Consider the following 57671-nt stretch of genomic DNA (forward strand, 5'->3'; position numbering starts at 1 on the left):
AGGTGTGATGGGGAAGAATGCAACTTTCTCGGGATTAGCTTTGGCTCCGATGTCTATCGGTTGGATGTTGGGATCTGTAGCAGGAGCTAAACTATTACTCTCAGCAGGTTCTCGCAAAACGACAATGATCGGTATTGGATGTATTGTGCTTGGAGCGCTAGGGCTTGCCATGATGACGGGAAATACGCCCAGCTACATGTTACTTATTTTCACATTTATATATGGTATAGGATTTGGATATTCTTCAACGGTGTTTACGATTATTGCGCAGTCTTCTGTGGGGTATAATCTTCGAGGATCTTCGACCGCACTCAACACGTTTGTTCGCTCGCTTGGTCAGACGATTGGGGTGGCGGTATTCGGTTCTTGGATTAATTTGAAGATTGTAGCACTCCTAAAAGACAATCCAGAGACGACAGGCAGTGTAACGCAGGACGATATTAATAAACTGCTTTCTCCTGAAGGTAGTGAACAGGTCCCTGCATCGTTATGGAGTGCCATGCGTCATGTGATGGAAGGCAGTCTACATTCTCTCTTTATCGTAATGGCAGTCATTGCAGTGATTAGCTTCTTTATTGTGATGGGACTTCGTAATGCTCCGCCTTCTCCAGAGAAAGAGGAGCAGCAGGTTAGAGTGTAAACTTCATAAAGGTTTCATGAATACGACAAGAATAAAGGGTACCCTTCCGAAGAAGGGTACCCTTTATTCTTGTGAAAATATAAGAAAGGTTAAGTTTTCACTATACGTTGCTTATATTTCTACGAGAAACGGTTATCGTCCCTTTAAGGACGGCGAAGTCGTTTCTTCTTGGTATGTGGATGATTATGTGTGTAAGTAATCGTTATCATAAATCGTAATGAAAAATTACTTTCGCATGGAGGGAGATAAGCGTTCTGCTTGAAGTCCCATTTTTTTCAGAAGTGAAATCATCTGATCTTTCTCTTCAGTATTTAGCCCACTCAACGCTCGGTGGATTCTTTCGGCAAATTTAGGATACAACTCATTCATAAGTTGTTCACCTTCATGCGTAAGTTCTGCGAATATAACGCGGCGATCGGTAGGGCAAGGCTTGCGAAATAGGAAACCACGTTCTTCTAGCTTATCGATAACGTACGTGACATTTCCGCTTTGTAGCAATAGTTTGGCACCGATCTGTTGAATCGGTTGTGGTCCTTTATAATAAAGAACCTCCATCACGGCAAAGGCGGTGGGGTTAAAGCCTTCAATTTTACTACCTGTTACGGTGTGTTCGTTTACACTCTTGAATGACTTAGCAAATACACGGTACAAATGCAGCGACAATTGGGTATCCATTTCTTGGATCTGAATCATACTTCTCACCGCCTTTATTTTCATAAACTGGATTGGGATTTTGTGTTTGTTCTTTAATATTAAGTGAATACTTTCGAACTGAACATGTGATTTATCACAATCATACCGTTTTTTAATATTTAAAAAGTAAAGTTTTAAGTTATAGGTAGGAAAACCTTTGGATGATCCATTATTTACTGGAGGGGTTACTGCGTAGAAATCTCATTCTGCAGGGCAATGTCTTTATCCGCCTTGGGACTGATGATGAAGAGGGATACCTCAGTTACTATTATGATATCGTTAAACATTAGATTATGAGGAGTAGATGTTATGGATCATTCTAGTATGAGTGTAAGCCTAGAACCAGGCCCAAGCCCAAGTATTCCGCTTTCTCGCAACCGTCCCTATGTATTATTGATGGCAGCGCAGCTCGTTTCTAATTTAGGAGACTGGCTACATATTCTTGCATTACTGACTCTGGTAGGGTTCAAATGGAATGCTACACCGTGGCAAATTACGGCAGTCTCCCTATGTATGGCATTGCCAATGCTGCTTGGAGGACCTATTGCAGGTTACATAAGTGACAAATTTAATCGTAAACACTTGATGATCAGCTCAGATATAGTTCGGGCTGTCGTTGTCACTGGATTGATCTTTGTTGAATCGTTATGGCAGGTGTATGTGATATTGATCTTTAAGGGACTGATGGATGTTTTGTTCTCTCCAGCAAAAAATGGTAAAATCAAAGAAATTATTGCAACCGAGGATATGGGAAGAGCCGTCGCTTTCAGTTCGAGTATAGAACAGATTACGAAAATTGTAGGGCCTGCACTCGGAGGGTTATTAGTCGCTTTAGTAGGTCTGAAATATTGTTTCTTAATTGATGCTGGCTCCTTCTTGTTATCTGCTGTGATCTTGCTCGGTGTTCCGGGACATCGTATGGTGTCTGATGAACAATTTGAGGGCCAAGGATCAGATTCAGGACAAAAAAAACCTTCATTTTGGCAAGAATTAAGTGCTGGTGTTACCCATATTGTAGGAATGCCACTGCTGCTTTGTGGGCTCGTTGTGCTGATGGCAGTGTTGCTTGTGCTTCAGATTGCAGATTCACAGACCGTAACCTTGTTTAGAAATATTCCCGGTGTTTCAGAGAATCTTCTGGGGTGGTGTATAGGGGCAAGTGGACTAGGTACCTTGCTGGCAGCGTTGCTCGTGGGCCGGGTGAAATGGCAGCCACTGGTCAAGATGGGTGTAGGAGCTGCGTTGATGGGATTCGTGTTTGCTGTTGCGGCTATCGTAACGTTGTGGAGTGAAGCAGGAGAGGTCTTTATATTTACGACACTATTCACTTCATTCTTCCTTGCGGGATTCGGGGTCGGATTTGCGTTCATTCCTTTTCAGACACTACTACAGCTACGGACACCATCCACATTGACGGGTAGAGTGTTCGGAACGGTTAACAGTTTGACGAGCGTTGCTGTCATTATGGGACCTGTGTTCGGAGGAGCGTTAGTGACAGCCTATGGACCTGTTCCAGCGTTTATTGTATCGGGTTCACTGATGGTGACGATGGGCTTAATCGTTCTTTTATTAAGGAAATGGATTCAGAGGCAGGATCAACAAGTTATGCCTGCTATGGATGTGGCTAAATACGTAACCTGATGTGTTGGTGTTACCGTAGGGAAAGGTGCAGGTGTACAAGATATGAATCTACTCATAAATGATCTGGAACAAGAGAACGTACTGGATGTGTGTATAGAACATGCGGGTTATGAACAAGGGACACCCTCTATATCGAATATTTCTTTTCGGGTGAAAAGAGGGGAGCTTCTTGGTATTATTGGGCCTAACGGTGCGGGGAAGAGTACCACCATTAAGGCAGTCATGGGACTTCTTAAGCATGCCAAGACTTCTGTAAGTATCGCAGGAGATTCAGGGAAGTATGCTTACGTACCGGAGCAGCCTGTATTTTATGAAGATCTAACGTTGTGGGAGCATTTGGATCTCGCAGCAGCTGCGTATGGTTTAGAGTATGACTCTTTTACTAGATATGCTGATGAGCTACTTACACGTTTTGGAATGAGTGCAGTACGTGATCTTCTGCCAGGCGGATTCTCCAAAGGTATGAAGCAAAAAATGATGTTAATGATCGGTTTCCTAGGGCACCCAGATGTATATATTGTCGATGAGCCTTTTATTGGTCTTGATCCTCGTGCAACGAAAGATTTCCTTAGCTTGCTAGAAGAGGAAAGAAAGCGTGGGGCGGGTGTTCTAATGTCAACTCATGTACTAGATACTGCTGAGAAGATATGTGATACCTTCATTATGATTTCTGGTGGTGAAATGGTAGCTCAAGGCACATTAGAAGATATTCGTCTGGCTGCAGAGCAGCCAGGAGCATCCTTGTTTGACTGTTTTGATGTTATGACTAGCTGAAAGGGGTTCTTCATGACAGATTCAAGGACATCTTATCAAATTAAAACACCGGACAATCTCTTTTGGCGGCGATTGAAGGAATATATGAAGGAACAAGTCACGATATTACGTTTTGTTGCTGACTGGACTGTGATGCTATATATATTGATCCCAGGAATTCTTCTTGGAGCTAGATTATACTATGGATTATGGGTGGAGGATCTTCCGCAGTGGAGTCTTCAGGTCCCCAGCATACTATTCTCATCATTTATGTTATTAGGGATATATAGTGGAGGTATTCTACTTTTGGTACAGGAAGGGGATGCCTTATTTATACGAATGCACCACCGCTGGATGTCAGGTATAATTCTTAGAGGATCTTTATATAGTATGGCTGTTATATTAATGAAGGTTGTCATCCTATTTGCAATCGTGTCTCCATTTCTAGTGCGGATTCTGGGTATGAATACATTTGAATTGACAAGTTTTCTGATATTATCTATGGCTACTAGCTGGATCGTATCTTGGATTCGTCATTTTGTGACTATTACATTCAGTGGATGGCGTAAACGGCTGCTATTGATTTGTGGAATAGGGATTCCTTGTGCGCTCTATGCTAGAGTAACCATCTTGTGGATACATCAACCCTTCTTCATGATCAGCACTGCTGTATTGTTAATTGTAGCCACTCTATTGTTTATGAAGAAGAGGGTGCATCTTCAGGGGACATTCATGAATGATGTGCAAGAAGATAGTAAACAACGGATGAAGTTAACGGGGTTTTTGCTTAAGCAAGTTGTAGACAAGCCCATGCCAACACGAACTAAACCATGGATTTTTCGGCGTTCCCCTTACCTCTATCGCTCACGTTCAGCAGAACATAGGTTAGCGGCGGCTGCGGTTAAGGCATGGTTTCGTAATCCGAAGCATGTATTACTTTATTTACAATTTACGGGTGTGAGTTTACTAGCGATCATTGTACCGCCCGGAATGATTAAATGGTTCGTACTCCTGGCGGTTTCAATGATGCTCGTTTATTGGCTTTTTCGTTATTGGATTCATTTTCTTTACGATGAGTGGGTGTCGTTATTACCATGGTCACCTGAAGTTGCCTTGAAGGCTGGAATGCTCGCGGTTCGCACCATGCATCTTCCATACATCCTTGTGATCTCAACAGCATTTTCCTTAACCTTACTGGGTATAGGGTGGGGCTGGATGCTCATACTTCCATTGACGTTAGTCATGAATCGACTCTCCGTCTATTTATTTAGTTTCATGAATTATTCAAAAGGCTAGTAGGATGTCTCGGATACCGTTGAGGCATTCTTACCTGCGGTATATCCAGTCGTGAAGGCAGCGGTAATATTGTACCCTCCTGTGTAGCCATGAATATCCATCACCTCGCCGCAAAAAAATAGTCCTGGCATAAGCTTAGATTCCATCGTTTTGGGGTTAATCTCCTTCAAGTTGACCCCACCACCAGTGACGAATGCTTCTTTGATGGAGAGGGTCCCATCTATTGAAATAGGAAAAGATTTGATCAACTTGGTGAGTTCCGTTAGTTGCAGTTTAGGGATATGGTCAAAGGTCAAATCTTCCTCGATTCCAGCTTTAAGTAGGAACCGTGGGATAAGGCGATCAGGAATATAACCCTTCAACGCATTCTTAACTGCTTTTTTAGCTTCATCTTTAAGAAGGATCAATGTTTCTTGAGACACTTGGTCTGCTGTTTTATCTGGAAAAAGATCCAGAGTAAGGGCTACGGTTTTGGTTTTATATTGTTTGATAGACTTTACAACAAATTGGCTGCATCTTAGCGCCGTAGGTCCAGATATGCCAAAATGGGTGAAAATCATATCTCCTTGATGTTCGATTACTTTTTTATTCTTAGGATTCCAGACCGAAAGACTGATATTTCTAAGGGATAATCCTTGCAATTCTTTATTCTGAATGAAGGGCTCGTTCGAAGTTAGAGCTACTTCAGTAGGGTATAGATCCGTAATGGTATGCCCAGCTTGTTCAGCCCATACATATCCATCCCCTTCTGATCCTGTTTGTGGAACAGATTTACCACCTACAGCGATAATGACGTTATGACTTTTGATGACTTCCCCAGAACGTAATTTAATACCTTGTACAAGACCATCTTTATATAGTACTTTATCCACAGGACATTGAAGTCGTATCTCAACTCCTTGTGAGCGAACTTTGGTAATGAGAGCATCGACAACGGTCTTAGCCTTATCTGTGATAGGAAACATTCTCCCGTTATCTTCTTCCTTTAGTCTAATCCCCAAGTCCTCAAAAAAAGCCATAATATCTCGGTTGCTAAAAGTAGCTAATGCACTGTGCAGAAAGCGACCATTGCCCGGTATATGTTTTATTAATTCATCGAGTTCCTTTGCGTTGGTAACGTTGCAACGACCGCCGCCAGAAATCCCCAATTTACGCCCCAGCTTATTTCCCTTTTCCACTAGAAGTACTTTAGCTCCGTGTTGACTTGCTGATACTGCTGCCATGAGACCAGCAGAACCACCGCCAATAATGATTACGTTATATGTCAATGATGATCTTCCTTTTCTATTAACTTAATTACATAATGTTATTATATGCAAACATATGAGAAAACAACAGCGGACGCAGATAATAGAAGACATTGTAATATTTTGTAACATATGATTTAATCAGAATTAACTTGGTTAAATAAGGAAGTTGTGTGAAGGAGGGATTTTATATTTATTATGAATATAAGAACATCTTGTTGCAGGTGTTAATTTCTATCTCATTTGCGCTTCTATTCCCACTCGTGTATCGATTTCTTAGATCTCGACTGAATCAGCAGCGATTGAACTCTAAAGGGTTTATTCTGATTATTGTGTGGTGCGGCGCAATCTCTTTAGTTGTTTGTTCCATATTTGCATCGAGATTATTTGATCTTGTCCCACTGAATCTTGGTCTTATCCCGCTCTTCATTGCTATTCTTTATGGAGGTTACAAGTGGGGGATTTTTTTAGTGTCCCTCAATATGGTTTGTTATTTTGTATTTGATGATCATATTACGAGTATCAATTTTTTGCTTCATACAGGAATCTTAGTATATCCCTTTCTTTTTCACCTTTCTCCTTATTTTTTGAAAGACCCTCTTTTAGGTAAAACCAAAAAACTAGGAGTAAGCTTACTCATAGCGATGACGCTCATTATATTATCCCCTTTAGTCGATGGATATGATATTAGTATGCTTGAGATAGAACAATTTGCAATTGGTTTATCTTATGTTGTTATTGCCACTTTATGTGGCATTATGGTGCTACATGTTATTGAGTTTACGTTTGAAAAGTGGCTTCTTAGGGAGCAGCTTGATGGGATATCGGAGAAATATATACTTGGAGAAGAAAAGCTTCAACAAGTTATGGATATTTCTCCGATATGCATGGTTTCTGTGGATCGTGATGGACTTGTCACGAGTATCAACGATCGGATGATGACATTATATCAGGTGCGGAATCCGGAGCTTAAGAAATCAGATGTGCTTGGACATCCTATTCGTTTATTTATAGATCCACTAGAAGAGGAGCATGTTAGTTATCGGATTTCACAAGCTCTGCAAGGGGTAAAGGTAGATCAAGAACTTGTTAAAAGTGATTCTCGTATTAGCTATATGAGCACATCGCCACTGACGAACTCCTATACAAAGGAAATATTAGGGGCAGTTATGATTACTCAGGATATTACAGAGCTAGAAAGATTGCGTAGTGAGCTTGGAAATGTAGAAAGACTAAGTCTAGTAGGACAAATGGCTGCGAGCATTACCCACGAAATTCGTAATCCAATGTCTGTTGTACGTGGCTTCCTACAATTGATGAAAGAGAAGAGTCCTAGCTCACTAGATCATTATTACCGTATTGTTATGGAAGAACTCGATAGGGCTAATAGTATTATTGACGATTTCTTATCGCTCGCACAGAATAGGGTGTCTGAGAAAGAAGAATGCCATATCGACAGGATCATTAATGATCTGAGTCCTTTATTATGGGCAGATGCTAATTTACGAGGTCAGACGATTGAGCTCAGGCTCGATGATACAGCGCCAAAGCTTATGTTGAATGCGAAGGAAATTAAGCAATTAATTCTTAACTTAGCGCGTAATGGCATGGAAGCCATGGGGGAGAAGGGACAACTTATGTTACGGACCAAGGCAACAGCAACAGGTGTGGAATTGATTGTACAAGATAATGGTTCTGGAATTCCTAAAAGTAAGCAGGATAAATTATTCACCCCTTTCTTCTCAACCAAAGAGAAGGGCACAGGACTCGGATTATCTCTATGCCTTACAATCGTGGAACGTCATAAAGGGAAAATCATTTTGGATTCGGAGGAAGGAATTGGAACCACAATCATTGTTAATTTTCCTGCTTCCTATTTACCTAAAGAAAATGAACATGTGATTTAAGGTCAATTAAGATGCTTACATAGATGAGTTTAATGATTACCTGGATAGATTGAACTAAAGTTTACTTTCCCCAAACTCTTTAGATTAAGAATATGAGGGTCCTCTTTTAGTTCATTCTATATAGCAGTCTTAAGTTGCTTGCTTTCAAACTGTAGGAAGGTATAATATGAATTATTAGCATCGTTATTATAACGGTTATTATAAAGGAGTGATAGATCATGTCTATGTCTTTTGATCGATATATGAAAGATATGGTTCAACCGATGCGGGATGAACTGACAAGTTTAGGAATTCAAGAGTTGACAACAGCGGAAGAGGTAGAGAATAACTTACCAAATTCCAAAGGTACAGCGTTGGTTGTTATCAACTCCGTATGCGGTTGTGCTGCGGGCCAGTGTCGTCCTGGAGTCGCTATGTCGCTTGATAATGCGGTAGTCCCTGATCATTTGTACACTGTATTTGCTGGACAGGACAAAGAAGCGACTGCTAAAGCACGTGAGTATTTCGCGCCGTATCCTCCATCTTCACCTTCCATTGCTTTGATGAAAGATGGACAGCTTGTCCACTTCATCGAACGCCATCAGGTAGAGGATCGTTCGGCACAAGATATTGCCGATGAACTCTCGGAGGCATTTAATCGTTTGTGTCAGTAATCTAGTCCACTGCACAAAAGCTCTGAGGTTGCGGCATGCCGTCAACTCTGGGGCTTTTGTTCTTTTATATTATTTCAAAGAAAAGGGGTTCCTAAGGAAATGAGTTTACAAGAAGAAATTATTGCAGATTTAGGTGTTAAACCGTCTATTCATGTGGAATCTGAAGTAAACAACAGAGTGGCCTTTCTGAAGGAATATGTAAAAAATGCGGGTGCAACGGGTCTACTAATAGCGATTAGTGGGGGCATTGACAGTGCCGTTGTAGCTGGATTATGTAAGCGGGCAACAGATGAATTGTCACAAGAAACAGGCAAGGACTATATGACACTAGGTGTATTCCAACCTTATGGATCACAATCGGATATTGAGCATAGTTATGCTGTCGCCAAAGCCTTTGAGCTTAAGCATGTGGTGGAGACCAATATTGAAGATGCTGTGAATGAAGTGGCATTGGAGGTTGAGCAGGGCTTCAAAGTTCTAGGTATACACCGCCATATGAGCCATAAGGGCAAAGGGAATGTGATGGCAAGAACACGGATGGTTATGCAGTATGCGCTATCCTTTGAATTGAATCTGATTGTAGTGGGTACGGATCATGCTTCTGAAGCCATTACAGGCTTCTATACCAAATGGGGCGACGGAGCAGTAGATGTGACGCCTATGAGCTCTTTGAACAAAAGACAAGTGCGTCAGATCGCTGCTTACATAGGCGTACCGCAGTCTATTCTAGATAAGGCACCTTCCGCAGGTCTTTGGGAAGGTCAGACAGATGAAGCTGAGTTAGGGATTACTTACGATGAGAATAGTGATTACCTTGAAGGTAAAGAGGTCGCTCCAGCAACGAAAGAGCGTCTTGAGAGCTACTATGCCAAAACCGCTCATAAGCGTAATGCGATTCCTGGAATTTAAAAGGTTACACGAATGAATTAGTTTCTTAATCTGCCCAAAAGAACCTCCAAGCCCATAAAGAGTAGGGCTGGAGGTTTTTTTGAAAATATTAGAAGTGTAACAAGCTCTAATTCATAATTAATGCTTACAGAAAAAACAAATCTATGATGGTGGTAGCTTCGATACTGGAATTGTCGTGGAGAAGCGAAGCGTTCGCCTACAAGTTTTCCGTAGGAAAGCTACTTCGAAAGCATACGCTTTGCCCATGAATTTTTACCGCAAAGAGCGATAGATTCAAAAAAAATTTGGGGGCAATAGCGATCGGAAGGACAATCCATCCGCGTAGCGGTCATCTATCAACTCGATACATTGGTCAAGCACTGATTTTGGTGTTGAGCCTATAAACATTCTAATATTTCATCAGTAAAGTAATACCGTTCTTTTGGGACGATAAAACTGATACAATAAAGGGATGGATGCCAACAACGGAAGGCGTGAGAAAGAATGATTTACGGAATTGGACATGACATTCTGGAGATCAAGAGAGTGGAACGATTGCTGAGTGGCAAATTGTCCGAAGCTTTTATGATAAAAGTACTAACGACTAAAGAATGTGAGCTAGCCAGAAATAGAGGCGCGAATAAGGCTGAATTTGTTGCCGGACGATTTGCTGCTAAGGAAGCGATCACCAAAGCCTTTGGTTGTGGCATAGGTGCAATTATAGGATTTCATGATATCGAAATATTACCAGATGCCTGGGGGAAACCTTGGGTGCAATTAAGTGAAGAGGCTTGGGAAAGGCTAGATCTATCAGGTCAAATTGTTGATTATGCTATTCATCTGAGTATTTCCCATCAGCGGGAGATGGCGTCTACATATGCCATCGTAGAGCAACTAACGTAAGAGAAGGAGAAGTAATATGTCGAATGAGCAACAACGTTATTTCAGTGAACATTTGCTGGAATGGTATTTTAAGAATCAACGGGACTTGCCTTGGAGACGCCATCGTAATCCTTATTATATTTGGGTATCAGAGATTATGTTGCAACAGACACGTGTGGATACGGTCATTCCGTACTTTAATCGATTTATAGAGAAATTTCCGACGATTGAAGATTTAGCGGATGCTCCTGAGCAAGATGTACTAAAGAGTTGGGAGGGACTAGGCTACTACTCTCGTGCCCGTAATTTGCAGTATGCTGCTAAGCAAGTGAAGGATTTACATGGTGGACAAGTACCTGATGACAAGGAAGCCGTGTTTGCGCTTAAAGGTGTGGGACCCTACACGGCAGGAGCGATTCTTAGCATCGCTTTTAACAGGCCTGAGCCAGCCGTAGACGGGAATGTAATGAGAGTTCTCTCTAGGTACTTCCTAATCGAAGAAGACATCATGAAGAGCAGTACGCGTGTCGCTATGGAGAAGCTAGTCGTGGAATTGATTCCTGAGGGACAAGCTACCTACTTCAACCAGGCACTCATGGAACTTGGGGCTTTGGTCTGTACGCCTAAGTCTCCCCACTGCTTAACATGTCCTGTCATGGTGCACTGCGAGGGACGAATAGAGGGCAAAGAGGCAGAGCTTCCTATTAAGACGAAGAGTAAGCCACCGCGTCCTGAACAAAGAATTGTTGGACTCATTGAAGGCGAAGGTATTCATGCAGGCAGAATACTCATTCGTCAGCGGGCAGACAGTGGACTGCTTGCTAAGATGTGGGAACTTCCACACTTCTTGTCGCCTGTGACTCGAGGCGGAAGGATGCTAGACGATACTGCCCAAGATTTATTGAAGGGAACTTTGAAGGATGAAGGAATATCTGCAAAGCCTGTACAGCATTTCATGGATGCAGAACATATTTTTAGCCACATCCGTTGGAGTCTTCAGGTATACCGTTGTCTAGAAGATGATGTGTCATATGTGGCAGAACAAGCTGTGAGTTATGGGGATGAAGAAGAGAGTAAAGAAGAGGTCTACGCAGAATATAGATGGATTAGCGAACAGGATATGGAACTGTATGCATTTCCAAATGTATTTCTAAAAATTATTCATGCATATTATGAAGAACAACGTAATCGTGTCGTGTAAGCTGAAATAGGGATGAAAGTGCATACTCTCTAATATTTCGCCAAAAAACCGCATTTCAAGTGGAATCACTCCCACTATGAAATGCGGTTTTTGACTAGCTAAGATATGACTTAGGATGCTGTCTTACTTAGCAGCGCTATAACGTTTAGCAACTTCATCCCAGTTAACTACGTTCCAGAAAGAGGAAATATAATCAGGGCGTTTGTTTTGATATTTCAAGTAGTAAGCATGCTCCCATACATCAAGACCTAGGATCGGAGTCAAACCTTCACTTAGTGGGTTATCTTGGTTCGGTGTGCTTGTTACAGCGAGTTTGCCGTCTTTGCCGACAACAAGCCATGCCCAGCCGCTTCCGAAGCGAGTAGTAGCAGCTTTAGCGAATTCTTCTTTGAATTTATCAAGACCACCAAGCTCACTATCAATAGCTTGTGACAGCTCACCCGTTGGGTTACCGCCGCCATTAGGTCCAATAATTTCCCAGAACAAGCTGTGGTTAGCGTGACCGCCACCATTATTACGAACGGCAGTACGAATTTCTTCAGGTACACTTCCTAGACCTGTTAGAAGTTCTTCGATGCTTTTGTTTTGTAGCTCAGGGGCTTTTTCCAGAGCCGCATTCAGGTTTGTTACATACGTATTGTGGTGACGATCGTGGTGAATTTCCATCGTTTGTGCATCGATGTGTGGTTCAAGAGCGTCGTTTGAATAAGGTAGTGATGGTAGTTGGAATGCCATGGTAAATTACCTCCTGCAAATTGGTTTTGGTTATTTTGAAATATGTAGAAAAGTGACTACTTCTATTATTAAACCGTATTTAACCGATTAAATCAACATTTATGTTTGTAAAGTCGGTTTGTTATCGGATTGTTGTCGATTCTTTGTTTAATCCGGAATGATGTTTACCCTTAGCAAACAATAATATACCCAATAAGTTTACAATAAAAAGCCCAATAATTTAATAAAAAATGAAAATATATCAAGTTATAAAATGTAAACGGTTGATATAAAGCGCTTACAGTAGAAAACAAGTGTTTTTTGATGTAATATGTGGTTTAATGGACTAGCAAGCACGAATTTCACGTTTTTTTGTCTTTATTTTTGTCTTTATTATTATGTTCGGGTTTATATAAAAAGTGTTTCTTTTTTGTGTAAAAACCGGATAAAGCTAAACGAAAAGGGAGATTTAATACATGCATGTTCGTTCCTTTCAGTTAAGTGATTGTAATCTAGTGACAGAACTTCTTCAGGTTGCGTTATCTGAAGATTGCTTCGAGAATACGATACAACCATTCTCAAGGCAGCTCTCGTGGGATTCCGATCTAATTATGGTAGCAGAAGAAGATGGTGAAATCGTAGGGGCTCTAATTGGTACAATTGAGAATAACCGTGCCTATTACTTCCGTATCGCTATTCATCCAGATTATCGACGCCAGGGTATTGGGAAAACTCTCGTATCCGCTATGGAGCAACGTTTCCAACAGCGTAAGGTAAGTCATATTATGATTGCTGGTGATGAGCAGAATCAGGCTGTAATGCCTTTTTTTGAAGCTATGGGATACGGAGCTAACAAAATAATGGAAGCCTTCCAGAAGCTTAGTATTATTGCACAGCGTTAGAGCGATGGAAGGATACTTATAGAGATTAGGATTAATTTACTACTATTATGAAGCATATCTGTCAACCGTTGCAAAAACGGAGCAGATATGCTTTTCTATTTATAGAGGGTGTTTCAAAAAGTCATCTATTGCACACGTAATAGTAGATTGAACTAAATGGGGAAATTCGTGTAAAAGAGGTGTGTTATGAATGTAGATCGTGTAAAGCCTAGTTGGAAAGCTGAACTTTGGGATTGGATTAAGACCATGGTGATCGTCTTTGTCATTATGATGCTTCTAAATGTATTTGTCTTTAATCTGTCTATGGTTAAGGGACAATCTATGCAGCCTACGCTAGTCGAGAATGAACGATTGTTTGTCAATAAGATCGTATTTGATTTTACAACGCCAAAACATGGTGATGTTATTGTGTTACGTGATCCTAGTGAAGGTGAGGGTAAGAAGGAATTCCTCGTGAAACGAATTATTGGCGTTCCGGGAGATAAAATTGAAGTGAAAGACCACAAGCTATATGTTAACAGTCAATTACAGCAGGAAAATTATACGGATATCGAAATTCAAGATGTCGATTTTGATACAATAGAACTTGATGAAGGTCATTATTTTGTCATGGGTGATAATAGACATTTAGGTGCAAGTAAAGATAGCCGAGCATTCGGTACAGTCAAGGAAAGTGGTATTGTAGGCAGAGTTGAATTTATTTTATGGCCACTGAATAAGATCAGAGGGCTTTAAAGTTAATGATCGTTGATTGGGGATGACTACGACTACAAAGGAGGCAGAAGGGATGACTACAGAACAGACACAGCCACTATATTCCCCTTCGCCGTCCGTGTGGGAGCAATTGAAACGGGACATCCAATTGGCAGCACCTAGTTTTGGAATCGATGATATCGGTTTTGCGACCGCAGATCCCTTTGTATCATTGAAATCAATTCTAGAGGAGCATCGTGCGAAAGGATATGAATCAGGATTCGAAGAACCGGATCTGGCTAAAAGGGTAACCCCTGCACTCCCTTCATCTAAGCCAGCGTCACTTATTGCCATTGCGGTAGCTTACCCATCTAAGCTAGTTAACCCTCCTAAATCGGAACCGGGAGCCAATCGTGGAATTCTAGCCCGTTCTGCATGGGGACGAGACTATCACTATGTGCTACGTGAAGCGATGGCGAAGTTAGAAGCTTTCATTCGGGAAAGAGTGCCGGAGGCTGTCCTAGACAGCATGGTGGACACCGGCGCATTGGTCGATAGGGCTGTAGCAGAACGAGCAGGCATTGGTTTCAGTGCGAAGAATTGTATGATCATTTCGCCGAAGTGGGGTTCATGGATATATCTCGGGGATATGGTGACGAATATTCCCTTTCCACCAGATACGCCTGTTACAGAAGATTGTGGAGAATGTACGAAATGTATTGATGCTTGCCCCACAGGAGCATTAGTTGGACCAGGGCAACTAAATGCTCAGCGCTGTGTATCATTCCTTACACAAACGAAAGGTCTCCTCGAAGACGAGGCGATGGTTAAGATCGGGAATAGGTTATATGGCTGTGATACATGCCAGATTGTCTGCCCTAAGAATAGAGGAAAGAATTGGGACCATCACACGGTACTGGCTCCTGATCCCGAGCTTGCAAAACCTCTTCTTTTACCGATACTTGATCTTACCAATAGAGAATTCAGGGAGAAGTTCGGTCAGACTGCAGCTGCTTGGAGAGGTAAGAAGCCGATGCAGCGTAATGCAATCATTGCGCTTGGTAATTTCAAAGACAAAACAGCCGTACCTAGGCTGGGAGAGATATTGTTACAAGACCCTCGGCCTGAGATGCGGGGAACTGCAGCTTGGGCTCTGGGACGTATAGGAGGCGAAGAAGCATTGAACATCTTAGATAAAAGCATAGCCACCGAACAGGACAACCAAGTACAAGAGAAACTGTTGCAAGCTACAGAGAAGCTGCAACCACAAGTGATAGAGGAATCGACTATCTCGGAGACGATTTATTATGATGAGGTATCGACCCCGATAGGTACATTGACAGTATGTATGTCAGAGAAAGGGTTATGTCTCATTGAATTTGGAGCTTATAGTGTGAAAGAGGCTGTTATACAACAATGGTCTCGTAACTGGGCAGATGGCATTCCGTTTGTACACAACGAAGAGAAGTTAGCACTTGCGAAAGAACAGTTGAAACAGTACTTTGCTGGGGAACGCAACACATTTACTTTACCCTTAGATATGAGAGGAACCTCTTTTCAACTACAAGTATGGGGCTCACTTGCCGATATTCCTTATGGGGAGACTCTATCCTACAAGCAATTGGCGATATTGATTGAACGTCCGAAGGCGATAAAAGCTGTCGGAGGAGCAAATAACAAGAATCCACTACCGATTGTAGTACCTTGCCACCGCGTTAATGGGGAAAATGGTTCACTCGTCGGATACGGTGGAGGCTTAGAAATTAAGCGCCAATTATTGTCATTGGAAGGCTCATTGCCTGAGAGATCTGCTAGAGATGGAGTATGAAGTAGGCTGAGGGGGACCATTCATTGAAGTATGTAAACATTGAGAATGTTGAGGCAGGGCAATTTCTAGGTAAGTCCGTGTATTCAGGGAATGGCACCGTATTGTTGTCAGCGGGGGTTCAACTAACGGTATATATGGTCAATACGCTTAATCGAATTGGTGTAACGATGATATATATTCAGGACCCGCTATTTGATGATATAGAGACGGATGATCTACTAGATGATGCAACAAAACAAAGCTTAATTCATGGGATTAGTGATACATTCGATGCTGTCCGGTCAGGCAAAGAATGGAATACACATCTGATCGGAACAAGTATAGACAAGCTCATGAATGATGTTACCAGTAATAGAGAATTACTCGTGCAATTAACAGATATCCGTACCAGTGATAATGAAAAATATTTACACGCTATGAATGTCTGTCTACTGTCTACAGTGATGGGCATTAATTTAGGCCTCAACTATATTCAGGCGAAGGAACTCGCCGTGGGCGCACTTCTGCATGATATAGGTAAAAGTGGAATTCGTGAAGGGGATGAAATGGCTTCAGGCGTCAAAGTACACCATACATGGCTCGGATATGAGAAACTCAAGAATAAGCGAGAATTCAATCTACGTATCGCACATATCGCATTGCAGCATCATGAAAGAGCTGATGGAACAGGGATTCCTCGTGGCCTTGTGGGAGAGGAAATCCATTTATACGCACGTATTGTGGCTGTAGCTAACATGTATGATCATTTGATCAGCCAACTAGAAGGAGAACCGAAGCTTCTTCCACACGATGCTTGTGAGAAAATGATGGCTATGTCTGAATTACAACTTGACCGAGATGTCCTTATTCAGTTTAATAGAATGGTGTCTATTTATCCTAATGGAATAGCTGTACGTTTATCGACGAAAGAGACGGGTGTTGTTGTACGTCAACACAGAGGTTTACCTGGTCGTCCAGTAGTGCGTATTGTTCGGGGTAGTGGTGATGATCTTAACGTTAAGGAATTGGACTTAGCACAAGAAACGACCGTATTTATTGAGTCTGTGTTAGCTTAGTTTTTGATTTGCTAGCCGCTTATGGAAATGCTATGATATGTTCGTATAACTATTGTGAATGTTGAGGTGGGGGAAATATGCAAGTTATAATTCCGATTATTACGCTAATTGTTGGACTGGTTGGGGGATTTTTTATAGGGGTATTTTATTTGCGTAAGCAAATGGAGAAGATGCAAAATGATCCTCAAATGCTTCAAAAGATGGCTAAACAGATGGGCTATAATTTAAACGGTAAACAAATGCAGCGCGCGCAACAAATGATGAAGAATCAGCCGCCTGTTCCTAATAAAGGCCATAATCGCAAAGGTAAATAAACATTAATCTTTGGGGTAATGTTCTGTGAAAGGAGGATGCAATGTGGCTGGAGTTAAAGATTATGTGAATACTAAGGTTAGTAATAACCGTGACGCCATTGAATATCATATTCAGCAAATCTTGAATTTAATCGGTGAGGATACGGAGCGTGAGGGTCTACTAGAGACACCAGCGCGTGTCACACGCATGTATGAGGAGATTTTTGCGGGATATGAAGTGGATCCTCGTGAAGTGCTTGGCGTAACATTTGATGAGAACCATGAGGAATTAGTCATTGTGAAGGACATTGTCTACTATAGCCAATGCGAACATCATATGGCTCCTTTCTTCGGTAAGGTTCATATTGGATATATCCCTAGTGGTAAAATAGCTGGACTAAGCAAGTTTGCGCGTTTAGTTGATGCTATTACGCGTCGTCTACAGGTTCAGGAACGCATCACCTCACAGATTGCAGATATCATGGTTGAGGTATTACAACCTCATGGTGTGATGGTTGTTGTTGAAGGGGAGCACTTATGTATGTGTTCTCGTGGTGTGAAGAAGTCTGGAAGTATGACGGTGACTTCGGCCGTAAGAGGTCTATTTCGTGAAGATCCTGCATCTAGAGCAGAATTTCTATCTCTCATTAGAGCTTAATTTAAAGAGAGTCTACCAATCATTTGGTAGACTCTCTTTTTGTGAAATACAAGAAAGTATAAATTTTCACTATACATTAGAAGACTAAATTTATGAATCTCAATGTCACTATAGTACTCAAAAAGGCTTCCAGCGAAGCTGCCGAGCGTGTAAATAACGATTATCTACAGCAGGCCAGTAGACGACGTTCCACCAATCCTCTATATATTTGTTACGCTGATTCTGATGCTTGAGATAGTAGGCATGTTCCCATACATCGAGAGCTAGCAAAGGGATGGCATCCCACTGTGTTAAATTCTGATGTTTCTCTGCTTGTAGAATTTCTAAACGCTGGCTGCGAGGATTCCAGACGAGAATACTCCAACCTCCACCTTCCACTTTATCAGCAGCTTCGGAGAATTGCTTCTTGAATTTATCGAAGCTTCCGAAGTCCTTTTTGATTTGTTCTGCCAACTCTCCTTGTGGGAACCCACCGCCTTTAGGATTCATAATCTCCCAGAAGAGGGTATGAAGTGCATGCCCTGCGCCATTGAAGGCTAGCTCTCGTTCCCAATGTTTTACAAGTTCGAAATTTCCTGTCTTCCGAGATTCTGCCAACTTGTTCTCGGCCTTATTCAACCCATCTACATAAGCTTGATGGTGCTTGTCATGGTGGATTTTCATTGTAGCCTCATCAATATAGGGTTCAAGTGCATTATAAGCATAGGGAAGAGGAGGAAGGGTATGACCCCCTATAGGAACAGGTTGGTATTTCACAGTAGGCAACGTCGTCTCTGGTGCTGCATGGATATGAGCTAGTTTCTTTTCTTCTGGAATAATAAGAGCTGCTGTAGGGGGAGGATCTACTAGCCTTTCTGGTGATTGCATATGCTTATGAAGTGCTCCAGGGTGACACAGTGTCTCCAGGACGGCTAAGAAATACTCTGACTCCCGTATAATATGGAGTAGGACGGTCTTAGCGAGTGCATTTTGGCGTACTGCCTGACTCTGTTCCATCATCATGTATAGTTGCCTGATAAATTCTCGTGATTGATGTGCGGAGGTGAGTAGTAGCTGTTGAGTATCTGCTATAACTTGCTGAGCTGAGGAACTACTAGGATCAAGAGCTTGATCAAGTAGCTTCTGTGCTTCTAGTTCTGTTTGTCGAAATACAACAGCCCATTCATTCAATAAGGTCACATATTGCTTCTCTAAATCGGGTACAATGGCTTGGATCACTTCGGTGTGTTCCATCTCTTGTTGTTTCCAAAAACGAATTTCTTCCAGAATACGAATAGGTAGCATGGAACCATACACGTAAAGCATAAAAGGCGACCTCCTGTGAAATGTCATTAAGACACTTTATTCAGGAGAAGGTTGGACTATGTGGAAATATCAAGAATCAACAATAAGCCTGAAGCTTTAATAGCTTCAGGCTTATGAGGGATGAGTTCGTATTAATTTTGTTGCTCATGTTGTCCAGCAAGACTTGTCTTGACGTTAGCAAGAAAGGAAGAGACACGCCGTAAGTATTCACGTGAATGCTCTCGAAATATCAGCTCATGATGGCTGTCCTTCACAATCCATACATCTGATAATGGATTCGTCTGGTTTGAGGCGAGTTTTTCTGCAATGGGATAGGGCGCTTTCTCATCTTCTGTACCATGGATGAAGAAGATGGGGAATGGATAATCTTCACTTTTTACTTCTCTGTATGGGATCTGACTAAGACCCGTACCATTGAGTGCAGGGAACAAAAGCTCTAATATTTCTAAAGAAGGATGACGCGGCAGATCAATTTGGTTCTTAATGTTGTGGTATAGCGTATCTGGCTCAAGTAGGAATGTGCTATCAAGAATCATAGCATCGACATCTTGAGTTTGTAGTCCCGCCTGTAAGGCAGTACCCGCTCCCATAGAAAATCCCCATACGATAATGGACTCCGCACCCTTATCCTTGGCTAATTTGATGGCCCCGAGTAACTGCTGCGATTCAATCTTACCGCCGGTAGCAACATCTTTGTTGTACTCTGCTGCGAATCCATAGTCAAACATGATGACATTGTAATTCAATCGGTGTGCGTAATGAGCTAAATCATACATAGGAACCCAAGTTTCCTCACGATTTGCACCATAACCATGACTGAACACAATCGTTTTTGTGGAACCATTGGCAGGGATATACCATCCGTGCATCATACGGCTCTCGTCAAGAGCTGGGAACGTGATATTCTCATAGGCCATAGATTTGGCTATCTGAGGATTAGAATAAATAGGTGCAACCGTAGGATTGGATAACACCCAAGCAATATAGGCATGTAGAGCAATGAAACAAAATAACAGAAAAAATATGATAGATAGGAATAGTGCAATCAAAACATGTTTCAAACGGATAAACCGTGATGATACAGGTGTATGGATGGTGGGAGCAGATGTAGCATTATTTTGGATTGAAATATTCATAGGCCTTTAGCCCCCCCCCTTAAATCATATTATTTATGGTATCCTTCGGTTCTATTAAAGTCAATGTAATGTGGACATTTGTAAGCTAATTGTAATATGTAGACTTTATCTATTATATTTCATATAATTTATGTAACCACGTTTCACTTGGTGAAACGAATAGAGGGGCGATTCCAATTGGAAGAGGGTAAATTGACGGTACGTTCGGTAGAACGTGCATTAGATATATTGTTGTGTTTTACAAAGAATGTTGATTTAGGATTAACAGAAATAGCAGGACAGATTGGTCTTCATAAAAGTACGGTTCATCGTTTACTAGCGACACTTGAGGAGAAGGGATTTGTTACTCGTGATGTAGCAACAGAAAAGTACCGACTAGGTATGAGAGTATGGGAGCTTTCTGTACATATGTCGCGTAGTGATGATCCTGCGATCCTGCTTCTACCTGCGATGGAACGGTTGCGTGACCGTCTGGGTGAGACCGTGAGTCTGTATTTGCTAGAAGGTAAGGAACGACTAAGGATTCAAGCTGTACAGAGTAATCAAGCCATTAGAAGAGTAGCACAAGTGGGAGCAAGACTTCCGTTGTTTGTAGGTGCTTCTAGTAAGGTGTTGGTCGCCTTCGCATCATTGGCACAACAGGAGGAGATCCTTAATGATCCCGAATGGTCAGCAATTTACGATGGTGATGAATACATGGAAATGTTAAGGAAGATACAGGAGAAGGGATATGCGACAAGCTTTGAGGAGAGAGAACCGGGTGCAGCTGCTATTGCAGTACCTATTGTTAACAGTCAAGGTGTAATGACCGCTGCGTTGTCATTATCAGGACCTGTAAGTAGACTCTCGAGCGAAACGTTAGAGCAATATGCGCCTGTATTAATAGAGACTGCACGCGAGATGGGCCTTATGATTCCATAAATCATTTTTTATTTATTTGTTATTGAGAATAATTATCATAACTGGGTTATGTGTAACGAATTGGAATGTCTCTGGACTCATTTATATGAAAAAGCCGTATTCCCCAATTTGTTAGGGAACACGGCTTTTTGAGTGGTTAACGTGAGGCGGGCAATTATCATTCAGAGCATATTCACTTATTGAATATTAGCTGACTAAGAGAGCAGTACCTATAACGATAGCTAGAATACCCAGCAATAAAAACCAACTCATCGGTCTGGCAAAATTGATAGTCCAACCTATACCCATACGTTTCTCTATAAATAGCGAAGGGTCATGGGGGTTGAAATAGATCCCCCAAAACTTCCAATAGGCATCATTATTAGTAGGCTCCACATTAGAGGGGGTAATTCTTCCACCAACACGACTGCCACCTTGCCCAGTAGTAAATGAGAGAAGTAAAGATCCTATTAGAATCATAGATACAATTGAGATACTTACGATGAATAGAATCTCTATATTAAGCAGAAACATCATATTGAGCTGGATGAAAGAGAACAATAGCACGATAAGTAATCCAGTTAAAATAATGAAAAGGGACCATCTACGACGAAAAGTAGTATTTTGATGAATCGATTTTTGCGGATCATTAGCATTGATTTGCTGTTTGCTTTTTAGAATCGACCAGTTAATGAACATGAACAACAGTGTCATTACGATTTGCATACAATTTAGACCTAAAAGCGTTCTATAGGATTTATAGACACTCCTAGTCACCTGTCCGTTGAAGTCAAATTTCATAGGAAGTATTTCTGGGAATCGGTTGTAGTTAAGCAGGACGAGTGCGATGTTAGCTATAATAATAGCAAAATGAATTAGGAACCATTTGTTGGAGAAAATTAGCTTGTGACGTCGGAACGCTGTGTCTATCGCGAGAATTGTTTTTTGTAACGGCACGGATGGGAAAGCGGATTTATATTTCTTCATTTTGAGATGAAATATAACATTGATGATAGTAGAACAGGTAACTAGACATACGACATAAACAATGATTAACGTACCTTGCTGACCGGCATTCGTTATCAAAGAAATGCTGACGAGACAGAAGAGAAGCAAAATAGAATACACGATACTACTGATCCATACATATTTCTTTCGCATGGTGCTTAATTCATCACTGTAGTACATATCCTGACTAATGGAGACGCCGAAGCTATCCCTTTCGCTTGTAAGGTAAGGCATACTGATGAGTACTACGGAGGTGGAAATAAACATTAGAAACAGCATAAGCATAGAGAGCCAATACATTTATACATTCTCCTTTCCTGAGTGGGTAATTTCGGTGTGGATTTGGTTCACGATATCCGTTAATTGTTCTTGGGTCATGCCTCGGCAAAGGGCTTCTGCGATAATGGGTCTTAGTTGTGAGTGTTGTTTTAGTTCATATTCTGGTGTGACTCCAGGCATTCCCTCTGGCTGAATGACAACGCCCTTTTGCCGATGGATTTGGATGAACCCATCTTGTTTGAGTAGGGTATAGGCTTTATTGACGGTGTGCAAGTTAACGCCAATGTCAGACGCTAGACTTCGTACTGAGGGGAGAGGCTCTCCCGGCTGTAAAGCCCCGCTGGCTATGCCTTCGATGATTTGATTCATTAACTGCGAATAGATTGGGATATCAGACTGCATATCAAGTTGAATAACCAAGGCTGAACCTCCATACAATTAGATAACTGTTATACTACGAATATAACAGATGCAACATACGTAGTAAAGGGCATATTAGTCTATAATTAATTAGAACAAGAAACAAGAGTGACATTGAAACTGTAGGACACAATAAAAAATGCCCACAGCTGATCTTAGCTGTGGGCATTTTTTCCTAATACTTTAATGATAAGTAGTAACGTAGAGTAGGATCTTCTACTGGTTCTTAATCATTTCTCTGAGTACCGTTTGCAGAATACCACCGTTGTGATAATAATCCACATCAACCATGCTATCTAGGCGAGCGGTTACTGTGAACTCGAATGTTGAACCATCTTCACGAGTAGCAGTTACCGTTAATTCTTGACCTGGTTTAATGTCGTTGCTGATTCCAACAATATCGAAGGTTTCACGACCGTTAATTCCAAGACTCTCCCAACCATGGCCATCTTGGAATTGGAGGGGAAGGACACCCATGCCGACAAGGTTACTGCGGTGAATCCGTTCATAGCTCTCTGCAATAACGGCTTTAACTCCCAGCAAGAAGGTACCTTTAGCTGCCCAGTCACGGGAACTGCCCGTTCCATACTCTTTACCTGCAATAACGATTAGATTCTGACCTTGTTCTTGATAATCCATAGAAGCATCGTAGATGGACATGACTTCATCATTCAATAGATTCGTTGTTACGCCACCTTCGGTGCCTGGAGCGACCTGATTCCGAATACGAATATTCGCGAACGTTCCGCGCATCATGACCTCATGGTTACCACGGCGAGAACCATAGGAGTTAAAGTCTTCACGTCGCACGTTATGCTCTTTCAAATACAGACCGGCAGGGCTAGATGGAGATATATTACCCGCTGGTGAAATATGGTCTGTTGTTACAGAGTCACTTAGTAGAGCTAACACACGTGCAGATCGGATATCTTGAATATCTGTAAGATCAGTCGATAGATTCTCAAAGAATGGTGGATTCTGAATATAGGTTGATTTGTCATCCCATTCATACAGTTCACCTTCTGGAACTGGAATAGCATTCCAACGCTCGTTAGCCGTAAATACATTCTCGTATTTCTGGCGGAACATCTCTGGAGTCAGAGACAGCGCGATCGCTTCTTTGATCTCAGCTGAAGTAGGCCAAATGTCTTTCAGATAGACGGGTTGGTTGTTTGGATCGTAGCCGATCGGATCATTCTGTAAGTCGATATTCACTGTACCTGCCAATGCATAAGCGACAACTAGTGGTGGAGAAGCAAGGTAGTTGGCTTTAACCTGGGCATGGACGCGACCTTCAAAGTTACGGTTACCAGACAATACCGCAGCGACGGTTAGGTCATTATCAGCAATAGCTTGACTCACTTCATCAGGAAGTGGCCCTGAGTTACCAATACAAGTGGCACAGCCGTAACCAGCAAGATAGAAACCAAGAGCTTCTAATGGCTCAAGTAGGCCAGCCTTCTTCAAGTACTCTGTTACAACGAGTGATCCTGGAGTTAAACTACTTTTCACATAACCAGGCTTCGTAAGTCCACGTTCTACTGCTTTTTTCGCTAGTAATCCAGCACCTAACATCACGCTTGGGTTGGAGGTATTCGTACAGCTTGTTATGGCTGCAATAACAACGGCGCCAGTTCCGAGTTTACTGATTGAACCGTCCTGGTGCTGAATGTTCACCGTTTCTGCTATTTTGCTATCTGTAAGTCCGTAGCCGCCTTTATCTACTGGGGTACGAATAATATCGTTAAAGGAATCCTTCATTTGAGTTAGCTCAATACGATCTTGTGGACGTTTAGGTCCTGCTAGACTCGGTACAACACAAGCTAGATCCAATTCGATAACGTCTGTGAACTCAGGGTCAACGGTATCCGGCGTACGGAACATGTTCTGAGCTTTATAGTAAGCTTCTACTAGATTGACCTGTTCTTCCGAACGGCCTGTATTACGTAGGTAAGAAAGAGTCTCGGCATCTACTGGGAAGTAACCGATAGTAGCACCATATTCTGGAGCCATGTTAGCAACCGTTGCACGGTCCGCCAGACTAATATTGAGCAATCCAGGGCCGTAGAATTCTACAAATTTACCTACAACACCCTTTTTGCGTAGAATTTGAGTCACTGTAAGCGCAAGGTCTGTTGCTGTAGCGCCTTCGTTCAGACTTCCTGTTAATTTAAAGCCTACAACTTCCGGCATTACGAAATAAAGAGGCTGTCCTAACATACCCGCTTCTGCCTCAATACCGCCAACACCCCAGCCTACAACTCCAAGTCCGTTAATCATGGTCGTATGTGAGTCAGTTCCTACAAGTGAATCAGGATAAACAACCGTTTCACCATCAATAGTCTTTGTTGCTGCTACAGAAGCTAGATACTCTAGGTTAACTTGGTGAACGATTCCTGTTGCAGGAGGAACAGCACGGAAATTATTAAAGGCTGTTTGTGCCCAGCGAAGGAAGCGATAGCGCTCTTCATTACGCTCAAATTCAACATTCATATTGTAATCTAGTGCGTCTGCTGTACCGAATGCATCAACCATGACAGAGTGGTCGATAACAAGGTCAACCGGAACAAGAGGATTAATTTGCTTAGGGTCTCCCCCAGCCTTTTTCACAGTATCGCGCATGGCTGCAAGATCGACTACGACAGGTACACCCGTGAAGTCTTGTAGAACAATACGAGCTGGAATAAAAGGAATTTCTTTGTTCGAGTCACTGCCTGCATTCCAATCTGCCAGTTGACGAACATGCTCTTCTGTAATAGCCCGTCCATCGAATTGGCGAACAGCGGCCTCAAGAAGTACTTTAATGGAGAAGGGGAGAGTAGAGATGCTACCTACTCCTTGTTTCTCTAGAGCTTGTAGACTGTAATAACGATATTTTTTGCCTTCAACCTCTAGGTTTTGAGCGGTAGAGAAATGATCCTTTCCTGACATACGTGTTCCTCCTTAGTAGATGTGGTTTTTAACCCTCTTAAGTTTTTCGTTTGTTGTTTCATTAGGTGAAACTTAATTTCATAATTTGTTGTTTGATTTAAGTATACCGTTTACATAGAAGGGAGTAAAGAAGTTTTTGCCTCTAACTTCGTCCAATTATTAAGAAGAATCATGGATAGTGTAGGGTTTACTTTCATATATTGGTGTAGATATGGGTGAAGTAGAAATGAAGATGAGGGGAGTCAAGAAATCATGGAAAAGGAATGGAAACAAACCCTTTATACTTATGTGAATCAGCATAATCAATGTCATATCGATTACCGCTCAGAGTTGGTAGAGCAGATCGTAACGGATATGAACTACTTAATGGATAGATCGAAAATGTTGAAAAGGATTGACCAAGGATATGAAAAGCGCGGAGTTAAGCCGTTACGAAGTGAGACACGCGCCAAAATATTGCGTATGATTCTGGATTCAGAGCAAGAGGTGGTAGCCGATGTTCAGTTACATGGGCAGCTGCTGTATGTTAAGGGTGGCGCTACTCATCGAGAGGATTCTATTCAACATCAGCGTTTAACAATGATCCGTGATGGAGATGCTTGGGCCGTTGTGAGTATAGAACAACTAACAACAGAAAGACATTCCGTCTTGCCTAAGATAACTCATAAAGAAAGAGAAGTGTACTCAGGTGAACCGGAACCCTACTTAAATTCTTATGTATTAGGGGGTGGCGCTGGTCGCCGTCCTACGAAGTATCATCGTGAAGAAGCGGTAGCTTACGCGGATCGCTGGTGGGATTCTGATAATCCAGAATTCACCTCATTTGCAGTGAATTGCACTAATTATATCTCGCAATGCCTCTTTGCAGGGGGGGCTCCAATCCACTATACTGGTAAAAGAGCTTCAGGTTGGTGGTACAAAGGGTATGTTAACGAAAAAGAGTGGTGGAGTTATAGCTGGGCTGTATCAAACAGCTTGGAACGTCTGTTAACCTCCAGTACTTGGGGACTGAGAGCAGATGTTGTAGAGCGTCCGGAGCAACTAAGTCTGGGTGATGTCATTATTTATGATTGGGATGGAGACGGCTCCTACCAGCATAGTACGATTGTAACGGCTTTCGATGCAGGTGGCATGCCACTTGTCAATGCCAATACCGTCAGCAGTAAGCATCGTTATTGGGATTATAAAGATTCCTATGCGTGGAATGAGAACACGAGATACCAGCTTTTGCATATTCCAGACGTATTTTAATAGTAGAACAATTCAAACGGATAATAACCGAGTATGGCAACAGATTGTGGAATGAGCAGGGTGAACCTGTAATTATGGAAAGAGGTTAAGTAATGACTAAATTGACGGTAGGTCTTGTTTATGGCGGTAAATCAGGAGAACATGAGGTCTCACTTCAGACAGCTTTTGCAGTGATGAGTGCCTTTGATTTCAATAAATATGAAATTGTTCCCTTCTATATAACGAAACAAGGGGAATGGAACAAAGGTGACAAAATAGGTGCTCCATTTGAGCGAATTGAAGAACTGAAGCTTACAAGCCATTCTACGGGAACACAGGAAGCATTGAATTCGTTGTTTAGTCGCTTATATCGCAGTGAAGCTTCTGTAAAAGTGGATATTATGTTCCCGCTGTTACATGGTACCTTCGGTGAAGATGGAACGATTCAAGGATTGTTCGAGATGGCCAATATGCCGTATGTAGGCGCTGGAGTGTTACCATCTGCTGCAGGTATGGATAAGGTGACGATGAAGAAACTTTTTGCAGAGGCTGGAATACCTCAGGTTGGTTTCCGATATTTTACGCGAACTCAGTGGGTGAAAGATAATCACGATCTTATTAATAATGTTGAGGATAGTTTAGGGTATCCATGTTTTGTGAAACCAGCTAATCTAGGTTCAAGTGTTGGGGTATCCAAAGCGAAAGACCGTGAGGAGCTAGTACGTGCTGTTGAATATGCTTTCCGTTATGACATTAAGGTTATAATTGAACAATTTGTCGATGCTAGAGAAGTAGAAGTCAGCGTTTTGGGTAATGATGAACCTATGGCATCTGTTCCTGGTGAGATTGTATCTTCAAGTGATTATTATGACTATGCAGCTAAATATACGGATGGGCAATCACAAATGTTGATTCCGGCTCCGCTGGATCCTGAATTGGCTGATCGAATTCGTGAAGCTGCCATCGTTGCATTTCAGGCAATTGAAGGTAACGGAATTAGTCGGATTGATTTCTTTATTCGTAGATCAGACCTTGCGATTCTCATTAATGAAGTTAATACGATGCCAGGATTTACTCCTTTCAGTATGTATCCTCTACTGTGGCGGGAAACTGGACTTAGTTATGCTGCACTTCTAGATCGTATGATCGAGTTAGGGCAGGAACGATATGCAAGCAAACAAGCATTGAACTATAGTAATGATCTGTAAGAGGTTGTTCAAAAATTCATCTTTTGATCACGTAGTGTAAGTAATACAACCTATTCTGAATAGAAAAGAGGCGTCTGGTATGGGATTTCAAACGGAATTCAACTCTGTATGCAAGTTCAAGAATGACCAGGAATTATACGAACTATTCGAATACGGCCGTGGCAAAATGGTTAAGGAAGGATTTCGGGTATTTCCTACTGGACAAAAGGTCATTGCATACACACCTGATAATGTGGCGGTTGCGATCGTTCGAATTGTAGGATGTATTGCTGAGATTAACTTTCAGGGTGAGGAAGTAACGGAAGTTGAGATGGAGTTTATTCGTAAGCTGAATGAAGAAGAATCACGGATTCAAACTAAGCTTGCTTTTGAAATGTTTTTTGGTGAGCAAAAGGTATGATTGTCCGGTTTGGATATGTAGCGATGTCCATGGTGGTAATGAATGCATCTCCTTCTCGTACGATGACTATGGCCAGCTTCAATAAATTAGGTGACCGTGAAGCTGCTATTCGGAAGCTCGAACGTATTGCGCAAGAGAATTTGCACAATACGCTCAGGCTTCTTAGGCATAATCTAGCACATGATATTCAAGTCTATCGCTTCTCATCGAAGCTGATTCCACTGGCAACTCATGGAGATCTTGTAGACTGGGACCCATTTCCTGCGTTGCAGGAGCCATTCGCTGAAGTAGGTGAATATGTGAGAAATCATGGCGTCCGTGTATCTTTTCATCCTGATCATTTCACTGTCCTAAGTACACCACGACCGGAGGTACTTGTTAATTCTATTCGTGATCTTGAGCATCATGTTAAAATGCTTAAAGCGATGGGACTAAATGCTACCGCGAAGAACAATATTCATATTGGTGGCGCTTATGGGGACAAGCCCTCCGCAGCTGCTCGGTTCGAAGAAAGTTTCTCGGGACTAAGTCCTGATATACAGAAACGGTTGACATTAGAGAATGATGATAAGACATTTAATGCATTCGAGACGCTCGAGGTCGCGCGTAAGGTTGGGTTGCCGATGGTCATGGATATTCATCATCAGTGGGTGAACAATGAAGGGGAGAAACCTTGGGAAATCTGGCCTGATATTGTTAAGACTTGGGACGGTGAGTTAGCCCAAGCGGATACGGAGTTGGATAAGCCTCTTGTACCTAAGCTTCATGTATCTAGTCCAAGAAGCGCAACGGATCTACGAAGTCATGCGGAGAATGTGGAGATTGGACCTTTGCTGGATTTCTTGAGAAGAATTGCTAGTTACACACCCGCGTTGGATGTTATGATTGAAGCTAAGGGAAAAGACTCTGCGCTATTCGAACTCATGAAGGATATGGGACAATATGCTGCCGAAGGGGTTCGTATTCTGGATGGGGCAAGTGTCGCTATTTCTCCTTAACTCAGGTAAACTTAAGGTTAGAATATATTCAAATATACAGAACATGATTATAAAGTCCGTTCTTGATCCAAGCCGAGGCAAAGGCGCGGCTTTTGGACGGGCTTTTTATAAATATAAGAAAGTATAAGTTTCCACTGTACTTTGCTTATATTTCAACAAGAAGAAACGGTTACCGTCCCTTTAAGGACGGCAAAGGCGTTTCTTCTTGTTGAAATTAGCTTTACCCAGAACAAACAAATGGACAGCGATAGTAGTAATTCGGGCGAAACTTTAACATCGAAGTGGCGTATACTTGTTAACATAAGATTTACTAGATTTTTAAATAGAAAGTAGAGTGAATACTTTGGATCAAAAGAATAAAGTTCCTTATGTCGTGTCGAGCAAGAGCCATACGGCGGTAGCCATTAATGCAGCATCGAAAGCCGGAGAATGGATCAAAAGTAAATTGGGTACGGTAAAAGAACTGAACACTAAATATTCTGCTCAAGACTTGGTGACGGAAGTTGATAAAGGTGCGGAGCAGATGATTCGCAAGCTTATTCTGACTCATTTTCCGGACCACTTTATTCTTGGCGAAGAAAGTGTACAGCCTGGACCAGAGGCGTCTGCACAAGCCTTACAAGAAACTTTAAACGAAGAATATGTATGGATTGTGGATCCTGTAGATGGAACGACGAATTATGTTCATGGTTTCCCATTCTACTCTATCTCTATTGCTCTTGCTTACAAAGGAGAGATTATCGTAGGTGTCATCTATGATCCGTCTAGAGACGAAATGTTCGTAGCTGAGAAGGGTAAAGGGGCTTATGTTCATGGTAAGCCAACCTCTGTATCTGGTGAAATTACGCTTGAAACAAGTCTGCTTGCTACTGGATTTCCTACCGATCAGAAATTTGCATTCCCCATCAATATGGCTGGATTACAACATCTTGCACCTCAAGTACGCAACATCCGTTCAGGGGGATCGGCAGCATTGCATATGGCATATGTAGCTGCTGGAAGATTGACTGGCTTCTGGGAGATTGGACTGAATGCTTGGGATTTAGCTGCGGGAGTACTGCTTGTAACGGAATCTGGGGGTACGGTTAGTGATACAACAGGAAGACCATACGAGCTGAGCGTTCGCCATGTAGTTGCTACTAACGGTGCTATTCATACACAACTGGTGGATGCATTGCAGACAGCCAATGCGACAGGTTATGAAGTACAGTAAATATTACTCACACGTCGACGAAGGAGTGTTATTTGTCCATGAAGGATCATGATGAATTGGAGAGAGTCATTAGTGAATTGCTAACCGAAGGTGAAGTTCAGGAGCAGTTCAAGCGTGAGGAGCAGCAGCGTAAGCTGAACTCACCTAAATACGAAGTCCGTATTCAGACGACAATGGACCCGATCGTGGAAGAGACTCTTAAATATCGTAGCATAGCACGTGAATTAGATGATCGATATAATGGTTATATGGAGAGGGCAGAGCAGGGCGCGACTCCTCCGAAGGAGAAGTGAATGGTAAGTGAATATAGAGATGACTTCTGAATTTTAGGTGTCATCTTTTTTTGTCCAATTTCGTGAGGAGACAGGCTAAGCTTTAGAAAAATGATTCCATGTGTGATATTTGATGCTAAACTAAAGGAAGGGTATTAGCAGATATACACTTTGCTGCTAACCTATGAAGAAGGAGTGGTGGAATGCTACATTATTGGAAAAAATGTTTCACAGGAGTTACGGCAGTCGTACTCATGTCAAGCATGTTATGGGTACCCCAAAGTTCTGCTGAAACAGGCTCGGTTGTTGATAATCAACCTACACCTTATCGTATTGTTGCTTTAGGTGATTCTCTAACTGTTGGGTTCGAACCAGGCTTGGAAGATATGAAGAAAGCTCCTTATGGTTTCGTAGATCGGCTTCAGGAGCAAGGATTGTACCATAGTCGAACAATTACGAAGAACTATGGTATTGCTGGATTGAAAGGTACAGGCTTAGAACATTTTGTGAAGGCGACTAAATCGGGTCAATCCATTACAGCAGAAGCTATTCAACCGGCTCTTCCAGATCCAAGAGCTGAACAAATTGCAGCATCTTCCGGGGAACTCAAGAAGGATCTGGAGTCAGCAGATCTGATCACAATTACTATTGGCGGCAATGATATGTCGGAAATTTTGAAGAGCGCGGGTACACTGAGTAATATAGAGCTTACTTCAAGCATAGATAAATTGTTTAAAGCGTATACCTCGAACATGACAGCAGTCTTGGACGATCTTCATGTATTGAATCCAGATGCACTTATTGTTGTCGCAGATCAGTATCAACCTGTACCGGAAATTGCAGATGCCGTGGTATATCCTAGATTAATAGAAGCTTCTACAGCATTCTCAGGCGTAGTGGATCAACTCGCTGCTACATACCAAGAAAAAGGAACAAAGATTAAGGTAGCACATGTGGCAAAGGAATTTGTGGGTGGGGAAAGTACGATGACTCATATTCTTGTAAAAAGAGATATTCATCCCAATCAATTAGGATACAGTTCTATGGCTGAAGTATTTGCCAAAACAATCTGGGGTGAATATTTGAAACCGTCGTCTATTCATAGTGATTTACCTATGACGATTGTAGTGAAGGGCAAGGAATTAAACACACCCTATCATCCTGTCCTACGAAACAATCAGAATTACGTAGCCATTAAGGATATTGTGGATGCCATTGGAGCAACCTCTACATGGGATAATGTAACTTCAAGTGCAACTATTACTTACGGTGATCGAATCGTTGTGATTAAGATCGGATCATCCACTATTGAGGTTAATGGACAGTCGCTCTCTGTGGACACACCAGCATTCTTAAATAAGGTAGGTAAAGAGAGTAAAACTTACGTACCATTAGCAGCGCTAGCCACAGGCTTAGGGTGTGATGTACAGTATAGCTCACAATTAAGGACAGCTTTTATTAATCCTTAGTGTATTCTAGTACAGAAGATTGAGAATATTACCGTGGTTGTACGAGTTAGCACTAATGAGTATTATGCTCATCCATGAAATGAATAGTTAAAAGAACTCCAAGATTATCATCTTGGAGTTCTTTTTTTTGCACATAAGCTGATTATTCCTACACGTTATATCAATTCATATCTAATTTTTTTGGGGGACGGCTACAGCTTTAATCTTCTGTTTAGTAGCATCCAAAGAGTCACGCTTATGCCCCAAGAAGTTGGTGCCGAGCACACCCACAATAATCATCATGGCACCAATGATATGATAGTATCGCAATTGTTCGCTTAGGAACATGGCACCAGCAAACATAGAGACGAGTGTGGAGAAATTACTGAACACACTCATTTTGGAAGCTTCCATCCGTGAGAGCGCGAAGCTTGAGAGTAATGTTGTAACCATGGTAGAGAGAACACCGAGATATAACAATGCCCCAATATAGCTGATGTCTGCCAGTGGCAGCATAAATTCATTTAATGTTCCAGCAGCACTATGTCTTCCTACAGCCATAATATTAAATAAAATGAATCCGACTCCAAGCGTGACGTATGTTAATTCCATCGGTTTAAAAGAACGAGTTAAAGGTCGTGCAAGCACGCTATATCCAGCGAATGAAAGGGCAGATAGGAGTAGTAATAATACGCCTTGGAAGTTACCGGAGGTCGACCCAGAACCGCCCTTCATCACGAAGATGAAGATGACACCTGCTACAGAGACTAGTAAAGAAATTTTCTGTAGACCACTGCTTCGTTCCTTAAGAAAGTAAGAGGCAAGTAATAAGGTGAAAATGGGGACGGATGCCTGAATAATTCCCGCCTCTGATGAGGAGGCATTCATAAGTCCAAAAGCTTGGAGTGCAAAGAATAAGATTGGAGACAACAAAGCAAGGGGTAAGATGGCACCTAGGTCCTTCAGTTTAATGCGGATAGGTATCCAGCCGAAAATCACGGGAATACTGGCAGCCAAGAAGGATACTGTAAATCGATGTGCTAGAACATCTAAAGGATGTGCTGCAGAGATCGTCATTTTAACAAATATAAAGGAGAATCCAATAATGATGGCATATAAAAATGCAGCTAAATAAGCTGGACCATTCTGACGTGTAGTATTCATTCGTATCCCTCCAGTGTGTATGAGTGGTGGTTAGGGTGTAACCAGCTTATTCAATATACAAGAACTCAGGAATGAGATACAATAGCAATTAAACATAAGTGTACCGGTACAGAATGGGGTGGGGGTAACAATGAACAAATACTCACAATTGATTCTAGCGCTTGAAGAACAGATTCAAGAGGGCGAATTCTCTCAAGGAAACAAACTGCCTTCGATCAGAAGTATGGCAGAGAGATATGGCTGTAACAAAAGCACCGTTATTCGTGCTTATGAGGAGATGGAGAAGCGTCATCTCATATATTCTATCCCCAAGAGTGGATACTATGTAGTACAGAAGCAGAGTGCGTACAAAGATAGCTCAGTTGAAGATAGTCAAAAAATGATATTGGATTTTGGATCATCAGCACCAGATCAGCTTGTATTCCCTTATGTTGATTTTCAGCATTGTATTAATAAAGCTATCGATTCTTATAAGGATGATTTATTTACCTATGGAACACGAAGGGGTCTCTCTTCTCTGATCCTAGTTCTACAGAAACACTTAGCCGGATATCAGGTGTTTACGAATAAGGAGCAAATTGTGGTGACATCGGGTGTTCAGCAAGCGCTAGCAATTCTTGCCTCTATGCCTTTTCCGAGTAGCCGGGACACGATTGTTATTGAGCAACCGGGGTACTTTTTATTCATTGAGATGCTGAATATAATGAATATTCCGGTTATAGGGATACCTAGAAATGAAGAGGGGCTAGATCTGGAGAAGTTGGAGGAAATATTCGCTACAGGTACGATAAAATTTTTCTACACGATGCCTCGTTTTCATAACCCGTTAGGAACATCCTTGACGATGAAGCAGAAGCAGGAAATCGCACGACTGGCACATAAATATGATGTATACATAGTTGAGGATGATTATCTAGCAGATCTAGAGAATGACTCCAAGGCAGATCCTATTTATGCTTACGCTTCTTCACCTCATGTGATTTATCTCAAAAGCTACTCCAAAATTCTCTTCCCAGGCCTACGAGTAGGTGTTGCTGTTATACCCCCGTTGTTGATCGATATGTTCAGCCGATTCAAAGTCATATTTGACGTGGATACTTCTATGCTATCTCAGGCGGCACTCGAAATATATATGAAAAGTGGAATGTTCGATAGGCATCGTGAACGGATCAAGTCTTCATACTATAGAAAAATGAAGCTGTTAAATGAAGCCTTAGTACGGAATTCTGATCATGAGTCATTCGCTGCTGCTCCGCGTAATCGGGGCGTGCATACCATTGTGCCCATGCCTAATAAGCTCTCATTTGAAACACTGAGGATTGCACTAAAGAAGCGTAACATCATTGTAGATAGTACCGAGTCTTATTATCTACCTGGAGGATATACTGAGACAACGCTGCGATTGAACGTATCTAATGTTCCAGATACCAGTATAGCTACAGGAATTGAAATCATCCGTAAGGAAATAGATCGATTGAATATTTCACGCTGATCATCGGGTATTGAATCCCATATATACAAAATGGCAGGTCAAGGATAAACACCTTGGCCTGCCATTTTGGTAACTCAGTCTTTTGATAAAAGAGAGCCTCTTTTCAATAAAAATGATACTAGAGAGTCATTTCTCGAAGCGCCTCATCGGCAGCTTCAAGTGTACGTTCGATATCTTCATCCGTATGAGCTATTGTAAGGAACCAAGCTTCATATTTGGATGGAGCAAGATTAATGCCACGTTTGAGCATATTACGGAAGAATGCGGCAAAGACTTCTCCATCTGTATCCTGAGCCTCTTCGTAATTCGTAACAGGGTGATTACAGAAATGGGTAGAGAACGAACCACGAATTCGGTTAATCGTTAGGGGAATCCCATGACGATCTGCAGACGTTTGAAGCCCATCAGTAAGTTTCACGGCAAGACGGTTCATCTCTTCATAGACACCCTCGCCCTGTAATACTTCCAAGCAAGCAATACCTGACAGAATAGAAGCAGGGTTACCTGCCATCGTTCCGGCTTGGTATGCAGGTCCAAGTGGAGCAACTTGTTCCATAACATGCTTTCTACCTCCATAGGCACCAATTGGTAATCCTCCACCAATGATTTTACCTAGAGCTGTAAGGTCAGGTACGATAGCATCATGATTCTGTAAACCAGCAAACGTTTGAGCTGATCCATAATGGAAACGGAAAGCCGTGATCACTTCGTCATAGATAACGAGAGAGCCATTATCATGTGTCATCTTGCATAGACCCTCTAGAAATCCATCTTCGGGCATAACCATTCCAAAGTTACCAACGATAGGTTCGACCATTACTGCTGCAACATCATCGCCCCAGCGCTCTAGTGCTACTTTAAGTCCATCCAAATCGTTAAAGGGTACTGTAATGACTTCTTGAGCAATGCTTGCTGGAACTCCTGCACTATCGGGAATGCCTAGTGTTGAAGGGCCTGATCCGGCAGCTACAAGAACTAGATCGGAATGGCCGTGGTAACAACCAGCAAATTTAATAATTTTGTTGCGTTTCGTGTATGCTCGAGCGACTCGAATCGTTGTCATGACGGCTTCTGTGCCAGAATTGACGAATCGAACTTTATCCATAGAAGGAATAGCCTCTTTCAACATGATCGCTAGTTTAATTTCCCACTCCGTAGGAGCCCCGTAAAGGGTACCATTCTCAGCCGCTTTGGTTATAGCTGCTGTGATATGAGGATGGGCATGCCCTGCGATAATGGGACCATATGCCGCAAGATAATCAATATATTGATTATCATCGGCATCCCAGAAATGAGCGCCTTTGGCCCGCTTCATAAAGACGGGTGCACCGCCGCCTACCGCTTTGAATGAGCGCGAAGGGCTGTTGACGCCACCGACAATATGCTGCAATGCTTCCTGATAGAGATGTTCCGATTGAGTACGTTTTATCATGGGGTTATAACTTCCTTTCATCGTTTCGCGAGAGAGTGGAAGCAAGCCCATGAAGGCCGCTTCCACTCTCTGAGGCGAGGTAATAACATTCACCAGATTTTATTTTGTTGTTTCTACTTCTGCACCATCTACAGATGGCTCTACTTCAGTATTTTCTAACACCTTTTGAACATAGCTTCTTAGATCGTCCATATTTCTAACTGTGATCACAGATGCACCACCAACGTGTTCTTCTGCGAGGAGATTCATCGGAGGAATCTGCTCACTACCTTCGATGGAGCTTTGATATCCAATATTAGCAAGTTTCCACATATCATTGGTTGATAGATTGGTATCCACGAATGGACTAACCTCTTCCAGAATGGATGGAAGCTTCATGATCGAAGTGGTAGACTGCATCTTGCTAGCTACGGTTTTTAAGAATTCTCTTTGCCTCTCCGTACGCGTATAGTCAGATAAAGCATCGTGTCGGAACCTTACATATTGCAGTGCCTTATCTCCATCTAAATGCTGCATGCCTTTTTTGAGATCAATATCATATTCGTGCTTATCCGCTTTGCTTCCGTATTTCATATCCTTTTCCACAAAAAAATCAACGCCACCTACGGAATCGACTAATTTAATGAATCCTTGAAAGTCTGTGTACACATAATATTGAACGGGAATACCAAGAAGATCACCAATGGCTTTCATAGCTGTATTGGGGCCGTGAGTAATGGCAGTATTGATACGATCTTTGCGGAATTCAGGAATATCAATATAAGTATCTCTTAGAATAGAAAAAAGATGGATTTTCTTCTTCACAGGGTCAAGAGTAACGACCATCATACTGTCTGATCTAGGAATTTCGCCTTTACTAAGCCCACGTCCATCTACACCCATGATTAGAAGGCTAACGAGTTCAGTTCCTTCCCATTTGGGAGGTTCTGTTGCCGCTGCTTCGACCTGTGGTAAATGACTAAATGGAGATTCTTTACCTTCTTTATGCAATCCTTCTAGACCATTATAAATGGATGTGAAATAATATACTAAATAACCAATCACTGCAACTATGAGTACAGCAAGAACCCACCAAATGGTTCTTTTCGTCTTTCTTGTCATTCAAGCTTCTTCCTTTCACAACTCTCGGAAATAGGTGCGGTTATTCGACATCGATGGATTAGGATTCATTACATTATAATTTTTTTTGCAGATACAATCAATTTATTAAGTAGAATAATGACATACGAAGGAGATTGAAATCGTGGAAACATTACAAATAGGGCATAACGCTCCAGAATTTACACTTATGGCTTCGAATGGTGAAAAGGTGTCCTTAAGTCATTATCGTGGTCGTAAAGTTGTACTTTATTTCTATCCAAAGAATATGACCCCGGGCTGTACACAGGAGGCATGTAGTTTCCGTGACGCTAATTCAGATATCGAAGAGCTAGGTGCTGTTATTCTTGGAATTAGTCCAGATGAGTTGAAATCACATCATAAATTTATCGAGCGAAATCATCTTCCATTCCTTCTATTATCGGATACCGATCACTCCGTAAGTGAAATGTATGGCGTCTGGCAACTTAAAAAAATGTACGGAAGAGAATATCTAGGTATTGTGAGATCAACATTCCTTATGAATGAAGAGGGAGTAATTGTAAAGGAATGGCGTAAAGTTAAAGTAGCTGGCCACACGGAAGAAGTATTGAAGACACTTCAATCGTTAGGACAATAACAAATATAAATATATGACAGCAAATCGACTGGGATGCCTGCACGGGACAGCTGATTTGCTGTTTTGTGCTAGCTATTTATGAAAACGCTTTGAAATTTTATATGTAACTTTTATCTTATGTTCATATTGACATGGGTATTTGTTAGGATTACAATAATTCGTATGCGAAATAATTTGGGTGGGAATAATACGAAGCAAAATGTAGAAAATAAAGACAGTGATTCTAAGCAGATTCGGGAAGTATTAAGCTCATTTAACCAAGTGAAGCACTCGCTTTTTTATTTGTTACGGAAAAATGCGGATGCCATGGGGACCACATTTATGCAGTTTCATGTACTCCAAACACTTCGTGCTCATCCCGATATTGGGTTAGCTGAGCTATCTGAGCTAATTCTTGTTGGGAATAGTACAACAAGTGGGTTAGTAGATCGATTGGTGAAGTCTGGATTAGTTAGTCGTGAGCGGCTTGAGAGTGATCGCAGATCGGTCACACTCCGAATAACAGATAAAGGAGATGAATTACAAGATCGAATGGAACGTGCATATATGCAGTCATTGTCTCCTCTGAATCAGTTGTCTGTGAATGATAGGCAAGATTTACTGCGGATTCATCAGCAGATGAATGAGATATTACAACAACAAGGGAGAGATAATATAAATTATGAATAATAGTAATACCTCAGTTCTAGATAATATAAAAAGAGGTCCAATTATAGCTGCACTCATGATTGGGGCATTTGTAGCGTTTCTAAATCAAACGTTATTGAATGTTGCCTTACCTAGCATTATGGGTGATCTAAAGATTGAAGCAGCTACAGGACAATGGTTAACTACAGGATATATGTTGGTCAATGGTGTTCTCATTCCTGTCACAGCATTTCTGATTTCTCGTTTTACAACGAGGCAGTTATTTATTTCGGCAATGGGATTATTTACGATAGGAACATTGATTTGTGGATTATCACCAAATTTCGGAATATTAATGGTAGGTAGAGTCGTTCAAGCAGCTGGTGCAGGTATTATCATGCCTTTAATGACCGTTGTATTTTTGAATATCTTCCCGATTGAGAAGCGGGGATCTGCTATGGGTTTAATGGGGCTCGCTATGATTCTGGCTCCAGCTATTGGACCGACGCTTTCGGGTTGGATTGTAGAGAATTATGATTGGCGTGTTCTTTTCTATATTATTTTACCGTTTTCGGCGATCGCTACATTAATTGGCATATTATTTTTGAAAAATGTGACAAAAGTAACGAAACCTTCATTTGATATGTTATCAGTTGTGTTATCAACAATTGGATTTGGTGGACTTCTTTACGGATTTAGTGATGCAGGTACAGACGGTTGGGGAAGTACAACGGTTCTTTCTTGTCTCGTGATAGGAACCGTGTCTGTCATCCTATTCGTATGGCGCCAAATTTCTTCGACAAGTCCTATGCTTGAATTTAGAATCTTTAAATATAATATGTTCACATTGACGACCATTATTAATGTGCTGATCACAATTTCTATGTATGCAGGAATGATTTTACTTCCGATCTTCCTACAGAATATCAGACAGTTTACACCGATGGAGTCAGGATTGATGATGCTTCCAGGTGCGATCTTGATGGGGATTATGTCTCCCATTACTGGAGCTATATTCGATAAGGTTGGAGCGAGATGGTTATCTGTGATTGGTCTGCTGATTACCGTTATTACTACTTATGAATTCACCCAATTAACGGGTGCAACCACATATACCCATATGATTCTTATTTATTCGATACGTATGTTTGGTATGTCATTGATGATGATGCCTATACAGACAGCGGGTCTCAATCAGTTGCCTCAAAGCATGAATGCTCATGGTACAGCGATGTCGAACACCCTTCGGACCATTGCAGGATCGATTGGAACGGCCGTTCTTGTTACCGTGATGACGACACAGACAAAGAGTCATGCTACAGAGCTAGCGATAGCAGGCGGTGTCTCTCCAACAGATAAGCTAGCGATGGCTCATATCGCTGCAGAGTCAACGATCTATGGTATTAATCAAGCATTTGTGATTGCCACTTGGTTAGCAGCCGGTGCTTTGGTGTTAGCTTTCTTTATCAAAAAAACGAAGCCTGCACCAGAAGTTTCTCGATCTGATGTGAAACACATGACAGGTGAGGTTAAGCAATCTCATTGATTGTTGATAGTGAATAGTGAAGCTGAAATTAGATGAATGAACAATAACCCGAAGGGTTTGCACTTTGAATAAATAAGTGCAAACCCTTCATTTTTTTATGGAAAGAGCCAACATCTTAGGAATGTAAGATGTTGGCTTTTTTGTTCGGCTAAGTTATAAGGGTGAACACACTACTTCATCGACAATCCCATAGGATTTGGCTTCTTCAGCAGATAAGAAATAGTCTCTTTCCATATCCATTCTTACCTTTTCTATGGATTGACCCGTTTTTTCAGCGAATAAAGAATTCAGTTGATCCTTTATTTTTAGAATACGTCGTGCGGATATTTCAATGTCTGTGGCTTGCCCTTGTGCTCCGCCCAAAGGTTGGTGAATCATAATTTCACTGTGCTGTAGTGCAAGCCGTTTTCCTTTATGACCCGCTAACAGCAGTAATGATGCGGCGGAAGCAGCAAGCCCTGTGCATATGGTTCTGACCTCGGGTTTAATAAATTGCATCGTGTCATAGACTGCAAAGGCGGCTGTAACGGAACCTCCAGGACTATTAATGTACAAAGAAATATCTTTGTCCGGATCATCTGCTGCTAGAAAAAGTAGTTGTGCAACAATGTTGTTGGCCGTTGAATCGTTAATCTCCGATCCTAGAAATACAATGCGATCCTTCAACAGACGGGAATAGATATCATAAGACCTCTCTCCATTAGAGGTCTGCTCAACAACATAAGGTATAATACTCATTTAATATCCTCCTCAAAGTTTTGCGAAGCAAAACTGGCATCGAAAGCATGAACTTAAGTTTTGCGAAGCAAAACTGGCATCGAAAGCACGGCTCAAAGTTTGGCGAAGTATAACCTCATGCCGCCATTTGGTTTCGTGATAATGGTTGAAACATCATCTTGACCGATGAACGGGATTCTCTGTGAACTTGATTTTGTATGGTGATTTCACTAATGGCAATAATAAGCTCTTCTAGAACGGTGGAGTTCTCATATTTAACCGCTTGAATGAGCCGGCTCTTAAACCAATCCTGACGAATGTTGTACCAGTGGTGGCTAAAGTCTCCGTCATGGTCTTGGGTCTTCTGGCGAGCCCGATACAGGAGTGCTTTAACCGCTGTCTCCTTGATCTGCAGCCTATCAGCTATCTCAGACAATGAATACAGGAAGCCTTCTTTCATGACGAACGCTAACAGCTGCTTGGGCGTTAATCTCTCCATTAGCTGTTCCAACCCTTCTTGAAGATCTTCTGAGCTCTGATCTTCATAACCACATTCATCTATCGAACCAAGTTGTAACTTAGACTTTTTACGTAATTCGTCAATCCAGGAATTACGCGCAATGGTACGCAGTAAGGGTATGGTGATATTAGGTTCGCGTTTAGAGGCATAGAAGGATAAGGTCTTGGCGAAGGCTTCCTGTGTCAAATCGTCGGCGTCCCAACGATTATTGGTAATAGAAAGACAGTGTTTTTGCAATGTTGAATATAGCTCTGCACATTGTTCCTTCAGTTCAATTTGTGTTTCTTTGTGGATTAACATGTTAATCACTCCTTTAAGGCCTATATTTATATAACGTATGAGAAGGGTGGAAAGATACGCCCTCCATTTTTTATTGAAGAATAGCTTGTATTTAAAAAGGAACCTTACGAAATTCTTGTAAGGTTCCTTTTGCGTGTTCCGAAGGTCATGAGGGTCGTTTAACTCTTTTCTTATCCGGTTTAGTAAACATAGCAGCACTCATCTTTTTACGGAAACGATAGAAGATGACGGTGAGAGCAATAATAGCTATCCCACCAACGATCCATAGAGAGTATACTTCCGCTAAATGAAATGCCACTTGCCATTGTGGCCCGAATATCTTACCAAGACCAAGAAAGAGAATAACCCAGAATAGTGCACCACTATAGGCGTAGAGGGAAAATTTACGAAAGGGGAGTGCATTTATACCAGAGAAATAACCCGTGAAATGTCGGACGCCTGGAATGAAATATCCGATAAAAATTAGATTATGACCATATTTGCTGAACCAATGTTGTGTTTTTTCTAATTTATGCGGAGAGAGGAACATAAATCTTCCGAATCTCTTAATAAAAGGTAATCCTGCCTTTAGACCAATGTAATAAGTAATAGTCATTCCAATGGTTGTACCTAGAAATGCTATAATCAGCAGCCATGCGAAATCGAGAACACCTAGATAGGAAAGATAGCCGGCATAGGCCATCGTCGTTTCACCAGGGAAAGGGAGGGCAATAAACTCCAATAATAAGCCGATAAATAACACCGCATATCCATATTCCTCAAACAATAACTGAATCCATTTAAGTAACTCCAATATGTTCACTCTCCATCTATAGGACTGTTTCGAGATCATTCCATAGTACTAGTCTTTTTTTATAACCCTCACCATATAATCTATCAGAAAAGTAGAATTCATAGAAACGGTGGAGGTAAAATTCATGATCAACAAATTTTTTGTCGTCAATAAACAAAAGTTGGGATTCGTATTCACGTTGTTACTTCTGGTTCTGATGATGCTTCCTACACAAGCTCAGTATAGACAACTTAATGCTAAATTAGATCCCGAGGGCACGTTACTTCCATCCTCAGTATCAAGTTCATCTAACACATCCTCCCTGCAAGAAAAAACAATAGAGTGGCTATCTTCAGCTGAGGTACAAGCAGATGCCCCGGTTAAGCAAAAGATGAAGAAAACAGTGTATCTTACCTTTGATGATGGGCCAAGCAAGCTTACAGGTAAAGTGCTTGACATATTACAAGATTCCAATATCAAAGCTACCTTTTTTGTATTAGGTGAACATGTTACAAGATATCCTGAGTTGATCTCTCGATTACATGAAGAGGGGCATGCCATAGGCAATCATACATATAATCACAACTATGATGAACTGTATAAAGGCTTCTCTCCATTCTGGAATCAGATCAAACAGACCGAAGCGGAGATTCAACGTGTTATAGGGGTTCGAACATCACTTGTGAGAGCTCCTGGTGGAACGGCGGGACATTTTGATAATACCTATTTCAGTCTAATGAAGCAAGCGGGGTATCAAGTTATCGATTGGAATATAGATAGTGGTGACTCTAGAGGGAGGAACGTACCCGCGGGAGATATTATTAGACAAGCCACGGAGAACATAAGCAATGATCAGGTTGTCGTTCTCATGCATGACGGCGGAGGGCATGAGGAGACGATTAAAGCACTTCCAGCTATTATTTCGAAATATCGTGCTCAAGGATACAACTTTGATATTCTGACTCCGGAGCAGGAGTCTGTGCAGTTCAAGGTCACTCAAAGTGCTAAATCTTTGAAGAGAGTACAGCCAAGCCAGGCGTGGATTGCTACTCATATCGTTCCGAATGCTGGGATATTTACACAAAGTAAAGATTTAATATTGCAAGTGGGTAGAATGGAAACAAAACTTCAGTCGAGTGAATATCGGGTTGTTGAAGGAAAGATTATGGTTCCTGTACGTTTAACGATGGAAAGACTAGGGGGTCGTGTGACATGGGATCAAGAGCATAAATTAGCTGCCATCGATATGAATTCTGTTTCGCTACAGATTGATATGGCAACTGGCAAATGGATAACTATGAGAACAGATAAGCAAGAACAAATAAACAATATAAGCGTCACGATGCGAGGGGGAACAATGTGGGCACCACTACGAGAATTGCTACAATCGACAGGGCATTCCACTCAGTCCATCCACATGAATGAGCAAGAGCGTAGGATTAAGACATACTAAGATTCTTCCAAGGTAATTATATTGAAGTGGAGTCTATGAAAATATTACAACAGCACGTCTACTTCCTTTCTTTCATGGAAAGAATAGTTAATAGATTCTTGTGGAATCAATTGACGATGAAGAAGTGGGGGTACTGAATAATGTCTATTCCATCTATGAATAACCAAGAGATACATGCTGAACTACTTGATAGAATGACATCCCGAGTAGGAAAGGTCATGGTCGGCAAAGAAACCGAGATACGACTTGTACTCATGTCTATGTTGTGTGGCGGACATGTGCTTTTAGAGGATGTACCTGGTGTGGGTAAAACGATGCTTGTTCGAGTCATTGCAGCCTGTATGGGAGGTTCCTTTGGTAGAGTGCAATTTACTTATGATCTAATGCCAGCAGATATTACGGGCACGACCGTGTATCACCCTCATAATGGACATTTTGAATTTCGTCAGGGTCCTATTCTTTCGAACGTAGTACTAGCAGATGAAATTAACCGTGCTGCACCACGTACTCAATCGGCATTACTAGAAGCTATGGAGGAGAAGAAGGTGACTGTTGACGGTACAACATATCCGTTACCAAGACCATTTCTTCTACTTGCTACACAAAATCCACTACAGTTCGAAGGGACTTATCGTTTGCCAGAGGCGCAACTCGATCGATTCCTCATGCGAATCAGTCTAGGTTATCCAAGCCCGCAGGAGGAGCTAGAATTGTTAACACGAATGCAGTGGAGCCATCCGCTGGAACAGATCAAACCGGTCGTTATGGTGGAAGAGATTGAAGCGATGCAACGTGAGGTTAGGCATGTGTTTGTGGACGAGTCTATTAAGCAGGTTCTTGTAGAGGTTGCCAATAGTTCTCGTAATCATCCTAGACTTCAACTTGGAATAAGTCCCCGTGGTACTTTAGCTTGGATGCTGGCCTCTCAAGCAGCTGCCTATATGAATGGAAGGATGTATGTCACGCCTGATGATATCAAAGAAACGGCGGTGCCCGTTCTCTCACATCGTATTGTACTTCATTCACATTCCATGCTTGAGGGCATAACAGGAGAAGAGATTGTCACGCAATTGTTATCACAAGTGAACCTGTCTATGTATCGAAGCCGCAAGGGGAGTAGATCATGAAATCTAGGATGATCGAATGGGGAGTCGCGACACTTGTATTAGGAATCCTTCTTTCTCTATACAGCGGATATGGGGGCGGGTCTGTACAATTCTTATTGATTCTAACGGTTATAATTATGGTTGCTGGTCTTGCCATCCAGCTCTTTGGAGCACGGAATATCGAGATTAAGCGAAGTGTTAATCCACTGCTACTGTCTACTGGACATGATGCTGAGGTGGTTGTTTATATCCAATTTCAATCTATTCTTCCCCTTCCTTGGCTGACTGTGACAGATTTCTTTACAAGGGGAGCCTATTGCAAGTTAATCTTTCCGGGCTTTTCTAGATCCTTTACTTATTCTTATACACTTTCCAATCTTCCTAGAGGAATTATAGCTTTTCAGCAATGTTATGTAGAATGGGGTGGACTATTCGGGTGGTTTGGAAGGAAGTATATCTTAAAGAGTCATGAGGAGATTACAGTGTTTCCCGTCCCAATAGTTATCCCTAGAGATCAAGAATGGACTAGTGACAATGAGGGCGTTGGTGTATCCGAGCCACGGGATCGCTATCTTACTAGCGGAACTAGGGGACCAGAGGTTCGTGATTATGCCGTAGGAGATCCATTAAGTAGAATTCATTGGAAAAGCTCAGCTAAGCGGGGGCACCTGCAAACGATTCTACCCGAAAAGGAAGGGAATCCAGCTCTTATTGTCATTTTGGACGATAGTCTGAAGGGATATGATCTGCTTCGTGCTGTAAATACGAAGGACTATACCGTCCAATCCTTATTTGAATGTGCGGTTTCTATCGCTATAGGTCTATTACTTGAAGCTGATAAAGCAGGTGTAGAGACAGAATTAGTATGTAAGGGTGGTTCGCAATCATTCTTAAATTCCTTGGCTACGATTACGCCTGAGGAAGGTGACCGTTTACCTGAAATCGTCGAGTCTACTGTTGGATATGCGATTAAAGGATCATGTGTGGCGATTATTACAGGAGCATTAAATGCACGGATTACTGAAGTTGTAACGGTACTACAGGGAGCCGGACTGGTAGTCGCTATTTACTGCGTACAACCCATTGTTTCGCTGCTGGATATTGATTACATTCATAGAGTTACCCGGATGGGAATCAAGGTTTATGATGTCCAAGATCATCTTAAATCAGACAATACTTCATCACCTATAGAGTACCCTACAGATCGGATGATTTGGAAGGGAGGCGCTCCCTATGCAAATACCTATCCAGAATCAATCACAGCACAAGAACAACGTTCACTATGATAGCTTATCTTTAAATGTAGAAGAGACTGCGCATTCTAACTTAACACAGATCAAGACTCATCCATTGTTGTTTCGTGTCGTTCTATCTATCATTCTGATGGGACTTTTTATTGAATGGCTATATCCTCTATCAGAACGGTCATTTGGTAAGCCGTTGCTGGAGATTTTTATTGGATTAACGGGAATGATTCTGCTGACAGGTCTAATCCGTCTGCACATGGCCCTATCCATTCTTATACACGTAATATTGGTTATGGGGGCATGGATCCTTTACTTTGGTAGAGGAGAAGGTGTGGCATGGTTTGGTTCGTATATAACTATTTTTGAGAATGACTTCAAATCATTTATGGACAGTGGTCAACTGTCTGTAGTCGGAACAGAAACGCATACATTAATTCTGATGATTGGGTGGAGTGTGCTCGTGACATCTGTACAATCTCTTGCTCTGTACAGAAATTCGGTATGGATATTTTCTGTTGTTACTGTCGTGTATTTGTTGTGTATTGAGAACCTGCTTGGTCTAGAAATATATGCTGATATGATTCGTACCACTTGCCTCCTAATTATTCTACAGGGACTTATATTCTCGTCAAAGTTGACTGAGAAGGCAACCTTTGATAGATTCAGTAATCTTACATATAGCCGATGGGTTGTTGCGGTATGCACCCTAGGAGTCATTGTTTGTATGAGTAGTGTTTGGGTGGGGCGGTACATGGTATCTCCTAAGCCTCTCGAAAGAGTTTCAATTCAGGCGTTGCTGGAGAAATGGCAGTCATGGTCAGGAGAACGATTCAATGCATCACAAGAGCAAGTTGCTGTTACGGGATATAGCAGTGGAGGCGAAGAATTGGGATCACCACTGCAACCTGTTAGCAAAATGGTATTCACGGCGCAAACACCAATGGCTTCCTATTGGCGTGGGGAGACATTAAGCTATTATAACGGTCGCAGATGGGCTGATCCGCAAGTATTGTTAGACACTGTCCAATTATCAAGTAGAATTCAAAGCTTATCTTCAAGTCAGCATACGGGGCAACCGACGATAATTCAGACTGTGCAATTTAAGCAGGTTATGTCTGATCATTCTCCTATATTTGGTGGAGGGGATATCGTACATATTATGGATATTATTACAAAGCAGGGAGATACTCTTACACATGTATTGCATAATGGGATCACGGATAATGTGAAATTACCAGAGTCAATTGCCAAGAAGACAGCCCATTTAGAGAATGCAGTAACAGGTTATCGTATAGAGGTTATGCCTCTCATTGTGAATAAGGATCAGCTTAGAGCAGCAATAGGTATAGATCCTGAACAGATCACACAATCGTATCTGCAATTACCCGATGCTCTGCCTTCACGTATAAAGACGTTGAGCGATAGAATAACATCTGAAACGGATAATCGATACGATGCAGCCCTAGCTATTCAGACATATCTAAAGGAACAATACAAATACGCTATGAATACCAAGATACCACCAGCCAATGCGGATTTCGTTGAGGATTTTCTTTTTGTAACCAAACAGGGTTACTGTAACCACTTTGCGACAGCGATGACTATTATGCTACGTAGTCAAGGGATTCCAGCTCGTTATGTAAAAGGGTATACACAAGGTACCTTGAAAGAAGGGAGTACCTCAACCTATGTAGTGGATGAAATCAATGCCCATGCATGGGTTGAGGTGTATTTTCCTGAACGTGGCTGGACGCCATTTGATCCGACCCCCGGTTTTAATATCGCGACAAGCGATACTGCGGTTTCAGAAATGGTTGATCCGAAGAATACCATTCAAGAAGTAACTTGGAAGTATTTCTCTGGAACAATGAATGTAATCAAGCAGAGTATGGACAAGCTTACACGGTATGTCGACCAGAATGGTAGGCTATTTATCTTACAGTGTATAGGAGCAGTCATATTCGTGAGTGGTAGTGTATTCTTGATATGGAGAGGTCCTCGCTATTTGTTCTTATGGCGATTACAACACTTATCCCGAAGCTTTAGTCCGCCTAAAGGACAGTTATTAAGGGTTGCGTATAGCGTATGGGATCAGATAGGACGTCGTTATGGATATATGGCTAAGGGGACCACCGCTCAAGAGTATATCCAATATATGGTCATCTCAGATGAGGATCTTCGGGAGCAAATCCGTCAATTTGTAGATCAATGGGAAACCATAGCTTATGGAGGGACTATACTAAGTCGCGAGCACAGCTTGTCCTTTTTGCGTCGATGCGCTCAACTAGCTGACACATTAGGGTGATTAGATTGTAATCATAGATGAGCCAAAAAAAAGAGGAATCTAAGTTTACATTTTAGTGTATTCTATATTCTTACTACTACTTTCTTGACGGTATGAATTATCGTTGCGTATAATTAACTTCAACAATCGAGGGGGGCACGGAAATGACTAAGCCAAATGAAATTATTGTTGTTCTGGATTTTGGAGGACAATACAATCAATTAATAGCACGACGCATTCGCGACTTGGGTGTTTACAGCGAATTGATGCCTTATAATACACCAGTGGAGAAGATTCGCGCTCTTTCACCTAAGGGAATTGTTTTCTCAGGCGGACCATCAAGCGTATATGCAGAGAATGCACCGCATGTTGATCCAGCCATTTATGATTTGAATCTTCCGATCTTCGGTATTTGTTATGGTATGCAACTAATGGCTCAGCAGTTCGACGGCAAAGTAGAAAGATCTGCTAAGCGGGAATACGGGAAAGCTGATTTAGTATTTGAACCTGATGCGACCCTCCTTAAGGGTCTCGAAGCTAAACAGACAGTATGGATGAGCCATGGTGACCATGTCGTAGAACTTCCAACAGGATTCAAGCTTAATGCAGGAACGGAATCCGCACCCATTGCAGCGATGAGTAATGAAGATAAGAAGTTATACGCTGTGCAATTCCATCCTGAGGTTCGTCACTCAATAAATGGTAATGAAATGATTCGCAACTTCTTATATGAAGTGTGTCAATGCGAAGGGAACTGGTCTATGGAGACCTTCGTTGAAGACAAAGTGCGCGAGATTCGTGAGCTTGTCGGAGAAGACAAAGTATTGTGCGCACTTAGCGGAGGTGTAGATTCCTCTGTTGTGGCTAGATTGATCCACAGAGCCATTGGTGATCAGTTAACTTGTATGTTTATTGATCATGGGCTGTTACGCAAGGGTGAAGCTGAGAGTGTAATGGAGACTTTTGTAGGTAAATTCGATATGAAAGTTGTTAAAATCGATGCTCGCGAACGATTCTTGTCCAAGCTTGTAGGTGTGGATGATCCTGAGCAGAAACGTAAAATTATCGGTAATGAATTTATTTATGTATTTGAAGAAGAGTCCGGTCAGTTCGATGATTTCAAATATTTAGCGCAAGGTACACTGTATACAGACATTGTGGAGAGTGGAACGGCTACAGCTCAGACGATCAAATCACATCACAATGTAGGTGGACTTCCTGAAGACATGAAGTTTAAGTTGATTGAGCCTTTGAATACACTATTTAAAGATGAAGTCCGCAAAGTAGGAGAAGAATGTGGCTTACCTCCTGAAATTGTATGGCGTCAACCTTTCCCAGGACCAGGCTTAGCTATTCGTATCTTAGGAGAAGTAACGGAAGACAAGCTAACCATCGTTCGTGATTCCGACTATATTCTGCGTGAAGAGATCGCTAAAGCGGGCCTAGACCGTGAGATTTGGCAGTACTTCACAGCACTTCCTAATATGAAGAGTGTAGGGGTAATGGGCGATGCTCGTACTTATTCTTATACGGTTGGTATTCGTGCAGTTACTTCCATCGATGGAATGACAGCAGACTGGGCACGTATCCCTTGGGATGTACTTGAGAAAATATCGGTACGTATCGTGAACGAAGTAGATAACGTTAACCGAATTGTATATGACATTACTTCCAAACCACCAGCTACGATTGAGTGGGAATAAACAACATAAGTCTGGAAATGCTGAGTTCTATAAGCATTTCCAGACTTTTTTTCGAAATATAAGAAAGTATAAGTAATCCTTACAATTTGCATATATTTTTACGAGAAACGGTTAACTGTCCCTTCAAGGACAGCAAAGCCGTTTCTTCTTGCGTTAAGGCTACTATAGACTTTACACAGATCCAAACTACGGGAAGATGTAGAGATACATTCTTGAAAACACCGTAGATTCAAGATTTAGTTCATGATGATTCCAAATAATTTCTACAATTTACGAACAATATAAAAAGTAAGTCGAATATTGTTCGTTTTTGCCATTGACAACGGATGTCATGTCCACCTAAAATAAGAGAGCACAACAACACAAATATTCGTATAATTCCGGGGATTGGCCCGGAAGTCTCTACGAGGTCACCGTAATGACCTGGCTACGATTAAGAAGAGGAACCCTGTGTAGTATCGTTGCCGTTAGGCTCACGATTTCGGGGAGAAATCTTTTTTTCGGGCCGGCGTCTACCAAGACTCCGGCTTTTTTGTTGCTGACGTTAACAAACCAACCTTAGGGGGAGAACAATTTGAATCGCTTTTTCAAACTGAAAGAGAAAGGCACTACAGTGCGCACAGAAATTATGGCAGGTCTGACCACGTTTATGGCAATGGCTTATATTTTATCAGTTAACCCGAATACCTTGACCGCTTTTGGTCAAATTGACATGGGCTGGTATTCTGTATTTCTGGCTACTGCACTGGCAGCGGGGATTTTTACGATTGCGATGGGGTTGTTTATTAATTTCCCGGTAGCTTTGGCACCTGGTATGGGATTGAATGCTTATTTCGCTTCAGTTGTACTGTCTTCAGCAACGACAGATCACCCTTTTACATGGCAAATGGGATTGACTGCTGTGTTCGTCTCTGGTTTGATCTTCATCATATTAACGATTACTCATGTGCGGCAGATGTTACTTGATGCTATTCCAGACAGTTTGAAACATGCAATTACAGTCGGTATTGGATTGTTTATCACCATTATCGGTTTGAAAAATAGTGGATTGATGACAATCGGTGTTGAGGCTGGAAACGACATTCCAGCACATACATTTACAGATGTGCTCTCCTATGAAACAGTTATTCATTTAGGTAGTCTTCAGAATACTAATGTTCAATTAGCTCTTGTTGGATTGATCCTAATTGCTATATTAATGGTGCTGCGTGTTCGTGGTGCGATTTTGTTCGGTATCCTCGGTACAACGGTTGTGGGTATCTTGATGGGTACAGTGGACTTTAGCACATTATCGAGTCCTGATATTCATTGGGTTCCTGATTTCACAGAATTGAATTTTATGTCCTTTGACTGGGAAGGCATTATGCATACAGGTCTTATTTCTGCAATTGCTACATTTACCTTTGTGGAGTTGTTTGATACGTTCGGTACACTGGTCGGTACGGCTCAGCGGGCTGGTATTATGAAAGATCCAGTTGAAGGCAAAAAACGTGTAGGTAATGCAATGTTTGTAGATGCAATTGCTGTAACGGGTGGTGCAATGCTTGGAACCTCAACTACAACGGCTTATGTTGAAAGTGCCGCAGGGGTAGCTGAGGGCGGTCGTACCGGTCTAACCGCTGTAACGACAGGGGTATGTTTCTTACTAGCTTTGTTCCTTGCTCCAATTGCTGCACTAATTCCAGGATCAGCTACAGCGGCAGCGCTTATCATCGTTGGTGTGCTTATGCTTCAATCGATTAAAGAAATCGATTTTCAGGATATGGTTGTTGCTATTCCAGCCTTCTTGACCATTACAATGATGCCTTTTAGCTATAACATTGCTAACGGGATCTCGTTCGGGATCGTGACTTATGTTATTCTTGCTACTTTTGGTAATCTTATAGAGAAGAAGAAATATAACATTCACTGGCTAATGTGGGTGTTGGCAGTTCTGATTGTTCTTCGCTACGTATTTCTCGGTAGCGCTGGCTAAAGATTGACTCTATACGGTATTTCAAAAACAAAGCATGGTCTGCGGGTCGTGCTTTGTTTTCATTTTATATTAGAATATGATTTAGAAATTAAGATTCATAATCATGTTCCTTCTATAATATAATAAAATATTGCATCAAGCCTAGTTGATGTGTAATAAATATATAAAAAAAGCTTGCACATCACTAAGAGACGTGATATATTATTTATCCGGCCATTAAACGTCGGTCAAAACGAACCAGAAAGCTTAACAATCACATGAAAATGACATTGAAAATAAAGCTTGCATTACTGAGTCGGACATGATAAGATATAGTAGTTGTCGCCGAGAACAACTGGTGATGACGAAAGAGAAATTGATCTTTGAAAACTGAACAACGAGTGAGTAAAGATTTCACGAAAGTGAAGTCAAAACAAATGAGAAATCATTTGGTAGAGAATGCAAATTCTCGCCAGTTTGTTTCAAAATGAGCATATCGCTCTTTTCAATTCTATTGGAGAGTTTGATCCTGGCTCAGGACGAACGCTGGCGGCGTGCCTAATACATGCAAGTCGAGCGGAGTTGATGGAGTGCTTGCACTCCTGATACTCAGCGGCGGACGGGTGAGTAACACGTAGGTAACCTACCTGTAAGACTGGGATAACTACCGGAAACGGTAGCTAATACCGGATAATACATTTTCTCTCCTGAGGAGATGTTGAAAGGCGGAGCAATCTGTCACTTACAGATGGACCTGCGGCGCATTAGCTTGTTGGTGAGGTAACGGCTCACCAAGGCGACGATGCGTAGCCGACCTGAGAGGGTGAACGGCCACACTGGGACTGAGACACGGCCCAGACTCCTACGGGAGGCAGCAGTAGGGAATCTTCCGCAATGGACGAAAGTCTGACGGAGCAACGCCGCGTGAGTGATGAAGGTTTTCGGATCGTAAAGCTCTGTTGCCAGGGAAGAAGATTCAGGAGAGTAACTGCTCCTGGAGTGACGGTACCTGAGAAGAAAGCCCCGGCTAACTACGTGCCAGCAGCCGCGGTAATACGTAGGGGGCAAGCGTTGTCCGGAATTATTGGGCGTAAAGCGCGCGCAGGCGGTCATTTAAGTCTGGTGTTTAATCCCGGGGCTCAACCCCGGGTCGCACTGGAAACTGGGTGACTTGAGTACAGAAGAGGAGAGTGGAATTCCACGTGTAGCGGTGAAATGCGTAGATATGTGGAGGAACACCAGTGGCGAAGGCGACTCTCTGGGCTGTAACTGACGCTGAGGCGCGAAAGCGTGGGGAGCAAACAGGATTAGATACCCTGGTAGTCCACGCCGTAAACGATGAGTGCTAGGTGTTAGGGGTTTCGATACCCTTGGTGCCGAAGTTAACACATTAAGCACTCCGCCTGGGGAGTACGGTCGCAAGACTGAAACTCAAAGGAATTGACGGGGACCCGCACAAGCAGTGGAGTATGTGGTTTAATTCGAAGCAACGCGAAGAACCTTACCAGGTCTTGACATCCCTCTGAATCCACTAGAGATAGTGGCGGCCTTCGGGACAGAGGAGACAGGTGGTGCATGGTTGTCGTCAGCTCGTGTCGTGAGATGTTGGGTTAAGTCCCGCAACGAGCGCAACCCTTATGCTTAGTTGCCAGCACATTATGGTGGGCACTCTAAACAGACTGCCGGTGACAAACCGGAGGAAGGTGGGGATGACGTCAAATCATCATGCCCCTTATGACCTGGGCTACACACGTACTACAATGGCCGGTACAACGGGCTGCGAAATCGCGAGATGGAGCCAATCCCACCAAAGCCGGTCTCAGTTCGGATTGCAGGCTGCAACCCGCCTGCATGAAGTCGGAATTGCTAGTAATCGCGGATCAGCATGCCGCGGTGAATACGTTCCCGGGTCTTGTACACACCGCCCGTCACACCACGAGAGTTTACAACACCCGAAGTCGGTGGGGTAACCCGCAAGGGAGCCAGCCGCCGAAGGTGGGGTAGATGATTGGGGTGAAGTCGTAACAAGGTAGCCGTATCGGAAGGTGCGGCTGGATCACCTCCTTTCTATGGAGAATTGTTTCCTGCAATGGAAACATTCATATAAGAGTCAAGATAAGACTTATGGAACAATAGATTCCATGAATATTTCCTCACTCGTTGTCAGTTTTGAAAGAGCAATCTTTCAAACATGTTATTTCTCTTTTAGAAATGACTTTGATCCTTGAAAACTAGATAACGAAACGAATTTGCGATTTAGAACATTCTTTTATATTTAACATTCAACTCATTATGAATTGAATGAAGTGTAAAGGTAGCTAGCGAATTTGATGTGATGATCGATCCTTTGGGAGTTCATTTCAACCTCTAATGGGTTTACTCAATAGATGAAATGAACGGACAAGAGAGCGGACAGCGCAACAAATGAGCGAAATGGTTAAGCTACTAAGAGCACACGGAGGATGCCTAGGCGCTAGGAGCCGATGAAGGACGTGGCGAACAACGAAACTGCCTCGGGGAGCTGTAAGCAAGCTTTGATCCGGGGGTGTCCGAATGGGGAAACCCAGCTGTGGTAATTCGCAGTTACTCATTCCTGAATACATAGGGAATGTAGAGGCAGACCAGGGGAACTGAAACATCTAAGTACCCTGAGGAAGAGAAAACAATAGTGATTCCGTCAGTAGCGGCGAGCGAACGCGGAACAGCCCAAACCAAGGAGCTTGCTCTTTGGGGTTGTGGGACGTCTCACATGGAGTTACAAAGGATTAGGTTAGGTGAAGAGGTCTGGAAAGGCCCGGCATAGAAGGTAAAAGCCCTGTAACCAAAAGTCTAATCCCTCCGAGACGGATCCCGAGTAGTGCGGGGCACGTGAAACCCCGTATGAATCTAGCAGGACCATCTGCTAAGGCTAAATACTACCTAGCGACCGATAGTGAAACAGTACCGTGAGGGAAAGGTGAAAAGCACCCCGGAAGGGGAGTGAAATAGAACCTGAAACCGTGTGCTTACAAAAAGTCAGAGCCCTATTTATGGGTGATGGCGTGCCTTTTGTAGAATGAACCGGCGAGTTACGTTCCCGTGCAAGGTTAAGGTGAGAAGCCGGAGCCGCAGCGAAAGCGAGTCTGAATAGGGCGAATTTTAGTACGTGGACGTAGACCCGAAACCGAGTGATCTACCCCTGTCCAGGGTGAAGGTGCGGTAACACGCACTGGAGGCCCGAACCCACGCATGTTGAAAAATGCGGGGATGAGGTGGGGGTAGCGGAGAAATTCCAATCGAACTCGGAGATAGCTGGTTCTCCCCGAAATAGCTTTAGGGCTAGCCTCGGAAATAAGTCGTGGAGGTAGAGCACTGATTGGGTGCGGGGCCCGCAAGGGTTACCAAACTCAGTCAAACTCCGAATGCCATAGACTCGAATTCCGGGAGTCAGACAGTGAGTGCTAAGATCCATTGTCGAAAGGGAAACAGCCCAGACCATCAGCTAAGGTCCCCAAGTGTGTGTTAAGTGGGAAAGGATGTGGAGTTGCACAGACAACCAGGATGTTGGCTTAGAAGCAGCCATCATTGAAAGAGTGCGTAATAGCTCACTGGTCGAGTGACTCTGCGCCGAAAATGTAACGGGGCTAAACACGCCACCGAAGCTATGGCTTGATGCTTTGCATCAGGGGTAGGGGAGCGTTGTATGCAGGTTGAAGGTGTACCGTAAGGAGCGCTGGACAGCATACAAGTGAGAATGCCGGTATAAGTAACGAAAAGATCAGTGAGAATCTGATCCGCCGAAAGCCCAAGGTTTCCTGAGGAAGGCTCGTCCTCTCAGGGTAAGTCGGGACCTAACGCGAGGCCGAAAGGCGTAGTGGATGGACAACAGGTTGAAATTCCTGTACCACCGTAATCCGTTATGAGTAATGGGGTGACGCAGCAGGGTAGTGACGCGGACTGATGGAAGTGTCCGTCTAAGCAGTGAGGCTGATGTGTAGGCAAATCCGCACATCAATAAGGCTGGGCTGTGATGGGGAGCGAAAATTATAGTAGCGAAGGTCATGATCTCACACTGCCAAGAAAAGCCTCTAACCAGGAGAAGGTGCCCGTACCGCAAACCGACACAGGTAGGCGAGAAGAGTATTCTAAGGCGCGCGGAAGAACTCTCGTTAAGGAACTCGGCAAAATGACCCCGTAACTTCGGGAGAAGGGGTGCCCCGGTAGTGTGAATAGCACGAGGGGGCCGCAGTGAAAAGGCCCAAGCGACTGTTTAGCAAAAACACAGGTCTGTGCGAAGCCGCAAGGCGAAGTATACGGGCTGACGCCTGCCCGGTGCTGGAAGGTTAAGGGGAGTGGTTAGGGGTAACCCGAAGCTATGAACCGAAGCCCCAGTAAACGGCGGCCGTAACTATAACGGTCCTAAGGTAGCGAAATTCCTTGTCAGGTAAATTCTGACCCGCACGAATGGCGTAACGACTTGGGCGCTGTCTCAACGAGAGATCCGGTGAAATTTTAATACCTGTGAAGATGCAGGTTACCCGCGACAAGACGGAAAGACCCCATGGAGCTTTACTGCAGCTTGATATTGGATTTGGGTACGATCTGTACAGGATAGGTGGGAGCCTAAGAAGTAGGAGCGCAAGCTTCTATCGAGGCGCCGTTGGGATACCACCCTGATCGTATCTAGGTTCTAACCTAGGACCGTAAACCGGTTCGGGGACAGTGTCAGGTGGGCAGTTTGACTGGGGCGGTCGCCTCCTAAAGAGTAACGGAGGCGCCCCAAGGTTCCCTCAGAATGGTTGGAAATCATTCGAAGAGTGCAAAGGCAGAAGGGAGCTTGACTGCGAGACCTACAAGTCGAGCAGGGACGAAAGTCGGGCTTAGTGATCCGGTGGTACCGCATGGAAGGGCCATCGCTCAACGGATAAAAGCTACCCTGGGGATAACAGGCTTATCTCCCCCAAGA

The 57671-nt window shown here is 42.5% G+C and carries 47 protein-coding genes, 2 rRNA genes and 1 riboswitch (2 of these 50 running past the window's edge); of the genes, 35 read left to right on the forward strand and 14 right to left on the reverse strand.

The window, feature by feature from the left end; translation table 11 throughout:
- Positions 1-640, forward strand: partial view of an MDR family MFS transporter gene (locus UB51_RS25775; RefSeq protein WP_044880461.1) — the 3' portion only. 836 nt of this gene lie to the left of the window's left edge; 640 of the gene's 1476 nt are visible here — the last part of the coding sequence; its start codon lies beyond the left edge, outside the window; the stop codon is at positions 638-640.
- Positions 641-865: 225 nt separating this feature from the next.
- Here the strand turns inward: UB51_RS25775 and UB51_RS25780 are convergent, their stop codons facing one another.
- Positions 866-1333 carry a MarR family winged helix-turn-helix transcriptional regulator gene (locus UB51_RS25780; protein ID WP_044879749.1) on the reverse strand — a complete coding sequence of 156 codons (468 nt, stop codon included), beginning with the start codon at positions 1331-1333 and terminating at the stop codon, positions 866-868.
- Positions 1334-1642: 309 nt separating this feature from the next.
- On the opposite strand from UB51_RS25780, the gene UB51_RS25785 reads away from it, so the two are divergent.
- Genes UB51_RS25785 through UB51_RS25795 form a run of 3 tightly spaced genes read left to right on the forward strand, consistent with a single transcriptional unit; the run spans position 1643 to position 5023 of the window.
- The gene (locus UB51_RS25785) at positions 1643-2974 is read left to right on the forward strand and encodes an MFS transporter (protein WP_234405507.1); all 1332 of its coding nucleotides are present in this window, start codon (positions 1643-1645) and stop codon (positions 2972-2974) included.
- Positions 2975-3016: 42 nt separating this feature from the next.
- Positions 3017-3748, forward strand: a complete 732-nt coding sequence (locus UB51_RS25790; protein ID WP_044879750.1) for an ABC transporter ATP-binding protein — start codon at positions 3017-3019, stop codon at positions 3746-3748.
- Positions 3749-3760: 12 nt separating this feature from the next.
- Positions 3761-5023, forward strand: a complete 1263-nt coding sequence (locus UB51_RS25795) for an ABC transporter permease (RefSeq protein ID WP_044879751.1) — start codon at positions 3761-3763, stop codon at positions 5021-5023.
- Here UB51_RS25795 and UB51_RS25800 read toward each other — a convergent pair.
- Positions 5020-6291, reverse strand: a complete 1272-nt coding sequence (locus UB51_RS25800) for a BaiN/RdsA family NAD(P)/FAD-dependent oxidoreductase (protein WP_044879752.1) — start codon at positions 6289-6291, stop codon at positions 5020-5022. The genes UB51_RS25795 and UB51_RS25800 overlap by 4 nt on opposite strands.
- 152 nt (positions 6292-6443) lie before the next feature.
- Here UB51_RS25800 and UB51_RS25805 point away from each other — a divergent pair, with 152 nt between their 5' ends.
- From UB51_RS25805 to mutY, 5 genes are all read left to right on the forward strand, one after another.
- A complete protein-coding gene (locus tag UB51_RS25805; RefSeq protein ID WP_234405508.1) occupies positions 6444-8177 on the forward strand; it encodes an ATP-binding protein in 1734 nt (577 codons plus the stop codon).
- A 218-nt stretch (positions 8178-8395) separates the two neighbouring features.
- Complete coding sequence (locus tag UB51_RS25810; protein ID WP_044879753.1) at positions 8396-8830, forward strand: BrxA/BrxB family bacilliredoxin; 435 nt, start codon at positions 8396-8398, stop codon at positions 8828-8830.
- 99 nt (positions 8831-8929) lie between these two features.
- The gene (gene nadE, locus UB51_RS25815) at positions 8930-9739 is read left to right on the forward strand and encodes an ammonia-dependent NAD(+) synthetase (protein ID WP_044879754.1); all 810 of its coding nucleotides are present in this window, start codon (positions 8930-8932) and stop codon (positions 9737-9739) included.
- Positions 9740-10222: 483 nt separating this feature from the next.
- Positions 10223-10621 (forward strand): holo-ACP synthase, encoded by a 399-nt coding sequence (gene acpS, locus UB51_RS25820; RefSeq protein WP_044879755.1) that lies wholly within the window; start codon positions 10223-10225, stop codon positions 10619-10621.
- 16 nt (positions 10622-10637) lie between these two features.
- Entirely contained in the window at positions 10638-11801 is a 1164-nt protein-coding gene (mutY, locus tag UB51_RS25825) for an A/G-specific adenine glycosylase (RefSeq protein ID WP_044879756.1), read from the forward strand.
- Positions 11802-11924: 123 nt separating this feature from the next.
- Here mutY and UB51_RS25830 read toward each other — a convergent pair whose 3' ends face one another.
- Positions 11925-12536 (reverse strand): superoxide dismutase, encoded by a 612-nt coding sequence (locus tag UB51_RS25830; RefSeq protein WP_044879757.1) that lies wholly within the window; start codon positions 12534-12536, stop codon positions 11925-11927.
- Positions 12537-12991: 455 nt separating this feature from the next.
- Here UB51_RS25830 and UB51_RS25835 point away from each other — a divergent pair, with 455 nt between their 5' ends.
- The 6 genes from UB51_RS25835 (at position 12992) to folE (ending at position 17944) form a co-directional block, all read left to right on the forward strand.
- Entirely contained in the window at positions 12992-13417 is a 426-nt protein-coding gene (locus tag UB51_RS25835; RefSeq protein ID WP_044879758.1) for a GNAT family N-acetyltransferase, read from the forward strand.
- A gap of 186 nt (positions 13418-13603) precedes the next feature.
- The gene (gene lepB / locus UB51_RS25840; RefSeq protein WP_044879759.1) at positions 13604-14152 is read left to right on the forward strand and encodes a signal peptidase I; all 549 of its coding nucleotides are present in this window, start codon (positions 13604-13606) and stop codon (positions 14150-14152) included.
- 52 nt (positions 14153-14204) lie between these two features.
- A complete protein-coding gene (gene queG, locus UB51_RS25845) occupies positions 14205-15938 on the forward strand; it encodes a tRNA epoxyqueuosine(34) reductase QueG (RefSeq protein ID WP_044879760.1) in 1734 nt (577 codons plus the stop codon).
- 23 nt (positions 15939-15961) lie between these two features.
- Complete coding sequence (locus tag UB51_RS25850) at positions 15962-16993, forward strand: HD-GYP domain-containing protein (protein ID WP_044879761.1); 1032 nt, start codon at positions 15962-15964, stop codon at positions 16991-16993.
- Positions 16994-17070: 77 nt separating this feature from the next.
- On the forward strand, positions 17071-17307 hold the full coding sequence (locus tag UB51_RS25855) for a YneF family protein (protein WP_044879762.1): 237 nt from the start codon (positions 17071-17073) through the stop codon (positions 17305-17307).
- Positions 17308-17350: 43 nt separating this feature from the next.
- Positions 17351-17944, forward strand: coding sequence for a GTP cyclohydrolase I FolE (folE, locus tag UB51_RS25860; RefSeq protein ID WP_044879763.1), 594 nt, complete (start codon positions 17351-17353; stop codon positions 17942-17944).
- A gap of 117 nt (positions 17945-18061) precedes the next feature.
- Here the strand turns inward: folE and UB51_RS25865 are convergent, their stop codons facing one another.
- Entirely contained in the window at positions 18062-19249 is a 1188-nt protein-coding gene (locus UB51_RS25865; RefSeq protein WP_044879764.1) for a Fe-Mn family superoxide dismutase, read from the reverse strand.
- Positions 19250-19380: 131 nt separating this feature from the next.
- Entirely contained in the window at positions 19381-20385 is a 1005-nt protein-coding gene (locus UB51_RS25870; protein WP_044879765.1) for an alpha/beta hydrolase, read from the reverse strand.
- A 177-nt stretch (positions 20386-20562) separates the two neighbouring features.
- Here UB51_RS25870 and UB51_RS25875 point away from each other — a divergent pair, with 177 nt between their 5' ends.
- Positions 20563-21306 (forward strand): IclR family transcriptional regulator, encoded by a 744-nt coding sequence (locus UB51_RS25875; RefSeq protein ID WP_044879766.1) that lies wholly within the window; start codon positions 20563-20565, stop codon positions 21304-21306.
- 186 nt (positions 21307-21492) lie between these two features.
- Here UB51_RS25875 and UB51_RS25880 read toward each other — a convergent pair whose 3' ends face one another.
- The 3 genes from UB51_RS25880 to acnA form a co-directional block, all read right to left on the reverse strand.
- Positions 21493-22593, reverse strand: a complete 1101-nt coding sequence (locus UB51_RS25880) for a DUF1648 domain-containing protein (protein ID WP_044879767.1) — start codon at positions 22591-22593, stop codon at positions 21493-21495.
- Positions 22594-22992, reverse strand: coding sequence for a GntR family transcriptional regulator (locus UB51_RS25885; RefSeq protein WP_044879768.1), 399 nt, complete (start codon positions 22990-22992; stop codon positions 22594-22596).
- 216 nt (positions 22993-23208) lie between these two features.
- The gene (gene acnA / locus UB51_RS25890; RefSeq protein ID WP_044879769.1) at positions 23209-25923 is read right to left on the reverse strand and encodes an aconitate hydratase AcnA; all 2715 of its coding nucleotides are present in this window, start codon (positions 25921-25923) and stop codon (positions 23209-23211) included.
- Positions 25924-26175: 252 nt separating this feature from the next.
- On the opposite strand from acnA, the gene UB51_RS25895 reads away from it, so the two are divergent.
- The 7 genes from UB51_RS25895 to UB51_RS25925 all read left to right on the forward strand — a co-directional run bounded on the left by UB51_RS25895 (position 26176) and on the right by UB51_RS25925 (position 32713).
- The gene (locus tag UB51_RS25895) at positions 26176-27174 is read left to right on the forward strand and encodes an amidase domain-containing protein (protein WP_082063262.1); all 999 of its coding nucleotides are present in this window, start codon (positions 26176-26178) and stop codon (positions 27172-27174) included.
- A 92-nt stretch (positions 27175-27266) separates the two neighbouring features.
- Positions 27267-28361 (forward strand): D-alanine--D-alanine ligase, encoded by a 1095-nt coding sequence (locus tag UB51_RS25900; RefSeq protein ID WP_044879771.1) that lies wholly within the window; start codon positions 27267-27269, stop codon positions 28359-28361.
- Between the two features lie 79 nt (positions 28362-28440).
- The gene (locus tag UB51_RS25905) at positions 28441-28761 is read left to right on the forward strand and encodes a hypothetical protein (protein ID WP_044879772.1); all 321 of its coding nucleotides are present in this window, start codon (positions 28441-28443) and stop codon (positions 28759-28761) included.
- Complete coding sequence (uvsE, locus tag UB51_RS25910) at positions 28758-29759, forward strand: UV DNA damage repair endonuclease UvsE (protein WP_044879773.1); 1002 nt, start codon at positions 28758-28760, stop codon at positions 29757-29759. The genes UB51_RS25905 and uvsE overlap by 4 nt, the downstream gene beginning before the upstream one ends.
- Positions 29760-30102: 343 nt before the next feature.
- Entirely contained in the window at positions 30103-30972 is an 870-nt protein-coding gene (locus UB51_RS25915) for an inositol monophosphatase family protein (RefSeq protein ID WP_082063263.1), read from the forward strand.
- 38 nt (positions 30973-31010) lie between these two features.
- Positions 31011-31265 carry a hypothetical protein gene (locus UB51_RS25920; protein ID WP_044879775.1) on the forward strand — a complete coding sequence of 85 codons (255 nt, stop codon included), beginning with the start codon at positions 31011-31013 and terminating at the stop codon, positions 31263-31265.
- Positions 31266-31447: 182 nt separating this feature from the next.
- Positions 31448-32713, forward strand: coding sequence for a stalk domain-containing protein (locus UB51_RS25925; protein WP_052676090.1), 1266 nt, complete (start codon positions 31448-31450; stop codon positions 32711-32713).
- A gap of 171 nt (positions 32714-32884) precedes the next feature.
- On the opposite strand, the gene UB51_RS25930 is transcribed toward UB51_RS25925, so the two are convergent.
- Positions 32885-33856: a DMT family transporter gene (locus UB51_RS25930; protein ID WP_044879776.1), complete on the reverse strand. Its 972-nt coding sequence runs from the start codon at positions 33854-33856 to the stop codon at positions 32885-32887.
- Positions 33857-33986: 130 nt separating this feature from the next.
- On the opposite strand from UB51_RS25930, the gene UB51_RS25935 reads away from it, so the two are divergent.
- Positions 33987-35348: an aminotransferase-like domain-containing protein gene (locus tag UB51_RS25935; protein ID WP_044879777.1), complete on the forward strand. Its 1362-nt coding sequence runs from the start codon at positions 33987-33989 to the stop codon at positions 35346-35348.
- A gap of 118 nt (positions 35349-35466) precedes the next feature.
- Here UB51_RS25935 and UB51_RS25940 read toward each other — a convergent pair whose 3' ends face one another.
- Positions 35467-36780, reverse strand: coding sequence for a glutamate-1-semialdehyde 2,1-aminomutase (locus UB51_RS25940; RefSeq protein ID WP_044880465.1), 1314 nt, complete (start codon positions 36778-36780; stop codon positions 35467-35469).
- A gap of 99 nt (positions 36781-36879) precedes the next feature.
- Positions 36880-37881, reverse strand: a complete 1002-nt coding sequence (locus UB51_RS25945; RefSeq protein ID WP_044879778.1) for an LCP family protein — start codon at positions 37879-37881, stop codon at positions 36880-36882.
- A 142-nt stretch (positions 37882-38023) separates the two neighbouring features.
- Here UB51_RS25945 and bcp point away from each other — a divergent pair, with 142 nt between their 5' ends.
- The 3 genes from bcp to UB51_RS25960 all read left to right on the forward strand — a co-directional run bounded on the left by bcp (position 38024) and on the right by UB51_RS25960 (position 40670).
- A complete protein-coding gene (gene bcp / locus UB51_RS25950) occupies positions 38024-38497 on the forward strand; it encodes a thioredoxin-dependent thiol peroxidase (RefSeq protein ID WP_445322349.1) in 474 nt (157 codons plus the stop codon).
- A gap of 162 nt (positions 38498-38659) precedes the next feature.
- Positions 38660-39166, forward strand: coding sequence for a MarR family winged helix-turn-helix transcriptional regulator (locus tag UB51_RS25955; RefSeq protein WP_044879780.1), 507 nt, complete (start codon positions 38660-38662; stop codon positions 39164-39166).
- The gene (locus UB51_RS25960) at positions 39159-40670 is read left to right on the forward strand and encodes a DHA2 family efflux MFS transporter permease subunit (RefSeq protein ID WP_044879781.1); all 1512 of its coding nucleotides are present in this window, start codon (positions 39159-39161) and stop codon (positions 40668-40670) included. The genes UB51_RS25955 and UB51_RS25960 overlap by 8 nt, the downstream gene beginning before the upstream one ends.
- Positions 40671-40823: 153 nt before the next feature.
- Here UB51_RS25960 and clpP read toward each other — a convergent pair whose 3' ends face one another.
- From clpP to UB51_RS25975, 3 genes are all read right to left on the reverse strand, one after another.
- Positions 40824-41408, reverse strand: a complete 585-nt coding sequence (gene clpP, locus UB51_RS25965; RefSeq protein WP_044879782.1) for an ATP-dependent Clp endopeptidase proteolytic subunit ClpP — start codon at positions 41406-41408, stop codon at positions 40824-40826.
- Positions 41409-41523: 115 nt separating this feature from the next.
- Positions 41524-42207 (reverse strand): sigma-70 family RNA polymerase sigma factor, encoded by a 684-nt coding sequence (locus tag UB51_RS25970; protein ID WP_052676091.1) that lies wholly within the window; start codon positions 42205-42207, stop codon positions 41524-41526.
- 145 nt (positions 42208-42352) lie between these two features.
- Positions 42353-43000: a DedA family protein gene (locus UB51_RS25975; protein WP_044879783.1), complete on the reverse strand. Its 648-nt coding sequence runs from the start codon at positions 42998-43000 to the stop codon at positions 42353-42355.
- A 124-nt stretch (positions 43001-43124) separates the two neighbouring features.
- Between UB51_RS25975 and UB51_RS25980 the strand changes: the two genes are divergently transcribed.
- From UB51_RS25980 to UB51_RS26015, 8 genes are all read left to right on the forward strand, one after another.
- Positions 43125-44432, forward strand: a complete 1308-nt coding sequence (locus UB51_RS25980) for a polysaccharide deacetylase family protein (RefSeq protein WP_044879784.1) — start codon at positions 43125-43127, stop codon at positions 44430-44432.
- 140 nt (positions 44433-44572) lie between these two features.
- Positions 44573-45559: an AAA family ATPase gene (locus UB51_RS25985; RefSeq protein ID WP_082063265.1), complete on the forward strand. Its 987-nt coding sequence runs from the start codon at positions 44573-44575 to the stop codon at positions 45557-45559.
- Entirely contained in the window at positions 45556-46824 is a 1269-nt protein-coding gene (locus tag UB51_RS25990) for a DUF58 domain-containing protein (RefSeq protein ID WP_044879785.1), read from the forward strand. Before UB51_RS25985 ends, UB51_RS25990 begins: the two co-directional genes overlap by 4 nt.
- Positions 46772-49090, forward strand: a complete 2319-nt coding sequence (locus tag UB51_RS26690) for a DUF4129 domain-containing transglutaminase family protein (RefSeq protein ID WP_052676092.1) — start codon at positions 46772-46774, stop codon at positions 49088-49090. Before UB51_RS25990 ends, UB51_RS26690 begins: the two co-directional genes overlap by 53 nt.
- Positions 49091-49233: 143 nt before the next feature.
- Entirely contained in the window at positions 49234-50772 is a 1539-nt protein-coding gene (gene guaA / locus UB51_RS26000) for a glutamine-hydrolyzing GMP synthase (protein ID WP_044879786.1), read from the forward strand.
- 350 nt (positions 50773-51122) lie between these two features.
- A riboswitch (purine riboswitch) is annotated at positions 51123-51222 on the forward strand.
- A 124-nt stretch (positions 51223-51346) separates the two neighbouring features.
- Complete coding sequence (locus tag UB51_RS26005) at positions 51347-52747, forward strand: NCS2 family permease (RefSeq protein WP_044879787.1); 1401 nt, start codon at positions 51347-51349, stop codon at positions 52745-52747.
- A gap of 490 nt (positions 52748-53237) precedes the next feature.
- A 16S ribosomal RNA gene (locus UB51_RS26010) occupies positions 53238-54793 on the forward strand.
- A gap of 368 nt (positions 54794-55161) precedes the next feature.
- Positions 55162-57671, forward strand: a 23S ribosomal RNA gene (locus UB51_RS26015) (it continues 420 nt past the right edge of the window).
- Together the 16S and 23S rRNA genes form the textbook arrangement of a ribosomal RNA operon.

The sequence above is a fragment of the Paenibacillus sp. IHBB 10380 genome (assembly GCF_000949425.1).
In the GTDB taxonomy this organism is placed as follows: Bacteria; Bacillota; Bacilli; order Paenibacillales; family Paenibacillaceae; genus Paenibacillus_AQ.

Excerpts from the sequence above, each read along its gene's own strand:
- UB51_RS25960 (WP_044879781.1), top strand. The coding sequence starts at position 39,159 with ATGAATAATAGTAATACCTCAGTTCTAGATAATATAAAAAGAGGTCCA.
- acnA (WP_044879769.1), bottom strand. The coding sequence starts at position 25,923 with ATGTCAGGAAAGGATCATTTCTCTACCGCTCAAAACCTAGAGGTTGAA.
- UB51_RS25925 (WP_052676090.1), top strand. The coding sequence starts at position 31,448 with ATGCTACATTATTGGAAAAAATGTTTCACAGGAGTTACGGCAGTCGTA.
- UB51_RS25920 (WP_044879775.1), top strand. The coding sequence starts at position 31,011 with ATGAAGGATCATGATGAATTGGAGAGAGTCATTAGTGAATTGCTAACC.
- UB51_RS25780 (WP_044879749.1), bottom strand. The coding sequence starts at position 1,333 with ATGATTCAGATCCAAGAAATGGATACCCAATTGTCGCTGCATTTGTAC.
- nadE (WP_044879754.1), top strand. The coding sequence starts at position 8,930 with ATGAGTTTACAAGAAGAAATTATTGCAGATTTAGGTGTTAAACCGTCT.
- UB51_RS25980 (WP_044879784.1), top strand. The coding sequence starts at position 43,125 with ATGATCAACAAATTTTTTGTCGTCAATAAACAAAAGTTGGGATTCGTA.
- UB51_RS25940 (WP_044880465.1), bottom strand. The coding sequence starts at position 36,780 with ATGATAAAACGTACTCAATCGGAACATCTCTATCAGGAAGCATTGCAG.
- uvsE (WP_044879773.1), top strand. The coding sequence starts at position 28,758 with ATGATTGTCCGGTTTGGATATGTAGCGATGTCCATGGTGGTAATGAAT.
- UB51_RS25930 (WP_044879776.1), bottom strand. The coding sequence starts at position 33,856 with ATGAATACTACACGTCAGAATGGTCCAGCTTATTTAGCTGCATTTTTA.
- clpP (WP_044879782.1), bottom strand. The coding sequence starts at position 41,408 with ATGAGTATTATACCTTATGTTGTTGAGCAGACCTCTAATGGAGAGAGG.
- UB51_RS25790 (WP_044879750.1), top strand. The coding sequence starts at position 3,017 with ATGAATCTACTCATAAATGATCTGGAACAAGAGAACGTACTGGATGTG.
- UB51_RS25955 (WP_044879780.1), top strand. The coding sequence starts at position 38,660 with ATGCGAAATAATTTGGGTGGGAATAATACGAAGCAAAATGTAGAAAAT.
- UB51_RS25870 (WP_044879765.1), bottom strand. The coding sequence starts at position 20,385 with ATGAATATTTCAATCCAAAATAATGCTACATCTGCTCCCACCATCCAT.
- guaA (WP_044879786.1), top strand. The coding sequence starts at position 49,234 with ATGACTAAGCCAAATGAAATTATTGTTGTTCTGGATTTTGGAGGACAA.
- UB51_RS26690 (WP_052676092.1), top strand. The coding sequence starts at position 46,772 with ATGCAAATACCTATCCAGAATCAATCACAGCACAAGAACAACGTTCAC.
- queG (WP_044879760.1), top strand. The coding sequence starts at position 14,205 with ATGACTACAGAACAGACACAGCCACTATATTCCCCTTCGCCGTCCGTG.
- UB51_RS25900 (WP_044879771.1), top strand. The coding sequence starts at position 27,267 with ATGACTAAATTGACGGTAGGTCTTGTTTATGGCGGTAAATCAGGAGAA.
- UB51_RS25855 (WP_044879762.1), top strand. The coding sequence starts at position 17,071 with ATGCAAGTTATAATTCCGATTATTACGCTAATTGTTGGACTGGTTGGG.
- UB51_RS25785 (WP_234405507.1), top strand. The coding sequence starts at position 1,643 with ATGGATCATTCTAGTATGAGTGTAAGCCTAGAACCAGGCCCAAGCCCA.
- UB51_RS25945 (WP_044879778.1), bottom strand. The coding sequence starts at position 37,881 with ATGACAAGAAAGACGAAAAGAACCATTTGGTGGGTTCTTGCTGTACTC.
- acpS (WP_044879755.1), top strand. The coding sequence starts at position 10,223 with ATGATTTACGGAATTGGACATGACATTCTGGAGATCAAGAGAGTGGAA.
- UB51_RS25880 (WP_044879767.1), bottom strand. The coding sequence starts at position 22,593 with ATGTATTGGCTCTCTATGCTTATGCTGTTTCTAATGTTTATTTCCACC.
- UB51_RS25795 (WP_044879751.1), top strand. The coding sequence starts at position 3,761 with ATGACAGATTCAAGGACATCTTATCAAATTAAAACACCGGACAATCTC.
- UB51_RS25830 (WP_044879757.1), bottom strand. The coding sequence starts at position 12,536 with ATGGCATTCCAACTACCATCACTACCTTATTCAAACGACGCTCTTGAA.
- UB51_RS25970 (WP_052676091.1), bottom strand. The coding sequence starts at position 42,207 with ATGTTAATCCACAAAGAAACACAAATTGAACTGAAGGAACAATGTGCA.
- mutY (WP_044879756.1), top strand. The coding sequence starts at position 10,638 with ATGTCGAATGAGCAACAACGTTATTTCAGTGAACATTTGCTGGAATGG.
- UB51_RS25990 (WP_044879785.1), top strand. The coding sequence starts at position 45,556 with ATGAAATCTAGGATGATCGAATGGGGAGTCGCGACACTTGTATTAGGA.
- UB51_RS25810 (WP_044879753.1), top strand. The coding sequence starts at position 8,396 with ATGTCTATGTCTTTTGATCGATATATGAAAGATATGGTTCAACCGATG.
- UB51_RS25985 (WP_082063265.1), top strand. The coding sequence starts at position 44,573 with ATGTCTATTCCATCTATGAATAACCAAGAGATACATGCTGAACTACTT.
- UB51_RS25935 (WP_044879777.1), top strand. The coding sequence starts at position 33,987 with ATGAACAAATACTCACAATTGATTCTAGCGCTTGAAGAACAGATTCAA.
- UB51_RS25895 (WP_082063262.1), top strand. The coding sequence starts at position 26,176 with ATGGAAAAGGAATGGAAACAAACCCTTTATACTTATGTGAATCAGCAT.
- UB51_RS25835 (WP_044879758.1), top strand. The coding sequence starts at position 12,992 with ATGCATGTTCGTTCCTTTCAGTTAAGTGATTGTAATCTAGTGACAGAA.
- lepB (WP_044879759.1), top strand. The coding sequence starts at position 13,604 with ATGAATGTAGATCGTGTAAAGCCTAGTTGGAAAGCTGAACTTTGGGAT.
- UB51_RS25905 (WP_044879772.1), top strand. The coding sequence starts at position 28,441 with ATGGGATTTCAAACGGAATTCAACTCTGTATGCAAGTTCAAGAATGAC.
- UB51_RS25865 (WP_044879764.1), bottom strand. The coding sequence starts at position 19,249 with ATGCTTTACGTGTATGGTTCCATGCTACCTATTCGTATTCTGGAAGAA.